Source organism: Aquaspirillum sp. (assembly GCF_055136605.1).
In genome coordinates, this window is sequence record NZ_JBSQVP010000014.1 from 1 (window position 1) to 44,319 (window position 44,319).

The window sequence follows — 44,319 nt, forward strand, 5'->3', positions numbered from 1 at the left end:
GCTACACTCCGCTCGAGGCAATCTACCGCCAACAGTTTACGAGCGGAACATGGCAACAAAAAAACCGATCTTGGTGTCTCAAAAAATTTGACCGTTACATATGGCAGAAGTTCCAGACTTTCTGGACGAGGGAAGAGGTGTTCATAGAGGAAATGCCTGTGCAATTGGTTGTATGCGCTGTTCAAATACGTTGGCTTGAGTGCAGCAATTTTTCACTTGTTGCCATTGTTGGGTAATAGATCCGGCGCGTGCTTGGTATTCACGGCGGGTTTTTCTAATCTTTAGATGCCGTGGCAACTGCGACAATGCCGTTTCAAGACCAAGGTTACATTCAAGGCCTGTGAGCAATGCGTGTCTATTCGGTAATGTTGCAGCCGCCAGCCAAGCATCACTGGATTTTGATGGAATACAAAATAGGCTTTTTGCGCCAGAAGATGTAATTCCCAGCCAACTCAACAACACCTTCTCCAATGCTGCCACAGTATTTGCGGGAGGCGGACATGGTTGCTCACATGGTAAGCCTTGTAGTGCAGCTGCCGCGTGCTCCACTGCTGAACCACAGTCGGCATAATGCTTACCCGCAACATCAGCATCTAAATGGATAATCACTAAATCAAACTGCGACAACGTCGGATCATCCTCAATGCTAGTGGCTCCGCGCAAACGAAAATTCTGACACCACTTAAAGACACCGCACCAGCCGCCGCCCATGTCGGGGCGTGTGGGTTCGGGCTGCAATTGCGTCAGAACAAATGGGCATTTCAGCACAGCTTTGAGCGTGGCTTCGATGATCACGAAATCGGTTATACCCTCGGCAACCAAGGCAATTCTAGGCTCATACATTCGGCACAGCTCCCAGATGGCCCATCAGCCATAGGCGTGACAGCGGGTATTTGTCATTCATGTTTAGTAATTCGTCACTCAGCTCAATACGGCGAATAACGGTATGCCCTTTACTGTTGCGTTCAACAGCAAACAACCTAATCTCTGGGTTGCTTAGATCCAGACCATCCAGTACAGCGGGATTATGTGCGGTAAATAGTAATTGTCTGGATGTGTCAGACTGGAGCAGCCACTTGGCAAGTTTGTCGGTGAGGCGAGTAACAAGCCGTGGATTCAATGCTTGGTCTAGGTTATCGATCGCCAGCATTCGTGGGGAGTGGGGAGACAGGCATAAAATAGCGCAAAACAGCACATACAATGCCCCTTCACTGGCATCGTAAGCCGTCAACGTGTTGCGGCTTTTTCGCATGAAACGGTCGGTAAATTTCAAAACTTCTTTGGTACGGGCGACGGAAGGAGACAGCAAAGCACCCGCAGAGGTTGTGGTTTGAATGTCAGCCACCCAGTCCACCAGCTCAAAAACACTGTCCAACAGTTCTTCATCGTGCTCCAGAATGGTTTTTCGGAACTCAGCAAAGGCTTCTGCCAATCGGCCACCCGATAAACCGAGCGGGGCGCGTGATTGCGAGTCACTAACCATTGCGCGCAAAGTGGGTGTATTGGGTGAGTAAATCGCAAAATTTTGCAAAGTTTGCATCAAAACGGCGGCGGGGCTATTTTTGTTCACTTCAACCAGTTTCAATGCTGCGAGTCCCGCCGTCGGGGTCAAGTTGCGTTTGCTGCGTACACCGTCAGAAATGATTTTCTCTGTGCCGGAGGTCAGTCGTTCGGTTTTGAACGACCAAGCGGGTTCTGGGTTTTCCAACGGGTTGAGCAGAGAAACACGATAGCTAGCATTTTCACTTTGAGCCTGCAAGCCAATTTGCACTGGCACATTCACAGATTCAAATGAGGTTTTGTAAAGGCGTGGCATTCCTGCCCTGACACCACGACGCAACAATGATTCATCGTCAACACGGCCATTGGCTGCGGCACTCAGCACGCCAATGGCCTCTAACACATTGCTTTTGCCCACACCATTGGCACCGATGAAGCAGTTGACCCGTCCCAATTCAAGGGTTTGGGACACAATGGATTTGAAGCCATCAATTTGAATAGATCGAATCACTGAACACTCCCATCGTTGTTCGGGTTCTTTGCCTTTCTGGGACTCCGCCGCTTCTTCTCCCCCAGCGCCGCCCGTTCAGCGCGGATGCGCTCTAACAGCACACTGGCCGGTTCGTCGTTCGGGTCTTGTGGTACGAGTTGGCCGGAGAAGGCAGCGCGCAGGATGTTTTGGCGTTGGGCGGCGGATTGTTTGAGGGAGAGTTCGATTGCTGTGCTTTGCTGTTGCACAGCATCCATTGCAGTCTGTAATAGATTAACGATTTCTTTTTGCTCGTCGATTGGCGGTAGAGGAAATGCCAGTTCAGCGAATCGCCCCGCACCGAGGTGAGCAATATTTGTTGTGATTTTGGCGATCTTCCTGAATTTGCCTGAGTGCATGTAGTGAAGGAAAACCGCTATTGCGTATTCAGAGAGCACACCGCTTTCGGCTTGGAAACGAACCAATGTATTTGTAAAACAAACACGGGGGAGCTCACCACGATAGATTGCTGGACGCCCGACCAACTCTAGGCTTTGTCCTTCGTTCAGTAAAATGTCCCCAGAACTGAGCAGAAAGGAGGCTTCATCTTCCTTAGAAAAGTGCATCTCCATAACGTCTGAAATATCAATGCGTTCTTCAAACACGTTTGCCACTCTCAGATACGGCACCATATTTGCGCCGCTGTGGAATTGCGGCGCTCTTTGCCGACCAAGTTGCACCTCTCCTGCTTGATCGACTCGAGCCCACACCCACCCCTCTGGCAGTTCCGGCAAATCGGTTGTATCTGGTTGCACTGGCTCGGGGTATTTCTTCTGCCAATCCTTGGGCGGGGTTTTGCCTTGTTCTTTGAATTTGGCTAATTGCTTGGTTTCCCAACGGGCGCGGCGCTCGGTCAGGATACGTTCGAGCAATTTCGCGCCGGTTTCCGATGGCTTGTTGTTTGCTCGCCATTCGGCAGTCAACGCACCTTCGACAGCGGCTTTTAGCAATGATTGGCGGTATTGCTTGAGTTTTTTCTGTGCTGCTTTGAGCTCGGCTACGCCGGCATCGAGGTCGGATAACAGTTCTTCGAGTTTCGCGACGATGCGGGTTTGTTCGGAGGTGGGGGGTAATGAAAAAGGAATTTTTGCTAATACCACGGGATCAATGTGCGGGATGCCGACGCCTTTGGTGCGAGTATTCAGATACCCATAATTCGAGTGAACAAAATAATAAAGAAATGAAGGCTCTACTAAGTCAGATGTCAATCGAGCAAGTGTTGATCCGATAAAGCCGCCGATTCCTCTGCCAGCTAAACCTGCTCTCGCACCGTCCCACACCAATAAAGTATCCGATGGCTGGCAGCATGGTACGTTCTGTTCTGGTGCGTACTCCTCAACCTGTTTGGTTTCAAAAGCTGATATGTTGATATAAGGCACCAACCGATTTTCACCCTTGGATCCTAGACCAATCGGCTTCTTCCCCTTCTGGATTTGCAGTGCATCACCTAGGGCTATTTGCATCCATCCATTTGGCAATTCACTCACGCCACCAACTCCCTATTCATTTCACTCATCAACATGGTTAATTCCTTGCGATTCATTTAGATGGCTCCCTTCGACTTCGCTCAGGGAGCGGTTAGGTGCAATGCCCCCCGCTGGCTGAGCGCAGTCGAAGCCAGCACTATCAGCTTTCAAATACGAACTCTCGTTTCTACAGGCTGCCAGTTGATGCAGTCGGTCAAAATCCCTCGCCATCAACGCTTCCTTTTTCTTTCTACTCCACCCCTGTATTTGTTTTTCACGAAAAAATGCCTCGTCAATTCGTGAATACTCTTCAAAATACAACAATTCAACTGGCAGTCTTTTGGCCGTATGACGAGCTCCTAAACCTTGCTGGTGCTCCCAAAGACGTTTCTCAATATTCCAAGTACTTCCGGTGTAATAACTGCCATCAGCACAACGCAAGATGTACATATAAGGCATGAAATTTCTTCTCTTTATTAGATACTACCTTCGACTTCGATAATTGCTCCCTTCGACTTCGCTCAGGGAGCAGTTAGGTGTAACACCCCCGCTGGCTGAGCGCAGTCGAAGCCAGCACTATCAAAGCCAAAACAACCAACCCACTGACTCCCCTCGACTTCGCTCAGGGAGCGGTTAGGTACAATTTCATTACGCCACCAACTCCATATTCATTTCATTCATCAAAGTGTCCAACTCCTTGCCAAACAAGCCCCAAGCTTTTTGCAATCCACCCTTGTCGGCCAATTCAGCATAATCAAAATCATCACGGCTAATACTACAACTGCTGGCAATGTGCTCTTTCATCAGCCGCAGCCATTCCGTTTGCTCCGGCGTAAAGGCCGTGCCGCGCTGGGCGTTGTGACGGAAAATCCAAGTTTGAAAACGCTTATCCACTTCTTCAGCAAACGGTTTAAGCTCACCATCCAAGCCCAAAGCAAAACGCACAAGCGACACCAAATCAGTAAGCTGGCGCTTACGGTCAGCGCCTTTTACAGCCGCATTCTGCACACGGGCATAAGCACTCCACAGTCGCTCGGTCGTCAACATCAACGGCGGTTTACTCAAATGATCGTACAACTCTTCAAGCATATCGAAGGTAAGTGCACGGCGCTGGTAAGGCTGTTGATAAAAAAATCCCAGTGCAGTGATTTCATCTTTATGCGCGGCAATGTAATCCGCAAAGCTTTGAATCGTTGCTTTGGCTTGTGCTTCAGCATCTGCTGAAAAACCACTGAAAATAACCTGATCAAGGTTGATATGGTCGATAATTTGCTCTCGCTCACGGCGCGCATTCTCAATTTCATCACGCAGCGCGGGATTATCAAAAGGCGCACAAGCAGTGGCCACGCGCGCGGCACGAGCAGCTTCTATTTCTTCTGGCAAGAGGCTTTCTTCTGAACGAACCATACCTTTGGCTTTTGCAGTTGCCAGTGCCGTTTGCACAATGGCATCAGGGTCAACCGCTGTTATCAGCGTTTTACCAAGTTCTCCGACTGGAATACCCCCACTGGCTTTTTCAATCCGTACCTGAGCTTTATCATCCAGTTGTTTAGCCAACCGTACCAAACGATTCGCAAGAGAAAGCACAGTATCCTCATCACGGCTACCCATCGCCACGCCTTGCAATAGGTCTTTTAACGCTACTGTAGGTTTCTTTTCCAAAGGGCGGCTTTCGGTTTTCAGCGACTTTTCGACACCGACAGCATCAATTAACACAAAGCGCGTCTTATCACCGTCAGCGGATTGACTCACCCGTTTAAGACTTTCACCATTCAAACTACGTACGCCTCGGCCTTTCATTTGTTCGTAGTAACCTTTAGAGCGCACATCACGCATAAACAGCAGCACTTCCAACGGTTTCACATCGGTGCCGGTGGCGATCATATCCACGGTAACAGCGATGCGCGGATTGTAGTCGTTGCGAAAACTGGAAAGGATACTGTCGGCGTCTTCATCGGCGCGGTAAGTCACTTTTTTACAGAAAGCATTTCCTTGTCCGTAAACTTCGCGCACGATATTGATGATGTCATCAGCGTGGCTGTCGGTTTTCGCGAAAATTAGGGTCTTGGGCGTTTCTTTGCGAGATGGAAAAATTTGTGTTTCCACCGCTGTTTTCATTGCTGAAATCACTTGGCGAATTTGGCTCACATTGACGACAGATTTATCCAACGCCTTGCCACTGTAAGCAATGTCTTCTTCTGTCTCCGCCCAACGCTTTTTGCGAGTGGCCCGATCACGATGATCTACCCATTGTTTAGCTTTGACTTCCGCGCCTTTTTGGGTGATTTCTGTTTCAATGGTATAAACGTCATAGCCGACGTTGACACCATCAGCAACAGACTGTTCGTAAGTATATTCAGCAACAATATTCTCATTGAAAAAGCCGAAGGTGCGTTTATCCGGCGTGGCGGTTAGACCAATTAAACTGGCATCGAAATAATCCAGCACTTGTTTCCACAGGTTGTAGATACTGCGGTGACATTCATCAATGATAATAAAATCAAAGGTTTCCACCGGCACAGTGGGGTTGTAACGCACAAATTTTTCTTGCTTGGCCGTTTGTTGAATTTCGTTGAGGGATATTTCTTCTGCCGATTCATCAATCGGCTCGCCGCTCAGAATCGAATACATCCGCTGGATGGTACTAATACACACCTGTGAATGTGGGTCGATATTTGGTGAAGTAAGACGTTGCACATTATAAAGTTCAGTAAACTTACGAGCATCATCGGGAGGGGTATAAGCCATGAACTCTTGATGTGCTTGTTTACCAAGGTTGCGAGTATCCACTAAAAACAGAATACGTTTAGCACCGCCAAATTTGAGGAGGCGGTAAACCGATGTGATTGCTGTAAAGGTTTTACCTGCACCCGTCGCCATGTGTACTAAGGCACGTGGCTTGTTCTGCGCCAGTGATTTTTCAAGGCCAGTCACAGCATTAATCTGACAATCACGTAAATTTTGGTTTGGTAACGCAGGCATTTGCTTAGCTAAACGCTGACGTAAGGTGTCTGGCTGAGCTAACCATGTAGCCAGTGTTTCTGGTTTGAAAAAGTGGAAGATTTCGCGTGAACGTGGATGTGGGTCGGCACCATCGGTAAAACGGATAATTTGGCCAGTGGCCTCGAATAGAAAACGCAAAGGGGTGTTGTCTTTGCGCCATTTCAGATTTGACGTAGCATAACGATGTGTTTGTTCTTCAACGACGGTCAAATTTTCGCCAACGCTATCTCTCTTGGCTTCAATCACACCAACGGCTTCACGATTAACAAACAAAACATAATCCGCCGGCCCTGTGTTAGTGGGATATTCGCGCACCGCAACGCCCACCGCCGCACCAAGATTGAGTTGTTTCATATCCTGGATAATCCAGCCGGCTTGTTCAAGTTTTTGGTCAATCTGTAAACGTGCTGTAACTTCCTTTGCCATTTTTGCGTCCTCTAATTCGATATTGTGGTTATTTTCTGTTTCAGCATGAAACAGTGACCCAGTTAAGCAATTTTTACCTGTATTCAAAATAGTGAAATTATATCCCGAACATATTCTATGTCAGTAATTTATTAGAAAGAATGTAAATGATTGATTAACTTGGCTTCAAAATGAGAAATGGCCTCGGATAATTCCGAGGCCATTCTTAACACACTATCTGAATTGTAAGGACTTACATTTCTACAGTGTCAGCCACTTCTTGGAATGCTTCAATCTGGTTGAAGTTCATGTAGCGGTAGATTTCGGATGCTTTCGCATTCACAACCGCCACTTGTGCCAGATATTCTTCTGTTGTTGGGATTTTGCCCATCAAGGCACAAATTGCTGCCAACTCGGCGGAACCCAAGTAAACGCGGGTGTCGAGACCCAAACGGTTCGGGAAGTTACGAGTCGAGGTCGACATGGCGGTCGAGCCTTTGCGGATTTGTGCTTGGTTACCCATACACAGCGAACAACCAGGCATTTCCAAACGTGCGCCGGAACGACCAAGGATACCGTAGTAACCTTCTTCATTCAGGATCATTGCATCCATCTTGGTTGGTGGTGCAATCCACAGACGAGTTGGGATGTCCGATTTGCCTTCCAGTACTTTACCCGCTGCGCGGAAGTGACCAATGTTGGTCATGCAAGAACCGATGAACACTTCATCAATCTTGTCGCCAGCCACTTCGGACAACGATTTCACATCATCAGGATCGTTCGGGCAAGCAACGATAGGCTCTTTGATGTCAGCCAGATCAATTTCAATCACAGCAGCGTAATCGGCATCGGCATCTGGAGACAACAATTCGCCATTTGCAATCCACTCTTCCATCGCTTTAATACGACGGCGCAGGGTGCGTGCATCTTCGTAGCCATTTGCAATCATCCACTTCATCAGCGTGATGTTGGATTGCATGTACTCAACGATAGGCGCTTTGTTCAGATGCACTGTACAACCAGCAGCAGAACGCTCAGCGGAGGCATCAGACAGCTCGAATGCTTGTTCCACTTTCAGGTCTGGCAAACCTTCGATTTCCAAGATGCGACCGGAGAAGATGTTTTTCTTACCTTTCTTCTCAACAGTCAACAGACCTTGGCGAATTGCGTACAACGGAATTGCATTTACCAGATCACGCAAGGTGATACCTGGCTGCATTTCGCCTTTGAAGCGAACCAACACAGACTCAGGCATATCCAATGGCATCACACCAGTTGCAGCGGCAAACGCCACCAAACCGGAACCCGCTGGGAAAGAAATACCGATTGGGAAACGGGTATGGGAGTCACCACCGGTACCCACTGTGTCAGGCAACAACAGACGGTTTAACCAAGAGTGAATCACACCATCACCTGGACGCAGCGACACACCACCACGGGTCGAGATGAATGCAGGCAATTCTTTGTGCATCTTCACGTCAACCAGCTTCGGATAAGCAGCAGTATGACAGAAAGATTGCATCACCAAGTCGGCGGAGAAGCCCAAACAGGCCAAGTCTTTCAACTCGTCACGAGTCATTGGGCCGGTGGTATCTTGCGAACCAACGGTGGTCATGCGTGGCTCACAGTAAGTCCCTGGACGAACGCCTTGACCTTCTGGCAAGCCACAAGCGCGACCAACCATTTTTTGAGCTAACGAGAAACCTTTGCCGCTATCTTCCGGTGCCACAGGCAGGCGGAACAGGGTCGAAGCTGGCAAGCCCAGTGCTTCGCGTGCTTTTGCCGTCAAACCACGACCGATAATCAGAGGAATACGGCCACCGGCGCGCACTTCATCCAAAATCACTGGGGTTTTCAGTTGTGCTTCAGCAATCACTTCGCCGTTTTTCAGCGCAGTCACTTTGGCAGTCGCGGAATCGATGTTCAGTTCGATTTCATCGCCCATGTCCATTTGGGACACGTCCAGCTCGATTGGCAATGCACCAGCATCTTCCATGGTGTTAAAGAAGATCGGAGCAATTTTGCTACCCAAGCACACGCCACCAAAACGCTTGTTCGGTACGAAAGGAATGTCTTCGCCGGTGAACCACAACACAGAGTTGGTTGCTGATTTACGGGAAGAGCCAGTACCAACCACATCACCCACATAAGCCACCAAATTGCCTTTGGCTTTGAGGTTTTCTAATTGTTGCACTGGACCACGCACACCCGCTTCTTCTGGTTCGATACCAGGACGTGGGTTTTTCAGCATGGCTAAAGCGTGCAATGGGATGTCTGGACGGGACCAAGCATCAGGTGCTGGCGACAGGTCATCAGTATTGGTTTCACCCGATACTTTGAACACGGTCAGTTTTTGTGTAGCTGGCACTTCTGGGCGGCTGGTGAACCACTCGGCATCGGCCCAAGATTGCAACACAGCTTTGGCGTTGGTGTTGCCTTTGTCGGCCAATTCTTTCACGTCATGGAAAGCATCGAACACCAACAAGGTTTTTTTCAGGCCATCAGCAGCAATCGCACCAACGGCTTCATCAGCCAACAGGTCGATCAATGGTTTGACGTTGTAGCCACCCAACATAGTGCCTAACAACTCGGTGGCTTTTTCGCGGGAAATCAGGGGAGAAGTCACAGAACCTTCTGCAACTGCAGCCAAGAAAGAGGCCTTCACTTTAGCCGCATCATCCACACCAGCAGGCACACGGTGGGTGATCAACTCAACCAGAGTGGCCTCTTCACCAGCAGGAGGATTTTTTAATAATTCGACCAGCGATTCGGTCTGTTTTGCATTTAATGGCAGGGGGGGAATACCTTGAGCAGCACGTTCAGCGACATGGGCACGATAAGCTTCTAACACGGCTTGAATCCTCTCTCTCGAATATAGATATAGCGTCGCTTTTGGGATAACACTTCGCCCGACCGTACGCTGCGAATAAGAGATGCGCCGGCGAAAACGTTCGGGCTGCAAAAAGCTTGCTTATTCTATACGGATGTGGTCCCGCTGTGAAGAAAAGCGTAGGTACTTTGCTAAAAAAGCAGAAAATTGCGAGCCCCTTGCAGATTCCGTACCTGTGGTTATTGCATTAACGCAATGTTGCAAAAGTTTCGCTTAGTCATGGTGTTGTTGCCAATCCGCCAAAATAGATTGCCAAGGTTGTGGCGATGCAGGTGATTGTGGCAAAGGCAGTTGTGGATATTGGCTAAATCGTGGAGCGGGTGCTGCTTGCGCGATGCCATTGACCGAAACGAAAGTCCCTCGCGATTGATTGTGGCTATTTTGAACGGCCTCGGCGGTATTAAGCACCGGCGAAACACAGGCATCCGTTCCCTGAAAAATCTCCCACCATTCATCGCGGGTCTTTTGTAAAAACACCGCAGCCATTTTCTCTTTTAAGCGTGGCCAAGCGTCACGGTTCCATTGTTGTTCAAAATCGGGGTCGTCAATGCCTAACTTTTGTAATAACAACGCATAGAACTGCGGTTCAATCGCCCCGACCGCCACATATTCACCATCCGCACAACGATAAGTGTCATAAAAATGTGCCCCGCCATCCAACAGATTGCTGCCACGCATCGGCTGCCATTGTTGCATTGCCATAAGCGTGTGCATCATGGTCATAAGAGTGGCACAACCATCTGTCATCGCTGCATCAACCACTTGGCCTTGCCCAGTCCGTTTTGCGTCAAGCAGTGCAGCTAGCACACCAAAGGCGAGAAACATCGCCCCGCCGCCGCAATCAGCGACTAAATTCAGCGGCACCACCGGCTTACCACCATGCTCACCGATGGCATGTAACGCACCAGATAACGATAAATAGTTGATGTCATGTCCGGCGGCGTGGGATAACGCGCCATGCTGCCCCCAACCGGTCATACGGCCATACACCAGTTTTGGATTTTTCTCTAAGCACACCGCAGGCCCTAGCCCTAAACGTTCCATTACCCCGGGTCGGAAACCTTCGATCAAGGCATCGGCTTGGGTAATAAACTCTAGCGCTGTATTTAACCCATCTTGAGATTTCAGATCTAACGTAATCACGCGGCGGTTGCGGTTTAGGATGTCTAATTTTGGATCAAATAGTGCGCCAATATGTTGATTAGCACGCTCAATTCTCACCACATCCGCACCAAGATCAGCTAAAAGCATGGTCGCCATCGGTGCAGGCCCGAGGGCTGCAAACTCAACAACACGAATACCAGTTAGGGGGCCCATCATGTTCTCCTCATTTTTCTGTTTTTTTGATGTTTTTTTGGCATGCTAACTGCAAATAGTGGGCTAAGTGAAGTCCTGACAAGGTTTTTCATTTTTGCAACGCAGCGTTCATAGACATATTCGCGTATGATTGGCGGCCATTCTTCCCTTTGCTTCTTTCCTTCGTTTTATGGATGTTTTCCCTTCTGTAACAGTGCCCTGCCACACCGCTAAAACCACAACCAACGTTTTGATTGCAGACGATCATTTACTGGTTCGAGTTGGTATCACTGCGCTGTTGCAACAATTAGATGAGTTCACCATCTGTGGCGAAGCCTCAAATGGAGCAGAGGCCATTACACAGATTGAAATGCTCAATCCAGATATTGTGTTAATGGATGTGTTAATGCCGGGCATGACAGGCTTATCGGCCGTGCAACACATTAAACAATGTACGACGCATGCGACCTTAAAAATTGTCATGTTATCCAGCGTAGAAGCACCAGAAACGGTGATTGCGGCACTCAACATGGGCGTGGATGGCTATTTGTTAAAAGATTGCCTATTAGCGGAACTGGAACAGGCGCTTTATACAGTCAAGCAAGGGCAACGTTATTTAAGTCCTAAAATTGCGGATTTATCAACACAGCCCCATGCAGAAAAAGAATCCGCACATTTCGTGCTCACATCTCAACAGCAAAAAGTCTTAACTGCTATTGCTCAGGGACTCTCGGCAAAACAAATTGCCAAAAACCTAGAAATTAGCCCGAAAACCGTTGAGTTTCATCGCAATAAAATTGCCCAAAAATTGGGATGTCGTGATCTTGCTGGTTTAGTGAAAGCCGCAGTCAAAATGGGCTTGGTGTCTATTTAATTTTTTGAGAATCAAATGGCTATCTTATCAATTGAAAAAGCAAGCTTGGCTTTTGGCCATCATCCTCTATTGGATGAAGTCAGTTTTAGTTTAGAACAAAGTGATAAAGTCGGTTTAATTGGCCGTAATGGTGCGGGCAAATCTTCTTTATTAAAAGCAGTTGCGGGAACGGTTCATCTTGACGATGGTCGGATTGTCTTTCAAGACAACATCAAGACGGCGTGGGTTCCGCAAGAACCAGAGTTTGACCTTAACCATACGGTATTTGAAGCTGTTGCAGAGGGATTAGGTGAGTTAAAAAACTTATTAACCGAATACCATCAATTAACCAAATTGCTACACGATCCTCAACAAGATCACGACGATTTGTTAGAAAAACTTCACCACTTGCAACATGAACTTGAAATTCGTCAAGGGTGGCAGTTTGAAAATATGATTGAAAATACCCTTCAGCGTTTAGGCTTAGATGCAGATGCACTGATCAGTTCTTTATCCGGAGGTTGGAAAAAGCGGGTTGCATTAGCGAGAGCTCTAGTCAGTAATCCTGATTTATTATTATTAGATGAACCAACCAACCACCTTGATGTTAATGCAATTGAATGGCTAGAAGAACTGTTAGCACAGTTTAAAGGTACCTTGTTATTTATTACCCACGATCGTACTTTTTTAGATCATGTGGCCAATCGTATTGTTGAGTTAGATCGCGGTTTTGTTCGTAATTATCCGGGTAATTTTGCTGCTTACCAACAGAGAAAAGCACAAGAACTGACCATTGAGTCTATCCATAATCGTAAGTTTGATAAATTTTGGAAACAAGAAGAAGTCTGGATTCGAAAAGGTATTGAAGCTAGACGAACTCGTAATGAAGGACGAGTTCGCCGTTTAGAAGAACTGCGCCGACAACGCGCTGCGCGCCGAGAGGTACAAGGACGTGTTAACTTATCTGTTTCTATTTCAGAAAAAAGTTCCCAGTTAATTGCTGAATTAGAGCAAGTTTCTAAATCATTCGGCGATAAAAAGCTGATTGATCGTTTTTCAACCAGAATTATGCGCGGTGATAAAATTGGTTTAGTTGGGCCAAATGGTGCTGGTAAAACCACGCTGCTTAAATTGATTCTCGGTGAAATTCAACCAGACAGTGGCACAATCAAACAAGGCGCACGACAAGAAATTGCCTATTTTGATCAATTCCGTACTCAATTAGATGAAGATGCCACGTTGATTGATGTCATCAGCCAAGGCAGTGAATTTATTGATTTACCAACTGGTCGTAAGCATGTGATGAGCTATTTAGAGGATTTTTTATTCCCTCCTGCTCGCGCTCGTAGCCCTGTCCGGTCTTTATCCGGTGGTGAACGCAACCGCCTATTATTAGCTCGACTTTTTACAAAGCCAGCTAATATTCTTGTTTTAGATGAACCCACTAACGATTTAGATATTGATACGCTTGATTTGTTAGAGCAATTATTAAGTGATTATCAAGGTACGCTGTTCTTGGTTAGCCATGACCGCGCCTTTTTAGATAATGTCGTGACACAGGTGATTGCTTTTGAAGGTGAAGGCAAGTTAATTGAATCGCCTGGTGGGTGGTCTGATTGGCAGAATCTTAAGAAAAACCTCAACTTGACTGTGCCCCCTGCTAAGAAGGCACCCGAAGCCACAGTAAAAACCGAAAAAACGGAACGGGTTAAGGAAAGAAAAAACAAACTCACTTATAATGAAAACAAAGAGTTGACGCAATTGCCAGAGGAAATTTCACAGCTTGAAGCCGAACAAGCCGAATTACAAAACCGTTTACTAGACCCTAACGTCTATCGCCAACAAATTGAACAGGTTAAACAGTGGCAACAAAGGATAGACGAAATTGATCTATTGTTAATGGAGAAATTAGAAAGATGGGAATGGCTAGAAAACAAACGCAGCTTATCACAGTAGCCATCATGGCTTTAGTGCTTGCCGCTTGTAGTTCAACACCGACTAAAACCAGCGGTAAAAAGCCACCAACTAAAATCACCAAAACAAAGCCTAATTTAAGTTTGGCTAATATTGAAGCTTCTGGTGATAGCAGAGAAATTGTGATGTATGCCTTAGGGCTATTAGACGTGGGCTATCAATTTGGTGGCAAAAATCCAGAAGCAGGTTTAGATTGCAGTGGCATGGCAGCTTTTATTTATAAAAATGCTGTCGGTGTTTCTTTGCCGCATAATGCGGCAGAAATTGCAGCAAGAACACGCCAGATTTCACGCGAAAAATTAAGAGCTGGCGATATGGTTTTCTTTAATACCATGAATCGCCCTTATTCGCACATGGGTATCTATATTGGTGATGGCAAGTTTATTCATGCTCCACGCACAAACAGCACGATTCGAGTGGAAAGTTTACAAAACAGTTACTTTGCCGCCCGTTTTGACGGGGCAAGAACAATTTTCGATTAGAAAGGGATAAAATGATGTCTCGTCGTCGTTGGTTATCTGTGTTGTTGGTGAGTGGATTAGGCTTATTATCAACCCAATTAACACAAGCACAAGAACAAGACCAAATCATTGCCTTTTATCTTAAGATGAAGGAATTTGCTTCAAAACTGCCGGGGTTAAATCGGGAAGGGGTGGTTTTACCTAAAAACCTTATTTTGCAGAGACTGCAAAACAGTGTAAAAAGTGAATCACTTATTATCGAAGATATTCAGTTAACACCAGAAAAAGGCATTGTATTTTTGCGAAGCGACAAAGGCATCGCTGCAAAACATCAGCTGGAGTTTCAATTTTTGCCGGTAGATTGGCCGAATCGCACAGTGCATATTTCTTTTAAGCAATCGTCGCAAGCAGTATCAGAAAATGCCCTCGTGCGCATTTTAGGCAATATGGCGATTGGTGCGGTGAGTCTTGCAACGGGCGATCAAGTGATGCGAGATTTAGTTGAGAAAATGTCTTATGCGCGGATACAAGGGCAGGTACTATCGATTCGTTTAGACCAAGTGCCTTCCCTTGCTCCGACATTAAATAGCCAGTTATTTGGCTATAATGCTTTTGATTATGTTGGGATCAGTGAATTAAAAACTGGGCAAGATGCCATTTATGTTAAATTGGCAATGCGGAAGCCGTAGCCGGTGTTAAAGTCAACCGTAAATCTTGACCCAATGCACGAATATCATTCACTGTAAAACGATATTGTTGGGTCAGCGTAGTAAGCTCAATGCCAGCAAAAAGACCTTGTGCGCTGTCGCCCAAAAAGGTTGGTGCCAGATATAACACGACCTCATCAATCAAACCCGACTGCAATAAAACTGCATTAAGCATTGCCCCCGCTTCAACCATGACTTCATTCATTCCCTCGGCAGCCAAATGCGTTAGCACTTGAGATAAATCGACATGGGATGCTGCAATTGCCGGTAATGCAATGACTTTCACACCTTGATTGCCAAATGTTTGTTGTTGGGCTGGTGTTTGATTGGTGGTGTAGAGATAAGTTTGTGCAACGTCTTGTTGTTGATAGATTTTTGCTGTTGCAGCGGTTTTTAGCTTGCTATCAATGACGACCCTTTTAGGTTGTCTTATTGTTTCAAAATTTCTGACCGTTAATTGCGGATCGTCTGCAATCACAGTACCGCTGCCCGTCATAATGGCGCAATGGCGAGCGCGTAATTGATGCACATCTTGCCGCGCCGCTGGGCCAGTAATCCACTGACTTTCACCATTTTTTAATGCCGTTTTGCCGTCTAAACTGGCCGCAATCTTGAGCGTCACCCACGGTTTTTTTCTGGTCATGCGTGAGATAAAGCCACGGTTGAGTTGCATCGCGGGTGCTTGTAACACACCCACGGCAACCTCAATCCCTGCCGCCGCTAAACGCGCTAAACCTTGTCCCGCTACCAGTGGATTGGGGTCGGTCATCGCGGCCACCACACGCTTGACCCCAGCCGTGATAAGCGCATCAGCACACGGCGGAGTTCGGCCAAAGTGACTACATGGCTCTAACGTGACATAAGCGGTTGCGCCTTGTGCTAAGTCGGCAGCCATTCGTAGCGCATGCACTTCGGCATGAGGCGTCCCAGCTTGGTGATGCCATCCCTCGCCAACACACACACCATCACGCACAATGACACAACCCACGCGGGGATTCGGTGAGGTGGTGTAGATCCCTCGCTCGGCGAGTTGCAATGCCTTTGCCATCCATTTTTCATCGACATCAACGAATGCCATCACATTTTCACCTAGTTTAATTGGTCATGGTGCAATCTAAATGCTCACCTAAATAAGCAATCACAATTTGCTCATGGTCTTGTTCAACTTCAAAATACAAACGTAAATAGCTGTTCAAGCTCAAATGTTTTTGAAATAAACGCTTTTGTCCTTTGAAAAAAAACTCACGTTGTTCACGCATTCTTTTATCGTTTTTTACAGTATCTGATTCTCGCGCACTATAACTTTGTCCAAAGACATTACGTGCCACATTATCACCACCGGCCAGATAATTGGGCAAATACTCCAACGCTAATTTTAGCAAAGACTGCATCAAATCCTGTGGGCTATACTCGTTACGCATGTAATTTCTTGCGCTATGGCGGGCACTGTCTAAGACCAATAATTTATTTTCACAAAACCGACTGGCTGCATCTAATACCGCCTCTGGGCTTTTATCTGAGCCTAACATTCTGACTAAGCCACTGGCCAAATCAGCCAACGTATTTCCCCCCGGCAGCGTTAAACAAGCAGGGCGGGTTTGCTCAAGTTTGCGGCATTCGCTACGCAATTTCGCTTCAGTTTCTAGCCAATGCCGCTTTTGTTTTTCATATCCTTCAATCGAACGATTGAGGTCATGAATCACTTTATTGGCTTTATCTAATTTTTTCTGAACTTTACGCACTTGCTCTTGGCTATTAGCAGCATTATCCGGTTCAGCAAGTTCGGTGATTTCATTTTCAATGGGTGCCAATGTTTGCAGTGGAAATTGCAACGGTAATTGCACAATTTTTGCTGTTAAATCAGCCAGCGTGTGTGCCCATTGTTGTTGGCGATGATCGGTAATATGGCACAGATGTTGAAAATCTTGGTTGGCCTGTTCAAGTACCGCTTGTAACTGTTCAAGCGAAGGCAATTGCTGCTGTTGCACACGCGCTTGATAATGTTGTTGCCATTGTTGTAATGCACCACGCAATGCGCTGGACAGTTCTGGCCTCGCCAATAAATCGCGTAATTGCTGTTCACTATGCGCTTGATTATCAACGGTTTGTAATTCAGGGAAAAAGGTGCTCAACACGGTTTGACTATGTTCATGTAAAGCAGCCAACGTGGTTTTCAGCTGATTTTTTCTGCGTTCATCCGCTTGGGCATCGTTTTCTTCTGCCGTCAGCTGTTGCAAAGTGTCTAATTTTTCGTGCCATTGTTGTTGCCATTGTGCAAAGCTATGCGCTTGTTTCAAACCAATATAGGCCTGTGCTTGTAACAGCTGCTGCATCAATTGTGTAATCGCGCTGTGGTGTTGATGCTCAGGCAGCAATTTGGTTTGTAAACCAATCAACCCCGCCAAACTTTGCTTTTGCAATGCCAACGTCAAACTTTGTTGTGACCAATCCGAGCAAAAATCGACCACGGCTTGTTGAATGGTCAACACCGCCAATTCTGTCATCCGCAAAACAGGGGTGGCCAGTGCTGTTGCTTCAGTTTGGCCGATGGTGATTTGAATGTCATCCGGCGCAATGGCAAACAGTTGGGCAAATTCCACCTCTTCAGCCAAACGCTGCGGCAGTAATTCAGCAAAAGTTTCCGCTAAATGACACACCGCAAAAGAGAAGTAATCGAATAGCGAGGGTAAAAGCGGTTGATCAGTTTGGCTATCAGGAAATAAGGCTTGTTGCAGATAGGCACGTTGGAAACCACCGATTGCACTTGGGAACAGATTGCTGTCGATTTCTAAACAGCAAGCCTCTTCTCCGTGCTCAAAACGCGCTTGTTGTGCGGGATGCAGCGGGGCAAAGTGAAACAATTCAGTGGGATAGACGAGATTATCGCGATACGCTTTTGCAATCTCTTGTGCCTCAGCATACGGCACACCCCATTCGGTTAATAAAATATGTTCGGTGACACCAGACGAGCCATGTGGGGCACATAAGAGTAATAGCGCCCATAAGGCATCAAGGGTGGCGGATTTTTCATCGGTGCAACGTGATGACCAATTTTGTAGGACATCAACGATTTTTTGCAAAGCAAAAATGGCGTAAGGCCAATCGAGGGAATAGCTGTTCAGTAATTCTTGATCAAATTGCTTTCCACCCCACAGCTGGGTTTGATTATGCAAACTTAACCAAATCTCCATGCCTTGCAAGGCGGTGGTTTGCTCTGCCAGTGGTAATGTGGTCGGGATATCGAGGTAGCGCAGCAACATGCGATGTGGTAGTAACAGCGTATTTGGCTGCTTACCTTTTCCTGCATTCTTATCGCCAGCTTCAACGCTAAATTGAGCGCGGTGCACAAAAGCCAGCTCTTTGTGCATATATGACACATACACTGCGGCATGGCGGAAACGGTGTTGATTGTTACGCTCGGCGAGTTTACCGCGCAGTAAGGCCGCTAATGGACTTTGCTCCAGTGCTTTTTCAATACCGGGACAGGTTTGTTCAAGGCGCGTTGCCTCGATATCAAAGCTATCACACAGCGATCGAAAACCCTCTGCCCCTTGTTCGGCCAAACTGCGAGGCATTCCGCGCACATCGTGAACCAGTAATTGCTTACTTAATGTTTTCACTATTTTTATTTTAGGCGGGGGAGGCATACCAATATCCATTGCAAGAAAAAATAAACACACACATAGCCGTCTTGGCTATGCACCACGCGATAATTCTTCTATCGCCTCGGAGAACTCTGAGACATCCTCAAAACTTCGATACACCGAAGCAAATCGCACATAGGCGACTTTATCTAAACGCCCCAATTCTTTCATCACCATCTCACCAATTAAGCGCGATGTCACCTCGCGTGCGCCGCTGGCCAGTAATTTTTGTTGAATGCGGCGCACTGCCTCATCGACCGATTCAGTGGAAACCGGCCGTTTATGTAACGCACGCGAAAAACTGACTCGCAATTTTTCTTCTGAAAAATCGGCACGATGACCACCTTGTTTCACCACTTGTGGCATACGCACTTCGGCAGTTTCAAATGTGGTAAAACGCTTCTCACACGCTAAACATCGACGGCGACGGCGAATAGCGTCTTTTTCTTCGGTCACACGCGAATCAATCACGTGTGTTTCAAGGTGTCCGCAGAACGGGCATTTCATGACGGCGATTTACCCTAATCAAAAAACAGCAAAAGCGGCGGACTCACGCCCGCCGCTTTTTAATCAGTCAATCTGACAAATTAACGGGCATAGACAGGGAAACGACGGCACAACGCTGTCGCTTGTTCTGCCACCCGCGCAGCAACCGCTGCATCTTCCGGCGCATCCAACACATCCGCCACTAAATTCGCTACCAAGATGGCTTCTTCTTCTTTGAAACCACGGGTGGTAATCGCAGGCGAGCCAATCCGAATACCCGAGGTCACAAATGGGCTTTCTGGATCGTTTGGAATCGAATTTTTATTGACGGTGATATGAGCGCGATTCAGCGCAGCATCAGCCGCTTTACCGGTCAGGCCTTTTGGACGCAAATCGACTAAGAACACATGCGATTCAGTGCGACCCGACACAATACGCAGGCCACGGCTGGCCAATGTGTTCGCCATTGCTGCAGCATTTTTCAGCACTTGTTCTTGATAGGCTTTGAATTCAGGTTGCAGTGCTTCTTTAAACGCAATCGCTTTACCGGCGATAACGTGCATCAATGGACCACCCTGTAGAGTTGGGAACACATTGGAATTCAATGATTTTTCGTACTCAGCCTTCGCCAAAATAATCCCACCGCGTGGGCCACGCAGGGTTTTATGGGTGGTAGAGGTGACAAAATCGGCATGTGGCACAGGGTTAGGATACACACCGGCGGCAATCAAACCAGCATAGTGTGCCATGTCAACCATGAAGTAAGCGCCGACTTTTTTGGCAATCTGTCCCATGCGTTCAAAATCAAAACGCAAGGCATACGCAGATGCACCACCAATAATCAGTTTTGGTTTGGTTTCTGTGGCGACACGTTCCATGTCGTCGTAGTCGATTTCTTCGTTTTCGTTCAAACCGTAGGCAACGATGTTGAATAATTTGCCAGATAGGTTAGCCGGGCTACCGTGGGTCAAATGTCCACCATGACCCAAGTTCATGCCCATCACGGTGTCACCGGGTTTGAGGATGGAGAAATAGACCGCTTGGTTGGCTTGTGAGCCAGAATGCGGTTGGACGTTGGCGTATTCTGCACCAAACAGTTGTTTGACGCGGTCAATCGCCAGTTGTTCTACCACATCCACATGGTCACAACCACCGTAGAAGCGTTTGCCCGGATAGCCTTCGGCGTATTTGTTGGTCAGTTGTGAGCCTTGGGCTTCCATCACCGCAGGGCTGGTGTAGTTTTCTGAAGCGATCAGTTCGATGTGGTCTTCTTGACGCTGGACTTCTGCCTCGATTGCTGCGGCAAGCTCAGGATCATATTGTGCAATGGTTTGGTCGGCTGCGAACATGGGTCTTTTCCAAGCAAAAAGAGATAAAAACGCCGCCGATTTTACCAGACTTGCCGCCGCTGCGCCCGTTTGCCCCCTGAATCGTTTTCATGTACTCGATTGGTGGTGCGAATCGTGCGCCATCTTGCACTGCATCAGCGTACAATGCCTCGGGTGTGCTTTTTCATTTTGCAAACAAACACCATGCATTCATTTGACGTTCTGATTATTGGTAGTGGGCTGGCGGGAATGACGTTAGCGCTGCATTTAGCCGAAACACGGCGCGTAGCGTTGGTCACCAAACGCAGTTTATTGGAAGGCAGTTCTTCGTGGGCGCAAGGTGGCATTGCGGCAGTATTAGATACTGATGACTCAGTTGAAGACCACATCGGCGACACCCTGATTGCAGGCGCTGGTTTGTGCAACCCCGATACCACCCGCTTCATTGTCGAAAACTCCAAATCCGCCATTGATTGGCTGATCTCACTTGGCGTTCCCTTTACTCGCGATGCCGACAGCGAAGTCAGTAGCTATCGTGGTTTCCACCTCACCCGCGAAGGGGGACACAGCCACCGCCGGATTATTCATGCTGCCGATGCCACTGGCGCGGCGGTTACCTCAACCTTAGGGCAAAAAATCAAAGCCCATCCCAACATCAGCCTATTTGAACACCATCTGGCGATTGACTTAATCACCGCTCGCCGTTTAGGACTCAAAGGAAAACGCTGCTTTGGGGCGTATGTGTTAGACAAACACACCGATAAAGTCATCACCTTATCGGCGGCGCATACCGTATTAGCCACCGGCGGCGCTGGCAAAGTCTATCTCTACACGACCAACCCCGACACCGCGACCGGTGATGGCATTGCCATGGGCTGGCGTGCGGGTTGTCGTGTCGGAAACATGGAATTTATCCAATTCCATCCGACCTGCCTCTACCATCCTCATGCAAAATCGTTTTTGATTTCCGAAGCCGTGCGCGGCGAAGGCGGTATTTTACGGCTGCCAGATGGCACCCGCTTTATGACCGCCCACGATGAACGGGCAGAGTTGGCACCGCGTGATGTGGTGGCGCGTGCGATTGATTTTGAAATGAAAAAACACGGTCTTGACTGTGTTTATCTGGATATTTCTTACAAACCAGAAAGCTTTATCCGCGAACATTTCCCCACCATCCACGCCCATTGCTTGAGTTTAGGCATTGATATTTGCAAAGAGCCAATTCCGGTTGTCCCTGCGGCACACTATACCTGCGGTGGTTTAATCACCGATTTGCAAGGCCGTACCGATGTCGAAAGCCTATATGCCGTCGGTGAAGTGTCGTGCACTGGCTTACATGGCGCCAATCGTTTAGCGTCTAACTCATTATTAGAATGTATGGTCATTGGCCGCGCCGCCGCCAGCGCCATCCTCGCCTCTGGGCCGACCTTAATTCCAACGATTCCCGATTGGGACAACAGCCGCGTGACCGACCCCGATGAAGAAGTGGTAATTTCACATAATTGGGATGAACTGCGGCGCTGTATGTGGGATTATGTCGGTATCGTGCGAACAACGAAAAGACTCGAGCGCGCATTACATCGTATTGAATTATTGCGGACAGAAATCACGGAATATTACCGTCACTTCCATGTCTCGAATGATTTAATCGAATTGCGTAATTTGGTCGATACCGCAGCGTTAATCGTACGTTCTGCCATGCAACGGCACGAAAGCCGTGGCCTGCACTTTAGCCGCGACTATCCCGATTTGTTACCGGAAGCAGAAGAAACCATTCTTGCTGGCCGAGCCGATCATGTCCCGATTGCATAGCGGACTTTCATTTATTTGGGAAGGAAAACGGCGATGATTCAAACAATGAGCACTTCGTGGCAACAACAATTCGACCCGTTCGGCCTACAGGCGATTACCCGCAAGGCGGCACTGGCATGGTGGAAACACCCCGATGAACTGGCAGCGAGTTGGCAAGAATGGTGGCAACAAGTCGGTAAATTAAACAGCTATGCCGCAGCACGTTGTCTCGGCACAGAATTACCGCCGGTTTGTCCACCCCAAGCCGAAGATGAACGCTTTAAAGATCCAGCGTGGCAAGAGCTAGGCTGGGATTTGTTAAAGCAATGGTATCTATTAAACACCCATTGGCTGCAAGATGCGCTCTATCGCACCCCAGAGTTAAGCGATAAAGAACGCAGCCGCAGCGCGTTTTGGCTGCGGCAGGGGTTAAATGCGCTTGCCCCCAACAATTTTTTCCTCACTAACCCAGTGGCGCAGCGCAAAGCACAGGAAAGCGGCGGTAAAAGTTTAAGCGAAGGCTGGCGTAATTTCTTACGCGATGCTGCACGCGGTGATATTGCCATGACCGATTTAAGTGCTTTCCAAGTCGGGAAAAATTTGGCTACCACACCGGGGGCAGTGGTATATCGTGGGCGGTTATTGGAAGTCATCCACTACGAGGCCACCACGCCTACGGTAAAACAAATCCCTGTGGTCATCGTATCGCCGTGGATTAACAAATACTATGTTTTAGACTTAGACAATAAAAAGAGTCTGATTCAGTATTTAGTCAGTCAAGGATTTTCCGTCTTTGTGACCAGTTGGAAAAACCCCGGCCCCGACGATAAAGAAGTCGGATTTGATAACTACATCACCGAGGGCATCGACCGCATTGTGCAGGTGGCCAAAGACATTCAGCAAAGTGAACAAGTGTTGCTCACTGGCTATTGCATTGGTGGCACGCTGACTACGGTGTATTTGGCGTGGTTGGCAGCACAAAAACGCGGAGATGAAGTTGCCGGTGCAACCTTATTAACCACCCTGACTGATTTCTCCCGTCCGGGTGATATTGAAGTTTTCTTAGATGAAGAAGGGCTGTCTTTTGTCGAGCGTAAAATGCAGGCAAAAGGTTATTTAGATGGTAAAGACATGGCGGCCAGTTTCCGCATGTTGCGGGCAAATAGTTTGATTTGGAACTATTGGGTCGAAAACTATTTATTTGGTGAAACACCACAGCCCTTTGATATTTTGTATTGGAATATGGACAGCACACGGATGCCGTGTGCCATGCATTCTTTTTATCTGCGCGAGTTCTATCTCCACAACAAATTGACGCAACCGAATGCCCTGACGATTGCGGGGCAAAAGATTGATTTACGCAAAATCAAAACACCGTTGTTTATGGTATCGGCGGAAGAAGACCATATTGCGCCGTGGAAACAAACTTGGCATCTCACAGAACATACCCCTCATGCACCAGTCAAATTTACTTTGTCGTCTTCGGGGCATATTCTGGGTATTGTGAATCCACCTAAACCCAACTCGAAACGGCGCTATTGGCAAGGCGATGTCAAAGCAGGTGAACCTCATCCGACATGGTTTGCGCGACAAGAACCAGTTAATGGTTCATGGTGGCCATCGTGGGTGAATTGGATGAACGGCAAAGCAGAAACCGACATCAGCCCACAACTGAGCTCTAATCGTTACCCTGCCATTTGCCCTGCACCCGGACGCTATGTGTTAGAACACTAACAGGAGCCACCCATCATGGGCTACAAGACATTGAAAATTGGGATGTCAGCACGTTTATATCATCCAGAGGCGGGTAAAACCGGCTTGATGAGTAAGAGTTTGCAATATCTTGAACAATCGGTAGCCCATTGGGTGATGTCGCGCAATGTGATGGTGTTAATGGTGCCGTCTATTTTGCATGACAGCCCCATGTTACGAAGCAATATCAGACTGTCAGACTATGCCGAATTTTTGGATGGTTTGGTGTTACAGGGTGGCGCGGATGTCAGCCCACACACCTATCATGAGGAAGCCATCGATCCGCGTTGGCAAGGCGATGCGGTACGGGATGCTTATGAGATGGAGTTACTGCATGAATTTGTCGAGGCAGGTAAACCGGTGTTGGGGATTTGTCGTGGGATGCAGCTAATTAACGTGGCCTATGGTGGGACGTTATACCAAGATATTCCAACACAATTACCACAAAGCCTAGCACACGAAACCCCAGCGTATGACCACCATCACCACACCATTAGTTTTCAAGGCAATGGCCGCTTGGCGGCCTGTATGGGACAGGTCAGCGGCGAGGTCATTTCCATTCATCATCAAGCAGTTAAGCAATTAGGGCGCGAGATAGAGATTGAAGCGACATCAGCCGATGGCGTAGTGGAAGCGATTTCGCGCAAAGGCCGCAGCTTTGTTTGCGGCGTGCAATGGCACCCAGAGTTTCACGTCTACCACGGCAATCGAGGATTACTCGATTGCACGCCAATGTTAGAAGCTTTTCTCGACGCCGCACGCCGTGCTCGTTAGCTGCGTTTTGGCCGCTTTTCGACAAAGGCGGTAATGCCTTCTTTGGTATCAGGATAGAAAAAGTTTTCTGCCATGATCGCAGCAGCCGTTTGGTAGGCGGTGGCCAAATCTTGTTCAATTTGTTGGTAAAAACCGCGTTTACCAATCGCAATCGCGGCGGCTGATTTAGCGGCGATATTCTGTGCAAGGGTTAGGGTTGTTTGATCGAGCTGGTCAGCAGGCACAACTCGATTGAGCAATCCCCATGCTAAGGCGGTTTCTGCATCAATAAATTCGCCGGTAAACAACATTTCTAAAGCACGTTTACGACCAATATTGCGTGACAAAGCCACCGCAGGAGTCGAGCAGAATAAATCCAGTGTAATGCCTGATACGGCAAACCGTGTATGCTCTGCTGCCACCGCCAAATCACATGCAGCAATCAACTGACACCCTGCCGCAGTCGCCAAACCTTGAACCTTGGCAATCACGGGTTGAGGCAGTTGTGTGAGCTGTAACATCACCGCGCTACATTGTTGGAATAGATCAAGGCAGGTATTTTGATCAGGAAAAGCACACATTTCCTTCAAATCATGCCCAGCACAAAACGCTTTTCCTTCTGCTGTTAACACAATGACTTTGATGTTTTTATTATTTTGAATTTCGGTTAATTGCGTTTGCAGTTCAGTTAACACCTCACACGATAAGGCATTGAATTGCTGTGGGCGGTTGAGTGTTAGGGTGCAAATCCCATCTTGCTCGTGACGCAATACAAAAGACATGCGATTTCTCCTCTTGTTATTCGCTTAGCGAAAACAGAGGATAACAAAAAACGCCACAACAAAGCGTGGCGTTTTAAACGGAGACTTCGCGACAAGGTCACGATTAAGCACGTTTTTTGAATTCACCGGTACGGGTGTCGATCTCGATTTTGTCACCGATTTCCACAAAAGCGGCCACCGGCAATTCAAAGGTCGTCCCTTTCAAGCGAGCAGGCTTCATCACTTTGCCGGAGGTATCACCACGCACGGCAGGTTCGGTGTATTCCACTTCGCGCACGATGGTGTTTGGCAATTCGACAGAGATGGCTTTACCGTCGTAGAAAGTCACTTCGCACTGGTCTTCCATGCCATCAACAATGTAGTTGATCGCATCACCGAGGTTGTCTGCTTCCACTTCATATTGGTTGTATTCAGTGTCCATGAACACATACATTGGATCGGCATAGTAAGAGTAGGTGCACTCTTTCTTATCCAAAATCACCACGTCAAACTTTTCATCGGCTTTGTAAACCGATTCAGTACCCGAGCCGGACAATAAGTTTTTCAGTTTCATTTTCACCACGGCAGCGTTACGACCGGATTTGTTGTATTCGGTCTTCTGCACCACCATAGGTTCGCCACCAATCATAATCACATTACCGGCGCGAACTTCTTGTGCTGTTTTCATGTTGTTTCCTATCGATATCAAGAACAAAACGCGGGACGCCCGCTATCAAGCGGGCGCCACAAAACGGCGAATCATATCGTATTTTATCTTGCTGCGCGACAACTAAGCCGCAGCTTTCTATCGCGATTTAGAACATCATTTTGCATATTTTGTTAAATTTAAGTAGAGACATTCACATCCTTAAAAGGTAGCGCAAGACATTTCTACATTCAATTTCAATTTTTCGATCAAAAATGTAACATTATTACCAATTATTTTGTATTTTTAAAATCAGCATACCCCCTAACACATTGCATTGTGGTGAACATCCTAGCCACCGCATGATGAGGTTTTTCATTTGGTCACAATGCAAAATTTAAAACCCGCGTATAATGATTTCATGGCAAGAATATTGCTTATATTTCCGTGGGGCGGTCATGGTGTACCACACACTGACCGTAAATAATGAATTTTTCTGCGTGGGCGGTATACACATGATGACCGATTCCAAGTGCCTGAGCAAAGAAGGACACAATCCACTTGCTCACACCTGGCCAGAAGACGTGCTGGCAATGTTGATTGGGACTTCTTTTATTGGTTTTGGCATGGCGATGTTTGGCCAAGCGGGTTTACTCACGGGCAGCACAGCAGGCGTTGCCTTTTTATTGCACTACCAATTTGGACAACCGTTTGGACTGTGGTTTTTTCTCATCAACCTACCCTTTTACTGGTTGGCAGTGCGGCAGATGGGCTGGACATTTACCCTACGCACCTTTATTGCAGTGAGTCTGGTATCAGTGTTTGCTGGATTACATCAAACCTTTTTACCGTTTGAAGGTGAACTGAATCCGTACTACACCGGCTTGTTGGGTGGGCTGTTAATTGGTATGGGCTTGATTGCCCTATTTCGACACAAAGCCAGCGTCGGCGGCATCAATATCCTCACCCTGTACTTGCAACAACGTTATGCCATCCGCGCTGGCAAAGTTCAGTTTGGTGTCGATTTACTGGTGTTGCTTTCGTCGTTATTTATGGTCAGTCTGCCGGCACTCATCGGTTCTCTTATCGGTGCCGCTGCGCTCAGTCTGGTGATTGGGTTTTATCACCGACCGGACCGCTATATTGCCATGCACTGAACCAACACCATGAATGAGCGCATCAGGCGATACGCTCATTCATCGGTCATGTAATAGCCAATACCGCGCCGCACTTGAATTGGAATATCCACATTTAATTGACGGCGCACTTTATGCCGCAGGCGGCTGACCATCACCTCTAGGCGGTGTTTTCCTACTTCGCCTTCTTCCAAACCCATTTCAACTAGAAATGTCTTATGTTCTACTACTTTACCTTGGGCAAGAAATAGAATTTTTATTAGATGACTTTCTGCCAGCGACAGGGTAATACTGTTCTCTTGCGGTAAAAACACCAACTGGCCGGATGATTCGTCTAACAACCAAGCACCACAGACTAACACTTCTGCAGTAGGCACGGCATGTTGTAAGGCCTGCGGTAATTCCCCGTTCATCCGTTCCACAATGCGCCGGATCGCTAGCGAGAGCTCCATAATATCAATCGGCTTGACAAAGTAATAATCTGCGCCAGATTCGAAGCCTTCGATTTTATTTTCGCGCAAACTGCGGGCAGTGACAAAAATAATGCCTATGTCTTTGCTATGTTGCCGCAGGTATCGCGCAACTGACAAACCATCTTCACCCACCAAACCAATGTCTAAAATCACCGCAATAAAGCTTTGAACACATAATCTGCGGTAAAATTGTGCGGCACTTGAGAATTCTTCAGTCGCAAAGCCCAAATATCTTAGTTGAAAAGCCAATTCTTTTCTTAAGATATCCTCATCTTCGACCAAAGCAATTTTATAATCTTGGAATAATTCCATTTAAAAGTGGCACTTTAGAATATGAACATACACTTGCCTACTCTAACCTTTACTAGCGGCCTTGGCAATTTGATTTTTGCTATTTTAGTCTTTTTGTATATTAAACAATCAAGATCAACACAAAAGGCATTAAAGGTTTGGTGCAGTGCCAAAGTCTTGCTAAGTGCAGGGTTTTTATTCAATTTCTCTCAGATTTTCCTGCCACATCAAATCCCACCGGTGGTAGGTAACGTCTTACAAATCACTGGGATTGCAACAGAATTTGCAGCGTATTGCTTGTTACTCAACAAACCCTCTTGGCTGAACAAGCTATGGCCGTTTTGTCTTATTTCACTTGTTGTCCTGCTGTCGATTGCTATTGCGGAAACCAGCCAAGGGCCGCGTTTATTGTGGCTCTCTACCGTGATTGGCTCATTATTATTCGGTGTTTCTATCTTGCTGTTTTCTTATCCGCAACGCTCTGGCCTGATATGGGTAATTGGCATTGTGAATTTACTGGCGGCAACTTCAATGTTCCTGCGTGTCTATTACGGCATATTTATTGGCGAATTAGTTCGTTTTCAGATGAATTGGGCGAATTTTGGCATTTATTTTATGGCCTATATCACGCTGATTATCAATGGTTTTGGTTTTCTGTTATTAGCCAAACGACAAGATGATGAGGAATTAACCACGTGGGTACAGGCGTTAAGAGAAAATGAAGCGATACAACGAACGATTCTGTCCACTGCTTCACATGAGTTTCGCACACCGTTAGCACAAATTCAGGCAAGCTTAGATTCATTACGGATTGTCGGTCATGACCTACCGATAGCAGTATTACAGCGGGTGGATAATATGCGTTATGCGGCAAAACGCATGTCAGACCTTGCTGATAGTTTGATCAGTCAGGAGCAATTACTTGAACCTCGAAGCAGAATACCGCAGCAAGGCGAGGTGCAAGAAGTGACTGACTATCGTACTTTGCACTTTTTAGAATTGTTGGCGCATGAGTTTCGCAACCATAGCGCGATGATTAAATCGAGCATTGATTCCTTATTGTTGTTACACCATGAGCTGCCACCAACCGCACAAGAAAGACTACAACGGCTGCGGGTCAGCAGTTGGCGGCTGAATGATTTAACAGAAGATTTATTGCAACAACACCGCTTTCGGGCGGAGGTCGGTTTGGATGAGGCAATTTATCCGGTTGAGCTGTGGTCGTTGCTGAATTGCAGTATTAACCACTACCAACTATTGCATCCCCATCGCAAAATCGAACTGATTCATCCTTCACACAATATCAGCCTCACCGTTGATGCCGCCTTATTCGCTATCGCCATCGATAATCTGATTGATAACGCGCTATCACATAGCCAAGTCGATAACAGCCCAATCACAGTTATGGTGCAAGAACATGAGGATAGGGTAGAAATTGCCGTCAAAGATCTTGGTTCAGGAATTAGTGATGCGAAAAAAGGCGAGGTCTTTAAACGCTATGTATCTGGTACAGAGGAAAAAACCCGTGGTTTAGGGCTCAATATTGTGTGGCGAATTGTTCAATTACATCACGGAAAAATTGAGGTGTTTGATAACGTCCCATCTGGCACCGTGATGCAGATTACCCTGCCGCTCGACGGGAAACCAGCTCAGTCAGCCTAGTATCATTTGGCGGTTTGCTTCTCGCAAAACCGCCCTACTGCGCATATCCGACGTCCCACACTTAACGGCCACTGAACAACTGATCGAGTTGTGAAATCAAGGTAGGCGAAGGCTGTTTGACCATGAGCCCTTGAGAAGCAGACTCGATCCCTCTTATAAAGAAACAGACAAAACCGCCTAGGTGGTGTTGTGGTTGGTAATTTGTCAGTCGGTTTTGTAACAAACGATGCAAAGCCAAGGTGTAGCAAACGCCTTGCACATCATAGCGATGTTGTAGCATCGCCGCTTGCATGGCCGCTGGTTGGTAGTCGTCATCACTTTTTCCCAAACGGTTCGATTTATAGTCCAACACAAAATAACGACCAGCATGTTCAATTACCAAGTCAATATAGCCCTTGAACATGCCGTGAAGGGTGCGCGGATTAAGCGGCGTGCGGGGTGCATCAGCAAATAGAGGGTGAATCATTTGCTCTAGCTTGCTTGTCTTAACTTCAGCATCAATCGACAACATAAATTCCATTTCTGTCTGCACTTGGTGAGGAGCCAGATCAGCAAGCCGTAGTTTGGGTAGCGCCTCATCCAAACACAGCGGGGTATCTAAAACCAATTTTAACCACCCATCGAACACCTCTACCCATTCGGATAAATCACGGCGTTGACAGCGTAGCGCAATTATCCGTTTTCGCTCACGGTCATGAGCATAGGCCGCAGCAAAACCATATTCCGCCGCCCATTGCAATAAACCGTGTAAAAACACCCCTGCCCGAGGCCCCGCTTCAAAACGATGAATGTCTTGCAATACCCCATTGACTGGCGTTGGGGTGCGCTGCACAGGCATCGATACCGTGCCTTCATCCTCAATCACTGGATGTGGTTGGCTAAAAATGTGCCGTTGGTGGCGATCTGGCAACAACGCAGAATAACTGGCAATCCACCACGAATGATCAATAGTGCCGGTAAACTTTTTTGCTTCTTCTGTGGTGGTCAGCGTGTCATCAGCGTTTATTTGGGCACGGGATGCGTTTGCCATTCGCGGTGAGGTTGAGACAGCAAAACACGCCGGATCCTCATCCTGTAACTGGCTGAGATAATGTAACCACTGCTCGGCTGGCCAAGGTTGTGCCATACCAAATAGCCGGCCAATGGCAGTTTGATTGACGCTAACTTGTCGATTAACCACCGCCGCCATACCTAAGGCCAGATGGTATTTAGCGCGGGTCAATGCCACATATAACAGCCGCATTTCCTCCGCTTGTGATTCGGTCACAAACTGTTGCCACTGTGCTGGTGTGGCTTCTTCCCCTTTGGCAATAAAGCATGGTGAGCCGTCCGGTTGATGAATGAAAAAAGCACTGGTTTGACTTTGCATCGGTACACGAATAGCGCAGACAAAAGGCAAAAAGACCACCGGATATTCTAAGCCCTTAGATTTATGGATGGTCACCACTTTGACCAAATTGGCTTCGCTTTCTAAACGCAAAATGGCTTCTTGCTGTTGCAAATTCGGCTGTTCAATAAGCTGATTGAGATGGCGAATTAAGCCCTGTTCGCCTTCAAGATGGGCAGAATCCGCTTGAAGACGTTCAGCCAAGTGTAAAAAGTTGGTCATCACCCGCTCGCCGCCTGTTTCTTGCAATACTCGTTGCGGCACTGCTTCATCTAGCAACAGTTGGCGCAACATCGCTAAAACACCATTTTTCTGCCATAACAGCCGGTAGTCGCGAAAACGCTTGATTTGCTGTTCCCAGAAGGTTTCATTCACCACCAACTGTTCTAGCTGTTGCCATGACCATGCCAACGATGGCGTCGCAAGGGCACGACGAACGCGGTTACCATCTTCTGGATAAACCACAGCTTCAAGCCACAACACCATATCAGCCGCCTGTTGGCTCTGAAAAACGGAATCACGGTCGGATAAATACACCGACCGTACCCCGTAACGGCTTAATGCTTGGCGGATAATGTCGGCTTCGCGACCACTGCGGACCAAAATGGCAATATCTTCTGCCCGAATTGGCCGTGTCGTGGCGTCCTTATCGCCACAGGGCAAGTGCACCTGCTCGGGTGATGCCAACCAGTTGGCAATTTGCTGGGCAGTGTGATTCGCCGTTAGGTAGCGATAGTCCGTGGAATTGACCTCATCAAGCCCTGCCACAAAGTGAAAATCTATCGCTGCCAATGGTGTGTTATCGATGGTCAGCGCCAGCGATTGGTGACGGCTTTGTACCGGAAAGAAAGGGATTTGCTCATGGAAAAACACGCCATCGCCGTCTTTCCAGACGGTGTCCGCGTGACTGAAGAGCTGATTCACTGCCTTGACCAACGGCGCACTCGAACGGTGGTTAGTGTCTAAGGTGGTGCGGTGTGCAGGTTGGATGACTTGGCGGGCATGGATATAAGTAAAGATATCCGCCCCACGAAACGCATAAATCGCTTGTTTAGGGTCACCAATTAACAATAAACCGTGTTCGGTGCTGTTTTGGTCTGGGTAGATGGTCGAGAAAATGCGATATTGTGCGGGGTCGGTATCTTGAAATTCGTCAATCATCGCCAGCGGAAATTGACACCGCAACACCTTAGCCAGCGGATTTTCTGCCTCGGTTGATGTGTTGGCCAGTGCCTGATCAAGGCGCGTAATCATGTCATCAAAACCGATTTCTGCCCGTCGCTGTTTTTCTTGGTGCAGCCGATGACCAATCCATTGCGCGGCATGTTGCCATACCGTTAACGTCAATGAAGGCAAAGCCTTGATTTGACTGGGCAATTCAGCGAGCGCAGCAAGCGCGGCATTCACCTGTTCTGGATGGTTGGTTATTAAGACACAGTTCTTCTTCAAGGCAGCGGCAATACCGTTGGGTGATAAATATTTCCAGAAACCTTCCTCTTTCAAAGATACGGGTAACAATGGTTGTGCTTGGTCGCTATTCACCCATATCGCTAGATCACTGAGCCATCTCTGCAGTTTTTCCGATTTAATGCGGCTACCATTGAATTGTTTTTCTGTATCGGTTTGGGTCAAAGCAGTCGTCAGCGCATCTAACCAACCTTCCCGCCACGGCCGCCGCAGTGCAGCAAGGCGTTGGCAATAGACAGCGTCGATTTGAGAAATGGCCGCCGCCAACGATGTGGTAGGTGGCTGGTTGAGATCCAGTGTCCCTCGGGTTAATAACGGCCGCACTTGATTAAGTACATTAAGAGGATCATTACCTAAGATGGTCAGTGCGCTTTGTAATAACGACTCTTGCAGTGTTTGCACATGAACGCGCCAGTAATCACGGGCCGCCTCTTGTTTCAGCTCAATATCATCTGTATTCACCTTAAGCTCAAACAGACTTTGGCTATCAAAAGCGTGCGTACGTAGCGTTTTTTGGCAAAAAGCATGAATGGTATAAATGGCGGCTTGGTCCATCGCTTGTGCCGCTTGATCAAGACGATAAGCGAAAGCCGCCGCTTTTTTGGGGTCGTCTTGGGCGTACCGCTGGCGCAGTTGTTGCAAAAATGGATCGTCATGATTGAGTGGTGATCGAAAAACCGCAGCAGCTTGTTCTAAGCGCCGCCGGATTCGATCACGCAATTCTTCCGTGGCCGCCTCGGTAAAAGTGACCACCAAAATCGATGACGGCATTTGGGGCGGTATTGGGCTATCGCTGTCGTTTTCATCAGCAGCGCCAAGAATTAAACGCACATAAAGGCTGGCAATCGTATAGGTTTTACCTGTCCCTGCGCTGGCTTCGATTAAATGATTTCCAGCCAGCGGAAAGGTTAATAAATCCAGCTTTTTGATTGATTCTGTTGTGATCTGGGACATGGTATTTCCATTGTTGTTGATTAAGCCCCGTAGGTTGCAGCGTGTGGTCATCGGACCAACCCCTCTGGCTTGGCGGATATACGACGCTTATCAGCCCTACGGTACTTGCATACGATGGCGCTAAATGTTGTTTAAAGGGGGTTTTTAGTCATCAAGCGGATAACACGGCGCATTCGATAATGCCGTGTAACACAGGTGATACAACTCATACGCATAGTGTTCAAAACCAGCGGCTAACAGTTGTTCCCAACTTGGCCATGCCCGCGCCAAGGCCGCCTCTTTTCTCACCTCACCTACGCGGTTGTTGTCACCTTCATATTCGGTTTTTGCCTGCTTTTTCCATTTTTCCGGGTTATCTTCCTGCTCCTCACTCGCCAGATACACGCCGGCGGTCTTAATCGCTACCGGAAGCGGGTGTTGCATGGCCTCTAGCCATAACTGACATAAGCGGTGTAAGGCATCTTGTGCGACAGAGGGGGCAAGCGGTTCCCACACAAAATAACAGTTGTCTTTTGGTGCAATCAGCACCGTTGATAATGGCCGTCCATTAGCGCTAGCCAATAGATGCAATGGCCAATACGTTGCCACGGCTTTTAAATTAAACAGCCGTTCTTTTCTTCGGATCGCATCGGGCAACACATAAAAGACTGCTTGCTGTGCTGAATTTTCGCTGATCCGACAATGTTTTATATCCGCCTCAATGACCTGTTTTTGGGCAGCATCGTGTTCATAAGTAAAGGATAGATGCGCCACATCTTCCATTTCTCTTGGCCACTGTTCTGCCGCTTGCTGCCACAACCGGAAACCACACCATAAATCTGCTTCCAATGTCCGCAAGTCTGCTTCCGCGACTTCGCCCACTGGTAGGACGCCTTCGCCTCGTAACTGAGCACAAAACGCCTGCCAACGCTCAGCTAATTCCTGCTCGGTGAGACTATCCGCCCGCCGTAATAATTGATTTAAGGCCCGTGAACGTAATTGATAAAGGCTCAGCGTGTTTAAGGCGAACACTTCACAGTCGAGCGGTGCATCGCTGTCCTGAAAATAGATTTGTAGCCGTTGTGAGAAAAACGTACTAACGGGTTTTTTGAAGAAATAGGCCAGTTGTTGTATCGAGATGCTTTCAGGCGGCGTGTATGCAGCGAGTTTTCCCACCTCAGCAACGTGTTGTTCAGACGGCGTATGGACGCTTTCCCAATGGGCGGCATACGTCCACCAAGGTTCTCCTTGAAAGTAGCGCACGCTAAAAGGTTGTAACGGGTGTTCAGTCGTGAGATGTGCTGAGAGGGGTTTATTTGGATCATCGCCCCAACACCAAGTACGGTTGAGGTAATTTTGCAGTTGGCTAATCAATATGGACGGGGAACGCTGCCGGTTGTCGCGGCTATCTTGTCCCACATAGCTGATATATAGAGCTTTTCTCGCTGAAAGCAGGGCTTCGAGCAACAAATAACGATCATCTTCATGTCGTGAACGGTCGCCGGGGCGGTAATCTTGCCCCATCAAATCGAAGTCGATGCGCTGGGTTTGGCGCGGATAATCGCCGTCGTTCATTCCCAATAGGCAAATGAGTTTAAACGGAATGGCGCGCATGGGCATCAATGTCCCAAACGTGACAAAACCCGACATAAACTGCAATGCCACACTGGTATCCGTAAACCCTTGTAATACCACTTCGCGCACCACCGCCAGCGGAATAGGATGATTAATCCCTGCCTGATCACAAGCCAGCACCCAGTCAGTCACACTTTGGGTAAATTTTTCTAATAATGCTTGGGTGAACTCATCCTCTGCCACAATGCAGTCTTGTAATAACTGTCCGAGCAGGGTTTGCCATTGTGTCGGTAGATATGTTTGAGTCAGTGCTTGGCTGTATTGACCCAATATCCGCAGACACTGCGCCAGCTTACCGATCAATTCAGCCTCTAATCCGCCAATTTCCGGATAAGGATAGACGTCTGACCATGCCCCGTCCTCTTCCACCGCATAGCCCAACAACATCCGGTGCAGCCCAAATAACCAGCTGTTTTGTGATTCAGAAGGGAGTTGTAAGCGCGTTTTATGCTTACCATCCAAGCCCCAACGAATCCCAGCCCCTTCGACCCAACGCCGCAGCAGAGGCAATTCGTGACTTTCCATCGCAAATGCCTGTGCAAACTCAGGAATATCCAACCAATCTAACAACTCACTGACTTGCAAGCGTTGTTCCGGCAGATGTAATAACGCTTCAATCACTCGTAACACCGGTGCCGTACTGCGGTCAGCGCGGTCGGCAAGATTAAACGGGATCGTCAAAGACTTGTTATCCGCCGTGACAATAGGCTGTCGAAACACAGATTGGATAAAAGGTGCATATAAATCAATATCCGGCACCATCACCATCACATCACTCGGCTTCAACTCACCGCGACTTGTTTCAAATCGATTCAGTAATTGGTCATGTAAAATTTCCACTTCGCGCAGTGGGCTATGCGCACTGTGAAAAACAATCGAGTCGTCCAAACGTGGTAGCGGTTTGGGTGTGTCAACCGGGGGTTCTAAATCGACAATCGACCACTGTAGCTTTTGCAGTAACGGAGCCTGTTCGGATGGTTCGGTGTCATCAAACAAGTCGATTTTGCTGAATAGAATTTTTTGCTGTTCAGAGTACGCTTGTTGATCATATTGATCTAACAACTCGATAAAGTCGCGCCCTTGCCGCCCCCATGCAGCAAGTAAAGGATGTCCATGCAAATGCAATAATTCTGGGTCGTTTATCTCTGGCACCCCTGGGCGTTTGTTATGGCGGCGGCGCACTTCGCGTTGCAGAATGGTACGCACTTCAACAATATCGGCCCAATAATGTCGGCAGGGGTTGAGCACCGCCATAATGATGTGGCAATGTTTGCCTAGGGCATGGAGGGCTTCCACCACTTGGGCAGGCAGAGAAGAAATGCCGAATACAATAATGCGTTCTGGTAAGCCTGCTGGCCGCTGAGACAGGGTTTCAAGTGTAGAAAGAAACTTCGGATGGATGGCGGCTCGGTGGGTGTTAATTTGTTCTAACAGCGTTTGATTCAGTTTGAGCCAGAGTTTTACTTGCCAATGTTGGCTGTCGGTGAGTGGTGTAATATGGCCGTTCGCTAACCGGAGCTGATATTTTTCTCCACTCCAATCAGTCAGCCAATCTGCACGATACACTTGATATTGGTCGAACAAATCTGCCAGCTGTAGCGCAAGTTGATGGCGTTTACGCCCATCGTCATCACGTTCTAAAAAGCGCCCAAGGGCAGCGAAATCATCAGGATGTTGTGTAATCCACTCGGGTAGATGGCGGTACAAGTGCCATTGCAGTTGTTTTTTATCAAAAGCAGACTGTAACGGCACGTCCTCTTTTCCGAGCACAGTGCGGTAGCTATGCCATAAAAATTCTGAAGGCAGTTTGAACGCTAACGCTGCTGCGATGCGGTGTTGATTCGCAAACTCTAATTTCAGCCAATGCGCCATACCGTGGCTATGAGTCAAGATAACTTCATGACTAAGAGGGTGGGTAAGAGGATGTTGTTGTATCCAACCGAAAACTACCTCACGCAGCGCTTCCATACGATTGGCGTGGAGAATCGTTAAACCACAATACTCAGACATACCGCCCTCTCAATCAGGGAAATTTTATTTGTATGAGATATTACCAGAATTTTTCTCTGGCAATTTTCTCAAGACCGTTTTGTGCATAGCATCAACAGCGGTCAATTAAGCTAGGGTATGATTTAAAACTCGAAAAAGGTGAACGACACTCGATGATGACTTCTCGACCTCTGCTTTATAGCTACCGCCGTTGTCCTTATGCTATGCGTGCTAGAATAAGTCTGTTAATTGCGAATATTGAGTTTGATATTCACGAAATTGTGCTGAAAGACAAACCAGCCGCCATGCTAGCCGCCTCGCCAAAAGGCACTGTGCCTGTCTTATGCCTACCGGATGGCACAGTCATTGACCAGAGCTGGGACATTATTCAATGGGCTTTACAACAAAATGATGTCTGCCATTGGTGGCAAGCAGCACAAAGCACAGACAATCTTGCCTTGTTGCATACCAATGATGGCGAATTTAAATATCACCTCGACCGTTATAAATACCCGGAACGTTTTGCCGATAGCCAAGGCCGCGAGACCCATCGACAGCAAGCGATGGCATGTCTATTACAACCTCTCGCAACTCGCCTCAGCGCCAGCCGATTTCTTGGCGGAGAACAGGCTTGTGCGACCGATATCGCAATTTTCCCTTTCATCCGCCAATTTGCCGCTATCGATCCCATCTGGTTCGCCGAACAACCCCTCCCCACACTCCATCAATGGCTGTCATACTGGATAACCGAACCATTATTTTTACGCTGCATGGCCAAAGTGCCAAGCCAGCAGACGGTTGGGTTTCCCCAATAATTCGCTTGCCCCAGATGGGACAAGTCTTGAAAGACACACACCATGCCCACCCCAAACCTCATCACCCTCGCCGACCAACTTGAACGCCTCACCGAGTTATGCCGTATGATCGAACAACGCAGCAACAAATATGAAGACAACCCACACCCCAACCGCACACTCGGCGGCATTCAGATTTTGGCAAATATCGCCGCCAACCTAGCCGATGAAAGCGCGGCACAGGTACACTTTATGCTGCTGCAACAACACAAACAGCAAAACACACCGTCTGATTGATCGCACACAGCGTGCCGACTTTCCTTGTATTCACACAGGCGGTCAGATTTCATAATAGAAAATGACTATGCCGCGTCCTGTTCTACCGAAGGCATAGCCCTGTTGATGGCATCAGGAGGAAAAATTGAGCGAGCATTTCCCCAAGTCTGGCAAAAAATCCCGCTATCCACGCAAACCACGCGCCCCCCATTCCGCCCCCGCCGCCACGCAAAAACGCAGCACGATGCCGGCGGCGGTGATGAAATGGGTACAACCGCCGCTGCACATTGACGACAACGACCAACACCAGATGTTGGACGTGAATCTCATCACCCCATCGCCTTTTCAACCTTGCTTTCCCACCGAAGACGAAATCCGCCGCTTGGCAGATAGCTTTTCTATCTCCGGCGGACAAGTTACGCCCATCGTGGTGCGGCCACATCCAAGCCGATCGGGGTTGTATGAATTGATTGCTGGCGAAAGGCGATGGCGTGCCAGTCGTTTATTGGGCTTGCCAAAAATTCGCGCCGTGGTGCGTGAATTAACCGACTATCAAGCCTTGCTCTATGTCCTCACAGACAATCCCTCACATCACAAAATCACCGATATTGAACTGTTTGAGTCGCAACAAAAACTCAGCCAAGCCCTCGGCGGAGAACAGCTTTCTTTGCGGCAACAAGAGATGTTATTGGGGCGATCTCGTTCGGGGCTGCATCGCTTACGCTGGTTTAAGCGGCTTAATCCAGACAATCTTGCATGGGCAAAACAACATAAACATGCGCTATCAGCATCGACCATCGACCGCGTGATGGCAAAAATTGGGGAATCGCCGCGCACGGTGGAATTATTAAACCTCGCCATTGAAACCTTGCGTGGACAACCTTCACTCGATGGTGTCAGTACCGACCCCACCGGCACCGGTACCGCGAAAGAAATCACCTATTCCGCGCTGTTCAAAGCAATTTTGAACCGCAGCGCCAGCCGATTTAAGGAACATCCAGCCTTTTTAGACGGCAATGTGATTGTCTCAAATGGTAAAGTGTCGCTGCGGCGGTTATCGCTCAAAGCCCTATTAGCCCTAAGTCCAGAAGAATTGCACCGCCAATTACACGAAGTGGTGGCACAAGCAAAACAAGTGGCAACACTGTCACCCGATGATAACCGCCGTGAAATGGAACAAGACGACGAGCTGCCGGATGATATTGGCAATCGGCTCTAACCTTTAACGGACAAACTATGCACGAAAGAAAAACCCTCGATGGCCAAGCCAGCGCCATCATGACCTTGCTATGCGTCATCTGGGGCTTGCAACAAGTGGTGCTCAAAGCCGCTGCCAATGATATTACGCCTCTGCTGCAAATCGCCCTGCGTTCGGGGATAGCAGCGGCATTGGTGTGGCTGGTGATGCGTTGGCGACAGGAAAAAATGCAATGGGGGAATGGCTATTGGAAAGCAGGCGGCTTGGTTGGAACACTGTTTGCGATTGAATTTTTATTGGTTGGTGAGGGGCTGCGTTTTACCTCTGCGTCGCACATGGTGGTGTTGCTTTATACCGCGCCTATTTTTGTTGCCCTCGGTTTGCATTGGAAATTGCCCGCCGAGCGGCTCAACCGTTGGCAATGGCTGGGGATTGGCTTAGCTTTTGCTGGCATTGTGTTGACCTTTTTTGGTCGTGGTAACGATCATGCTTATAGTGAAAGTGAACTGAGCCGGATGTTATGGGGCGATATGCTGGGTTTATTGGCTGGTGTCTCGTGGGCAGCAACCACCTTAGTCGTGCGCTTATCGCGGCTGGCCAGCGCCCCCACTTCGCATACCTTGCAATATCAGCTATTAGGGGCATTTGTGCTGTTGGTGCCTGCGGCCATCTTACTGGGCCAAGCGCAGATTCACTTCACCCCACTCGCCATCGGTAGCCTGTTATTTCACTCGGTGATTGTGTCATTTGCCAGCTATCTGGCGTGGTTTTGGCTGTTGAAAAATTATCTTGCCTCGCGCCTCGGGGTGTTTTCTTTTCTGACACCCTTGTTTGGGATGGTGTTTGGCGTGTGGTTGTTAAATGAACCGTTAGAACGCAATTTCATCATCGGCACCGTCTGTGTGCTGGGTGGGGTGGTGTTGGTCAGTGGGCACAGTTGGTTAAACAGTGTTTGGCAAGGCATTTGGAAACGATAGGGGGACAGGATGTTACAACAATCTGACGCTTCAGCTGGCGAAGGTTGTGCACAGGCACAGATGGCCTCGTATGCGCGAATCGAAGCCCAACGGCACGCACAAGCACACGGACGCTGGCAAAAAATCTGCGATTGGTGGCGGCAATGGACTGGAAAAACCACCCCACGCCATCATGTAGCGCGCCAGTAGTTTGCTTGTGTTTTGCAATCCATCTCACCATTACAAGAAAGGGCCCACCATGTTTAAAAAATTGCTTGCCTCGATTGGTGTCGGGGGTGCCAAGGTTGATACCCAGCTAGATAACCCCCGTTTATACCCGGGTGATGTGTTGCGGGGTAAGGTTGTTGTGCAAGGCGGCAAGGCAGCACAGGATATTGAAAAAATCGAATTGGTCTTGATGATCGAAGCCGAAGACGATAGCAATGACGATACCCGCGTCAATTTGCCGTTAGGCAGTCTGCGTGTCAGCCAAGCGTTTACCATCCGTGCCGAAGAACGCCGCGAGTTTCCGTTTGAAATTCAGTTGCCCGCCGATTTGCCTATCAATGGCTTGCCTTATCATGGCCAACCGTTGCCAATTTGGATTCATACCGATTTGGCGATTGATGCCGCCATCGACACCAACGACCGCGATTTCTTAGAAATTCTGCCGCCGGCCCCTGTGAGCACCTTGCTGCAAGCCTTCGATCAATTAGGCTGGGGGATTAGCAGCACCGATGTTGAATTGGGTACAGCGCGAGTCGGCCATGTCAGCAGCACGTTGGGGTGTTATCAAGAAATTGAACTCAGACCACGCGGCGGCAGTTTCCGCATTCAAGAGATTGAATTGACCTTTTTGCCGTATGGCAATGAAACCCATGTGCTGATCGAGGTCGATTCACGCTTTGGCAGTGATTTTTATGCTTCGCTAGTGATGGGGCCAGACTTTGCCCATCGTGATTGGGTGAACGAATTGCGGATGCAGTTGCCGCTGTAACCGAGGGACGGCGCTCTTATCCACCCACAAAAATTCGCCGTTGTGGTATTGGGTTGCCGATGGTTGGCAACCCAATCGACCGAGCGCAATTTTAGGTGTCGGGTTGTTGAGTGGTTTTGGCCTGTTGTACGCCAATATTTAACACTTGATTGGCGGTTAAGGTATCCGACTCTAAACGGTTCAACGCTTTTAAATCTGCCACACTCACCCGATAGCGTTTCGCAATCTCGGGCAATGTTTCACCTTGCTGCACCACATGACGCGAAGCAGCAGAAGCCGAGACATTCAAATCCAAAATCCGATTGTCCGCATTCGCCACGGTCGTGGTTTCAGCGCTGACCACACTGGTTTCTGGCAAGTCTGCGTTAGGCGTTTCTTTGGTCTGTTGTGCGGCCACCAATAAAGGTTGGCCCGGCTGAATGCGTAAGCTGGTTAAGCCGTTGGTGCGTTTCAAGACATTGAGATCCATGCCAAAGCGCTGGGCAATGTCTTCAGCAGTGTCATCGACCTGTGCTACATACGGTTGCCAATTCATCAATGGCGCTGAGAAACGTGCCAGATTTTCATGGAAACGCTCGGATTTTGCCGCTGGAATTAAAATTTGGCGGCCAGTTTTGTGCGCCAGCACTGGACGGTTAAAACCCGGATTTAAGAATCGGACTTCTTCTTCTGTGGTTTCTGCCAATTTGGCCGCCACTTCAAGATCCATGTGTTTGCCCGGAGAAATTGCCACGAAGTAGGGTTTGTTGGGCAATTTTTCGAGGCGAACACTAAAGCGTTGCGGCTCAGCCAGAATATTGCGGACGGCCAATAGTTTTGGCACGTAATTGCGCGTTTCAGCGGGCAAGCTCAGGTTTTCAAAATCTTCGGGTAAACCACGGGCGCGGTTGCGCGCAATCGCACGGCTGACATTGCCTTCACCCCAGTTATACGATGCAAGGGCAAGGTTCCAATCACCAAACATGGCATGGAGATTTTCTAAATAATCGAGGGCGGCGCGGGTGGCGGCGGTGACATCACGGCGGCCATCGTACCACCACGTTTGTTCTAAACCATATTGCCGACCTGTCGCTGGCATAAATTGCCATAGACCAGAAGCCCCGACGGGTGACATGGCTTGTGCATTAAACGCACTTTCGACCAACGGCAATAGCGCGATTTCAGTCGGCATACCACGTCGTTCGACTTCGTTAATAATATGGAACAGATAGCGATGACTGCGCGTTAGCATACGGCGGAAAGATTCGGGATTTTTGCTATACATGCGTTCATGGCGGCGAACCAGCTCGCTATTCACTTCGCCTAATTGAAAACCGTCACGTACTCGCAACCAAACATTGTCACCATTACGCAAAGTACCGTTGTTTTGTTGGGTCAGGTATTGCGCCACTCGCGATGCCGAATCGGGAGCTAAAAAATTGTCCGCATACGCTGTCGCTGTGATTGCACAGCCCACCGCCATAGAAACCGACCACGTCAACAACCGTACTTTCATCATTATGCGCCTCCTCAAAACAGGCGCCGATGCTAGCTGGCATGTAGCTGTCACGTCAATGAAAAATTATGATATTTCATGATCTTGCTCTATTTTTGAATGCAATTTCCCAAAGTCATGGCTTTGTTACAAGGAGAATGCCCGAACGCTAAATCAAAACATTGCTATATCATGATTTACTGTTATAAAAATGCTGCGCTCGCCTGTGGTTTGCCCGATTGATTTCTTTCCGTATGAGGACCTCGCACCATGTCGAAGAAGAAAAAAGCCCCATCGAAACTGTTTGTCCTCGATACCAACGTGCTGTTGCACGACCCCACCAGCTTGTTTCGCTTTCAAGAACACGATGTGTTTATCCCGATTGTGACGCTGGAAGAATTGGATAATCACAAAAAAGGCATGTCCGAACTGGCGCGTAATGCACGACAAGCCAGCCGGTTTATGGACGATTTGGTGTGCGATCAGTCGAATAAACAAATCGAGGCTGGTATTCCGCTGGTTGCCCACAGTCATCAAGCCGCGACCGGTGCTTTGTATCTGCAAACCGCCGCCCTCGCCGCCGAATTACCCGACAGTTTGCCGTTGGGACGTGGTGATAATCGTATCTTGGCGTTGGTATTGGCCCTACAACAACGTGATAAAAAACGCGAAGTGGTGTTGGTGTCGAAAGACATCAATATGCGGATTAAAGCGCGGGCGCTGGGTTTGGCAGCGGAAGATTATTTCAATGACCAAGTGTTAGAAGACAGTGATTTGTTGTATGGCGGTACTCGGCAAATCGATACCTTATTTTGGCAACGACAGGGCGAAGGGCTGCGCTCTTGGACAGAGAATAGCCGCACCTATTATGAAATCAATGGGCCAGATTGTTCACAACTCTTAGCCAACCAATTTCTATGGCAAGACGACGAGTCATTTGTCGCTAAAGTCAAAAGCCGGCAAGGCAATAGCGCGATTTTAGAAACCTTGCGCGACTACAGCCACCAGAAAAATAGCGTATGGGGCATTACAGCGCGCAATCGTGAACAAAATTTCGCCCTGAATTTGCTGCTTGATCCCGATATTGATTTTGTCACGCTGTTGGGTCAGGCCGGTACAGGTAAAACCTTGCTCACCCTTGCCGCGGGTTTGGTGCAAACACTGGAGCAAAAACGCTACAGCGAAATCATTATGACCCGTGTCACAGTGCCCGTTGGTGAAGATATTGGTTTTTTACCGGGTAGCGAAGAAGAAAAAATGGCACCGTGGATGGGTGCTTTAGAGGATAATCTAGATGTCTTAAATCGACCGGAAGAGGATGGCGGCGAGTGGGGACGGGCAGCAACACGCGATTTAATGCCTGTCTCTTATACACATCTGACGCTGCCGACGATCTTACGCGTGTA

32 protein-coding genes and 1 pseudogene are annotated in these 44,319 nt (G+C 48.1%); 16 read left to right on the plus strand and 17 right to left on the minus strand.

The window, feature by feature from the left end:
* Positions 1-141: 141 nt before the first annotated feature.
* The 7 genes from ACTBZS_RS03885 to ACTBZS_RS03915 all read right to left on the minus strand — a co-directional run bounded on the left by ACTBZS_RS03885 (position 142) and on the right by ACTBZS_RS03915 (position 11,113).
* Positions 142-843 carry a hypothetical protein gene (locus tag ACTBZS_RS03885; protein WP_463043324.1) on the minus strand — a complete coding sequence of 234 codons (702 nt, stop codon included), beginning with the start codon at positions 841-843 and terminating at the stop codon, positions 142-144.
* The gene (locus ACTBZS_RS03890; protein WP_463043326.1) at positions 836-2,011 is read right to left on the minus strand and encodes an AAA family ATPase; all 1,176 of its coding nucleotides are present in this window, start codon (positions 2,009-2,011) and stop codon (positions 836-838) included. Before ACTBZS_RS03890 ends, ACTBZS_RS03885 begins: the two co-directional genes overlap by 8 nt.
* Positions 2,008-3,516 (minus strand): restriction endonuclease subunit S, encoded by a 1,509-nt coding sequence (locus tag ACTBZS_RS03895; protein WP_463043327.1) that lies wholly within the window; start codon positions 3,514-3,516, stop codon positions 2,008-2,010. Before ACTBZS_RS03895 ends, ACTBZS_RS03890 begins: the two co-directional genes overlap by 4 nt.
* Before the next feature lie 21 nt (positions 3,517-3,537).
* Positions 3,538-3,954 (minus strand): GIY-YIG nuclease family protein, encoded by a 417-nt coding sequence (locus ACTBZS_RS03900; protein ID WP_460429720.1) that lies wholly within the window; start codon positions 3,952-3,954, stop codon positions 3,538-3,540.
* 189 nt (positions 3,955-4,143) lie between these two features.
* A complete protein-coding gene (locus ACTBZS_RS03905) occupies positions 4,144-6,924 on the minus strand; it encodes a type I restriction endonuclease subunit R (protein WP_463043328.1) in 2,781 nt (926 codons plus the stop codon).
* Positions 6,925-7,156: 232 nt separating this feature from the next.
* On the minus strand, positions 7,157-9,754 hold the full coding sequence (gene acnB, locus ACTBZS_RS03910) for a bifunctional aconitate hydratase 2/2-methylisocitrate dehydratase (protein ID WP_463043329.1): 2,598 nt from the start codon (positions 9,752-9,754) through the stop codon (positions 7,157-7,159).
* A gap of 252 nt (positions 9,755-10,006) precedes the next feature.
* Positions 10,007-11,113 (minus strand): CaiB/BaiF CoA transferase family protein, encoded by a 1,107-nt coding sequence (locus ACTBZS_RS03915; RefSeq protein ID WP_463043330.1) that lies wholly within the window; start codon positions 11,111-11,113, stop codon positions 10,007-10,009.
* A 127-nt stretch (positions 11,114-11,240) separates the two neighbouring features.
* Between ACTBZS_RS03915 and ACTBZS_RS03920 the strand changes: the two genes are divergently transcribed.
* Genes ACTBZS_RS03920 through ACTBZS_RS03935 form a run of 4 tightly spaced genes read left to right on the plus strand, consistent with a single transcriptional unit; the run spans position 11,241 to position 15,066 of the window.
* Positions 11,241-11,963 (plus strand): response regulator, encoded by a 723-nt coding sequence (locus ACTBZS_RS03920; RefSeq protein ID WP_463043331.1) that lies wholly within the window; start codon positions 11,241-11,243, stop codon positions 11,961-11,963.
* A gap of 15 nt (positions 11,964-11,978) precedes the next feature.
* Positions 11,979-13,898 (plus strand): ATP-binding cassette domain-containing protein, encoded by a 1,920-nt coding sequence (locus tag ACTBZS_RS03925; RefSeq protein WP_463043332.1) that lies wholly within the window; start codon positions 11,979-11,981, stop codon positions 13,896-13,898.
* Entirely contained in the window at positions 13,865-14,398 is a 534-nt protein-coding gene (locus ACTBZS_RS03930) for a C40 family peptidase (protein ID WP_460429714.1), read from the plus strand. The genes ACTBZS_RS03925 and ACTBZS_RS03930 overlap by 34 nt, the downstream gene beginning before the upstream one ends.
* A gap of 14 nt (positions 14,399-14,412) precedes the next feature.
* Entirely contained in the window at positions 14,413-15,066 is a 654-nt protein-coding gene (locus tag ACTBZS_RS03935) for a hypothetical protein (protein ID WP_463043333.1), read from the plus strand.
* Here the strand turns inward: ACTBZS_RS03935 and ribD are convergent.
* The 4 genes from ribD to glyA all read right to left on the minus strand — a co-directional run bounded on the left by ribD (position 15,041) and on the right by glyA (position 20,563).
* The gene (ribD, locus tag ACTBZS_RS03940; protein WP_463043334.1) at positions 15,041-16,162 is read right to left on the minus strand and encodes a bifunctional diaminohydroxyphosphoribosylaminopyrimidine deaminase/5-amino-6-(5-phosphoribosylamino)uracil reductase RibD; all 1,122 of its coding nucleotides are present in this window, start codon (positions 16,160-16,162) and stop codon (positions 15,041-15,043) included. The genes ACTBZS_RS03935 and ribD overlap by 26 nt on opposite strands.
* A 16-nt stretch (positions 16,163-16,178) precedes the next feature.
* Positions 16,179-18,731 carry a hypothetical protein gene (locus tag ACTBZS_RS03945; protein ID WP_463043335.1) on the minus strand — a complete coding sequence of 851 codons (2,553 nt, stop codon included), beginning with the start codon at positions 18,729-18,731 and terminating at the stop codon, positions 16,179-16,181.
* Positions 18,732-18,779: 48 nt separating this feature from the next.
* Positions 18,780-19,235, minus strand: a complete 456-nt coding sequence (nrdR, locus tag ACTBZS_RS03950) for a transcriptional regulator NrdR (protein WP_460429710.1) — start codon at positions 19,233-19,235, stop codon at positions 18,780-18,782.
* Positions 19,236-19,315: 80 nt separating this feature from the next.
* Positions 19,316-20,563, minus strand: coding sequence for a serine hydroxymethyltransferase (glyA, locus tag ACTBZS_RS03955; protein ID WP_022653373.1), 1,248 nt, complete (start codon positions 20,561-20,563; stop codon positions 19,316-19,318).
* Between the two features lie 183 nt (positions 20,564-20,746).
* Between glyA and nadB the strand changes: the two genes are divergently transcribed.
* From nadB to ACTBZS_RS03970, 3 genes are read left to right on the plus strand one after another with little or no spacing between them, the layout of a single operon-like run.
* Entirely contained in the window at positions 20,747-22,354 is a 1,608-nt protein-coding gene (nadB, locus tag ACTBZS_RS03960) for an L-aspartate oxidase (protein ID WP_460429709.1), read from the plus strand.
* A 33-nt stretch (positions 22,355-22,387) separates the two neighbouring features.
* Complete coding sequence (locus tag ACTBZS_RS03965) at positions 22,388-24,067, plus strand: PHA/PHB synthase family protein (RefSeq protein ID WP_463043336.1); 1,680 nt, start codon at positions 22,388-22,390, stop codon at positions 24,065-24,067.
* A gap of 15 nt (positions 24,068-24,082) precedes the next feature.
* Positions 24,083-24,859 carry a gamma-glutamyl-gamma-aminobutyrate hydrolase family protein gene (locus ACTBZS_RS03970; protein ID WP_463043337.1) on the plus strand — a complete coding sequence of 259 codons (777 nt, stop codon included), beginning with the start codon at positions 24,083-24,085 and terminating at the stop codon, positions 24,857-24,859.
* Here ACTBZS_RS03970 and ACTBZS_RS03975 read toward each other — a convergent pair.
* Together ACTBZS_RS03975 and efp are read right to left on the minus strand one after the other, a co-directional pair.
* Positions 24,856-25,623, minus strand: a pseudogene (locus ACTBZS_RS03975) (enoyl-CoA hydratase); the annotation flags it as partial. The gene ACTBZS_RS03970 and the pseudogene ACTBZS_RS03975 sit on opposite strands and share 4 nt — an antisense overlap.
* Before the next feature lie 100 nt (positions 25,624-25,723).
* On the minus strand, positions 25,724-26,287 hold the full coding sequence (gene efp, locus ACTBZS_RS03980) for an elongation factor P (protein ID WP_460429706.1): 564 nt from the start codon (positions 26,285-26,287) through the stop codon (positions 25,724-25,726).
* Between the two features lie 473 nt (positions 26,288-26,760).
* Here efp and ACTBZS_RS03985 point away from each other — a divergent pair, with 473 nt between their 5' ends.
* Positions 26,761-27,402, plus strand: coding sequence for a YitT family protein (locus ACTBZS_RS03985; protein WP_460429794.1), 642 nt, complete (start codon positions 26,761-26,763; stop codon positions 27,400-27,402).
* Between the two features lie 35 nt (positions 27,403-27,437).
* On the opposite strand, the gene ACTBZS_RS03990 is transcribed toward ACTBZS_RS03985, so the two are convergent.
* Positions 27,438-28,166 (minus strand): response regulator transcription factor, encoded by a 729-nt coding sequence (locus ACTBZS_RS03990; RefSeq protein ID WP_463043338.1) that lies wholly within the window; start codon positions 28,164-28,166, stop codon positions 27,438-27,440.
* A 219-nt stretch (positions 28,167-28,385) separates the two neighbouring features.
* Here ACTBZS_RS03990 and ACTBZS_RS03995 point away from each other — a divergent pair, with 219 nt between their 5' ends.
* Positions 28,386-29,807: an ATP-binding protein gene (locus tag ACTBZS_RS03995; RefSeq protein ID WP_463043339.1), complete on the plus strand. Its 1,422-nt coding sequence runs from the start codon at positions 28,386-28,388 to the stop codon at positions 29,805-29,807.
* Positions 29,808-29,868: 61 nt separating this feature from the next.
* Here the strand turns inward: ACTBZS_RS03995 and recB are convergent, their stop codons facing one another.
* On the minus strand, positions 29,869-33,615 hold the full coding sequence (gene recB, locus ACTBZS_RS04000) for an exodeoxyribonuclease V subunit beta (RefSeq protein WP_463043340.1): 3,747 nt from the start codon (positions 33,613-33,615) through the stop codon (positions 29,869-29,871).
* Positions 33,616-33,759: 144 nt separating this feature from the next.
* Positions 33,760-37,239: an exodeoxyribonuclease V subunit gamma gene (recC, locus tag ACTBZS_RS04005; protein ID WP_463043341.1), complete on the minus strand. Its 3,480-nt coding sequence runs from the start codon at positions 37,237-37,239 to the stop codon at positions 33,760-33,762.
* A 152-nt stretch (positions 37,240-37,391) separates the two neighbouring features.
* Between recC and ACTBZS_RS04010 the strand changes: the two genes are divergently transcribed.
* The 6 genes from ACTBZS_RS04010 (at position 37,392) to ACTBZS_RS04035 (ending at position 41,439) form a co-directional block, all read left to right on the plus strand.
* Positions 37,392-38,033, plus strand: coding sequence for a glutathione S-transferase (locus tag ACTBZS_RS04010; RefSeq protein WP_463043342.1), 642 nt, complete (start codon positions 37,392-37,394; stop codon positions 38,031-38,033).
* A gap of 42 nt (positions 38,034-38,075) precedes the next feature.
* Complete coding sequence (locus ACTBZS_RS04015) at positions 38,076-38,309, plus strand: hypothetical protein (RefSeq protein WP_460429821.1); 234 nt, start codon at positions 38,076-38,078, stop codon at positions 38,307-38,309.
* 124 nt (positions 38,310-38,433) lie between these two features.
* A complete protein-coding gene (locus tag ACTBZS_RS04020) occupies positions 38,434-39,507 on the plus strand; it encodes a ParB/RepB/Spo0J family partition protein (RefSeq protein WP_463043343.1) in 1,074 nt (357 codons plus the stop codon).
* 17 nt (positions 39,508-39,524) lie between these two features.
* The gene (locus tag ACTBZS_RS04025) at positions 39,525-40,463 is read left to right on the plus strand and encodes a DMT family transporter (protein WP_463043344.1); all 939 of its coding nucleotides are present in this window, start codon (positions 39,525-39,527) and stop codon (positions 40,461-40,463) included.
* 9 nt (positions 40,464-40,472) lie between these two features.
* A complete protein-coding gene (locus ACTBZS_RS04030) occupies positions 40,473-40,652 on the plus strand; it encodes a hypothetical protein (protein ID WP_460429824.1) in 180 nt (59 codons plus the stop codon).
* Positions 40,653-40,701: 49 nt separating this feature from the next.
* Complete coding sequence (locus ACTBZS_RS04035; RefSeq protein WP_460429825.1) at positions 40,702-41,439, plus strand: sporulation protein; 738 nt, start codon at positions 40,702-40,704, stop codon at positions 41,437-41,439.
* Between the two features lie 91 nt (positions 41,440-41,530).
* Here ACTBZS_RS04035 and ACTBZS_RS04040 read toward each other — a convergent pair whose 3' ends face one another.
* Positions 41,531-42,937 (minus strand): transglycosylase SLT domain-containing protein, encoded by a 1,407-nt coding sequence (locus ACTBZS_RS04040; protein ID WP_463043345.1) that lies wholly within the window; start codon positions 42,935-42,937, stop codon positions 41,531-41,533.
* A gap of 246 nt (positions 42,938-43,183) precedes the next feature.
* On the opposite strand from ACTBZS_RS04040, the gene ACTBZS_RS04045 reads away from it, so the two are divergent.
* Positions 43,184-44,319, plus strand: a 1,136-nt coding sequence (locus tag ACTBZS_RS04045) for a PhoH family protein (protein ID WP_463043346.1), incomplete at its 3' end; no start/stop codon positions are given.

Excerpts from the sequence above, each read along its gene's own strand:
- ACTBZS_RS03885 (WP_463043324.1), bottom strand. The coding sequence starts at position 843 with ATGTATGAGCCTAGAATTGCCTTGGTTGCCGAGGGTATAACCGATTTC.
- ACTBZS_RS03900 (WP_460429720.1), bottom strand. The coding sequence starts at position 3,954 with ATGCCTTATATGTACATCTTGCGTTGTGCTGATGGCAGTTATTACACC.
- ACTBZS_RS03905 (WP_463043328.1), bottom strand. The coding sequence starts at position 6,924 with ATGGCAAAGGAAGTTACAGCACGTTTACAGATTGACCAAAAACTTGAA.
- ACTBZS_RS03915 (WP_463043330.1), bottom strand. The coding sequence starts at position 11,113 with ATGATGGGCCCCCTAACTGGTATTCGTGTTGTTGAGTTTGCAGCCCTC.
- ACTBZS_RS03925 (WP_463043332.1), top strand. The coding sequence starts at position 11,979 with ATGGCTATCTTATCAATTGAAAAAGCAAGCTTGGCTTTTGGCCATCAT.
- ACTBZS_RS03930 (WP_460429714.1), top strand. The coding sequence starts at position 13,865 with ATGGCTAGAAAACAAACGCAGCTTATCACAGTAGCCATCATGGCTTTA.
- ACTBZS_RS03935 (WP_463043333.1), top strand. The coding sequence starts at position 14,413 with ATGTCTCGTCGTCGTTGGTTATCTGTGTTGTTGGTGAGTGGATTAGGC.
- ribD (WP_463043334.1), bottom strand. The coding sequence starts at position 16,162 with ATGGCATTCGTTGATGTCGATGAAAAATGGATGGCAAAGGCATTGCAA.
- ACTBZS_RS03945 (WP_463043335.1), bottom strand. The coding sequence starts at position 18,731 with ATGCCTCCCCCGCCTAAAATAAAAATAGTGAAAACATTAAGTAAGCAA.
- nrdR (WP_460429710.1), bottom strand. The coding sequence starts at position 19,235 with ATGAAATGCCCGTTCTGCGGACACCTTGAAACACACGTGATTGATTCG.
- glyA (WP_022653373.1), bottom strand. The coding sequence starts at position 20,563 with ATGTTCGCAGCCGACCAAACCATTGCACAATATGATCCTGAGCTTGCC.
- nadB (WP_460429709.1), top strand. The coding sequence starts at position 20,747 with ATGCATTCATTTGACGTTCTGATTATTGGTAGTGGGCTGGCGGGAATG.
- ACTBZS_RS03965 (WP_463043336.1), top strand. The coding sequence starts at position 22,388 with ATGATTCAAACAATGAGCACTTCGTGGCAACAACAATTCGACCCGTTC.
- ACTBZS_RS03970 (WP_463043337.1), top strand. The coding sequence starts at position 24,083 with ATGGGCTACAAGACATTGAAAATTGGGATGTCAGCACGTTTATATCAT.
- efp (WP_460429706.1), bottom strand. The coding sequence starts at position 26,287 with ATGAAAACAGCACAAGAAGTTCGCGCCGGTAATGTGATTATGATTGGT.
- ACTBZS_RS03985 (WP_460429794.1), top strand. The coding sequence starts at position 26,761 with ATGATGACCGATTCCAAGTGCCTGAGCAAAGAAGGACACAATCCACTT.
- ACTBZS_RS03990 (WP_463043338.1), bottom strand. The coding sequence starts at position 28,166 with ATGGAATTATTCCAAGATTATAAAATTGCTTTGGTCGAAGATGAGGAT.
- recB (WP_463043340.1), bottom strand. The coding sequence starts at position 33,615 with ATGTCCCAGATCACAACAGAATCAATCAAAAAGCTGGATTTATTAACC.
- recC (WP_463043341.1), bottom strand. The coding sequence starts at position 37,239 with ATGTCTGAGTATTGTGGTTTAACGATTCTCCACGCCAATCGTATGGAA.
- ACTBZS_RS04010 (WP_463043342.1), top strand. The coding sequence starts at position 37,392 with ATGATGACTTCTCGACCTCTGCTTTATAGCTACCGCCGTTGTCCTTAT.
- ACTBZS_RS04015 (WP_460429821.1), top strand. The coding sequence starts at position 38,076 with ATGCCCACCCCAAACCTCATCACCCTCGCCGACCAACTTGAACGCCTC.
- ACTBZS_RS04025 (WP_463043344.1), top strand. The coding sequence starts at position 39,525 with ATGCACGAAAGAAAAACCCTCGATGGCCAAGCCAGCGCCATCATGACC.
- ACTBZS_RS04030 (WP_460429824.1), top strand. The coding sequence starts at position 40,473 with ATGTTACAACAATCTGACGCTTCAGCTGGCGAAGGTTGTGCACAGGCA.
- ACTBZS_RS04035 (WP_460429825.1), top strand. The coding sequence starts at position 40,702 with ATGTTTAAAAAATTGCTTGCCTCGATTGGTGTCGGGGGTGCCAAGGTT.
- ACTBZS_RS04040 (WP_463043345.1), bottom strand. The coding sequence starts at position 42,937 with ATGATGAAAGTACGGTTGTTGACGTGGTCGGTTTCTATGGCGGTGGGC.